This is a genomic window from Streptomyces sp. NPDC096048 (assembly GCF_044763415.1).
Lineage (GTDB): Bacteria > Actinomycetota > Actinomycetes > Streptomycetales > Streptomycetaceae > Streptomyces.
Map to the genome: position 1 here is coordinate 340536 of NZ_JBIWGG010000003.1, position 57671 is coordinate 398206.

Consider the following 57671-nt stretch of genomic DNA (forward strand, 5'->3'; position numbering starts at 1 on the left):
GAGTCGATGACGGAGATCCGTGACTTCGAACGCCGCTTCGCCCCGGGCGGCGGCTCCATCGAGCTGGACGCGGCCACGCGCTACAAGGTGCTCGCGGCCTTCGACGGCTACCTGGAGACGCTCCCGGAGTCCTCCCTGGCCCGCCCGGACTCCTACCGCGTGAAGGACGTCGTCGGCCGCCGGGGCATCGGCATCGGGTCGGCGGGCCTGCCCTCGTACAACATCCTCCTGGAGGGCAACAGCGACGCCCTGGAGAACGACGTCGTGATCTACATCAAGCAGGCCCAGACCCCGGCGGTCTCCCGGTACATCGCCGACCAGGCGATCCGGGACTACTTCCAGCACGAGGGCCACCGCACGGTGATCTCCCAGCGCGCCCTCCAGGCGCACGCCGACCCGTGGCTGGGCTGGACCGAGCTGGACGGCTCGGGCCAGCTGGTCGCGGAGGTCTCGCCGTACGCGGTCGACCTGGACTGGGGCGACATCGACGACCCGGAGGAGATCGCCGAGGTCGTCGCCGACCTGGGCCGGGCCACGGCCACCATGCACGGGGCGGCGGACGACCAGTCCGGGGAGTCCCTGGTGCCCTTCTCCACCGAGCGGGCCATCGACGCGGCGATCGCGGCGGACGAGGAGGGTTTCGCGCCCCTGCTGGTGGACTTCGCGCACCGGTACGGCGCACGCGCGCGTGCCGACCACCAGACCTTCGTCGACCTGTTCCGCAACGGCCGGATCCCAGGTCTATAACCGTCCGCTTCCTCACAGGAACCCTTTAGGGGTCCCTTACCGGGCCCCATGACACACTCTTCTATCGCTATGGACATATCCGGAACCCCCCTCAGAGCCGTACGCGCGGCGCTGTTCACGGCACTCGTCGTGACGCTCAGCACCGCGTCGCACGTTCTGCTGTCCGGGGTTCCGCTGCCGCTGCCCACCGTGGCCGCGGTCGCCGCCGCCGTGTTCCTGATCGCGTACGCCCTGGCCGGGCGGCGTGAGCGCGGCTTCGGCCGGATCGCCGCCCTGCTGATCCCGCTGGAGCTGGCCGCCGACACGGTCTTCACCACCGGCCAGCACGTCTGCTACGGGCGGACGGGCGGCCCGGTGGCGGGCCCCTTGCGCTCCGTCGGCTTCGACGTGCTGTGCGGTGACGGGACGGGCGTCCACGCCGGCGTCGCCGCCCCGCTGACCCGGGTGACCGGCGCCGAGACCGACCGGCTGGCGACCGTGCTCGCCGACGCCGACCCCGCGACCGCCTGGCTGCTGCTCGGCGCGCACGTGGGCGTCGGCCTGCTGGCGGCGGCCTGGCTGCGGCGCGGCGAGCGCGCGCTGGCCCAGTTGCTGAGCGCCGTGGCCGCGACCACCTTCCGGCCGCTGCTGCTCGCCGTCGCGGCCGTGAGCGTGCACCGGGCCCCGGCGGTGCGCCGCCCGGCAGTCCCGGCCCGCCGCACCGCCGGCGCCCGTGAGCGGATCCTCACGCACTCCCTGGGGCGTCGCGGACCGCCGTGCTCGGCCGCCTTCGTGTGACCCGTCACCGAGCACCAGCAGTCCCCCCATACGTATCCCGCACACTCCCGTGTGCGCGTCCCCGGAGAGATCATCACCATGAGCAAGCGGAACAGCCAGGCGGCGAAGTCGGCGGCCCGTGAGCGCCTGCGCCAGGAGCGCGAGCGCCAGGCCAAGCGCGACAAGGTCAAGCGGCAGGGCATCGTGGCAGCCTCCATCGTCGGCGTGCTGGCGATAGCCGGCGGCATCGGCTACGCCGTCATGCAGATGAACGAGCCCTCGAAGTGGGAGAAGGCCGCCGACGCCAAGGTCACGGCCCCGGCCAACACCTCCGGCAAGAACGGCACCACGGTCACCCTCGGCGAGTCCAAGAGCGACCACGTCGTCCACCTCTACGAGGACCCGCGCTGCCCGGGCTGCGCCTCCTTCGAGCAGGGCATCGGCGAGGCCGTCAACAAGGGCATGGAGGACGGCACCTACAAGCTCTCCTTCACCATCGGCACCTTCCTCGACGGGAACCTCGGCGGCGAGGGCTCGAAGAACGCGCTCAGCGCGCTCGGTGCCGCGCTGAACGTCAGCCCCGAGGCGTTCATCGACTACAAGACCGCGCTGTACTCCGCCGAGTACCACCCGGAGGAGTCGACCGACGAGTTCGCCAAGGACGACTACCTGATCAAGGTCGCCGACTCGGTCGACGCCCTGAAGGACAACAAGAAGTTCCAGGACGCCGTCGAGAAGGGCACCTACGACGCCTGGGCGATGAAGATGAGCGATTCCTTCCAGAAGGCCGAGGGCGTCGAGTCGACCCCGACCGTCAAGATCAACGACAAGGTGATCCAGACCCCGAGCACCGACGCCGAGTGGCAGAAGGCGCTCAAGGACGCGGGCGTCACCAAGTAACGAAGAACGGCGAACGAGCGGGCGAACTTTGGCGAGTTCGCCCGCTCGCGCGCTTACCGATCAGTAATCTGATCGCCCGTGACCAGTCGACACAGATCATCGAAGAGCACCTTCCCGTCGTCCGCCGACGGCGCGAACCCCCGCACCCCGAGCCGCCGCACGGTCGTCAAGGCCGCGGCGGCCGGCGCCGTTCTGGCCGCCCCGCTCGCGGCGGCGCCGCCCGCCGGTGCCGCCGACGCCGCCCCCGTCTTCCTGCACGGCGTCGCCTCCGGCGATCCGCTGCCCGACGGCATCCTGCTGTGGACCCGGGTGACCCCGACGCCCGAGGCGATACCGGGCTCGGGCCTCGGCCCGGACACCGAGGTGAGCTGGGCCGTCGCCCTGGACAAGGCGTTCACGAACATCGTGGCCAAGGGGTCCACCACGGCGACGGCCGCCTCCGACCACACCGTCAAGGCGGACATCCGAGGGCTCGCGCCCGCCACGGACTACTGGTTCCGCTTCTCCGCCGGTCCCACCGACTCCCCCGCCGCCCGCACCCGCACCGCCCCCGCGGCCGACGCCGCCGTCCCGGGCCTGCGCTTCGGCGTGGTCTCCTGCGCCAACTGGGAGGCCGGCCACTTCTCGTCGTACCGGCATCTCGCCGCCCGCGGCGACCTGGACGCCTGGCTGCACCTGGGCGACTACATCTACGAGTACGGCACCGGCGAGTACGGCACCCGGGACACCGTCGTACGGCCGCACGCGCCCGCCCACGAGATCCTCACGCTCGCCGACTACCGCGTCCGGCACGGCCGTTACAAGACCGACCCCGACCTCCAGGCCCTGCACGCCGCGGCGCCGGTCGTGGCGATCTGGGACGACCACGAGATCGCCAACGACACCTGGTCGGGCGGCGCCGAGAACCACACCGAGGGCGCCGAGGGCACCTGGGCGGCGCGTCAGGCCGCCGCCAAGCGGGCCTACTTCGAGTGGATGCCGGTCCGGCCCGCGATCGCCGGCACCACCTACCGCAGGCTGCGCTTCGGCAAGCTGGCCGACCTGTCGCTGCTGGACCTGCGCTCCTTCCGCTCGCAGCAGGTGGCGCTCGGCGACGGCGAGGTCGACGACCCGGAGCGGACCCTCACCGGCCGCGCCCAGCTCGACTGGCTCAAGTCCGGGCTCACGGCCTCCGACACCACCTGGCGGCTGGTCGGCAACTCGGTGATGATCTCGCCGTTCGCCGTCGGCTCGATCCCCGCCGAACTGCTGAAGCCGCTCGCCGAGCTGCTGGGGCTGCCCAAGGAGGGCCTCGCCCTCAACACCGACCAGTGGGACGGGTACACCGACGACCGCCGCGAACTGCTGGCGCACCTGCGCGCGAACGCCATCCGCAACACCGTGTTCCTGACCGGCGACATCCACATGGCGTGGGCCAACGACGTGCCGCACAACGCCGCCACGTACCCGCTGTCCGCCTCGGCCGCCACGGAGTTCGTCGTCACCTCGGTGACCTCCGACAACCTCGACGACCTCGTGAAGGTCCCCGAGGGCACGGTCTCGGCGATCGCCGCGCCGGTCATCCGGGCCGCGAACCGGCACGTCCACTGGGTCGACACCGACCGGCACGGCTACGGCGTGCTGGACATCACCGCGGGCCGGACGCAGATGGACTACTACGTCGTCTCCGACCGCACCGACCCGGACGCCACGTCGAAGTGGGCCCGTTCGTACCGCACGCGCAGCGGCACGCAGCGGGTCGAGCGCGTCTACGCGCCCGTCTGAGAGGCGTCCGCCTCCTGAAGCGAGTCGAGGAAGCCGAGCGCCACCCGCCAGGTGGCCTCGGCCGCCTCCTCGTCGTGGTCCGGCAGGCCGGGGTCGGTGTAGAGGTGGCCGGCCCCCGCATACCTGTACACCTCGACGTCGGCGCCGATCCGGCCCATCTGGAGATACCAGGCGCTGAGCCAGTCGTCCGTCTCGAAGGCGTCCGGCTCGGCGACGTGCAGCTGGACCGGCAGGTCGTCCACCGAGGCGTTGGCCGCGATGTCCGAGGTGCCGTGCAGGAGCAGCAGTCCGCGCGCCCGGTGGTCGCCGAGGGCGAGGGTCTGGGCGATGGAGGCGCCGAGCGAGAACCCGGCGTACACCAGCCCACGCTCGGAATAGGGCGCGGCGGCCAGCACCGCCCGCTTCAGCAGCTCCTCCCTGCCGATCCCGTCCTGATGGGCCATGCCCTCCTCGACCGTGTCGAACGTCCGGCCCTCGAAGAGGTCCGGTGTCCACACCTGGTGCCCGGCTTCGCGCAGCCGGTCGGCGGCCTGCCGCACCGCGGGCCTCGGGCCAAGGGTCGAGTGGAAGAGCACGATGTTCATGAGGCCATGGTGCCAGCCCGGTGTGACAGCGCGGTGCGCGGCGCTACCCGGGACGGGACGGAAGTCACAGGTTCACAGCGTGGCGGGGACGGTTACGTTCGAGGGATGGAGACGATACTCCGCCCCCTGATCGTGGTCGGCGGCTCCGTCCTGCTGACCCTGGTCATCGGATGGGCCACCGACCTGCTGCTGCGCAAGGCCGACGAACGGCACCCCGAGACGCCCCTGTGGGGGCTGCTGCGCCGTGCCCGCATCCCCTACCAGCTCCTCCTCTGCTCGGCGCTGCTGAGAGGGTCGTACGTCGAGGCACAGGTGTTCCCCGACCACCGGGAGGGGGTCGGCCGGACGCTGACGCTGGTGCTGATCGGCTCGGCGGCCTGGATGGTGATCCGGATCGCCGCGGCGGTCGTCGAGACCTCGTACTCCCGCTACGCCCACGCGCACGCCCAGCGGAACCCGGCCCGGGTACGCCGGGTGCGTACCCAGGTGTCGCTGATCATGCGGGTCGTCTCGGCGGTCGTCGGCGTGGTCGCCGTGGCGTCGATGCTGCTGACGTTCCCCGCGATGCAGGCGGCGGGCGCCTCGCTGCTGGCCTCGGCCGGCATCCTCGGCATCGTCGCCGGTGTGGCCGCCCAGTCGACGCTGAGCAACATGTTCGCCGGTTTCCAGATCGCCTTCGGCGACATGGTGCGCATGGGCGACACGGTCGTGGTGGACGGGGAGTGGGGCACCGTCGAGGAGATCACGCTCACCTTCCTGACCGTGCGCACCTGGGACGAACGCCGGATCACCATGCCGGTGTCCTACTTCACGTCCAAGCCGTTCGAGAACTGGTCGCGCGGCAGCCCGCAGATGACCGGCACCGTCTTCTGGCACCTCGACCACTCGGCACCGCTGGAGGCGATGCGGGAGCGGCTGCGCGACATCCTGCGCGAGTGCCCGACCTGGGACGGCCGCGACTACAACCTGACCGTCACGGACACCACCCCGAACACCATGCAGGTGCGGGCGCTGGTGACGGCGAAGGACGCGGACGACATCTGGACGGTCCGGGTCACGGTCCGCGAGGGAATGATCCGCTGGCTCGCCGACGAGCACCCGTACGCCCTGCCCCGGGTCAACACGGCGGACGCGGCCCTGCGCGCGTCCCCCGACGGCTTGCACCGCCCCCGCCGGTCCCCCGACGGAGCCCCCCGCCGCTTCCCCGACCAGCCGGCGAAGAGCCTGTGACCGCGAGGGCGCGACCGTGACCGCGAAGACGCGACCGTGACCGTGAGCAAGAGATCGTGACCGCGAGGACGTGCGCGGCCCCGCTCAGCGCAGGCTGCGCACGTCCAGCTGGCGCAGTACCCGGTCCACGATCTCCGGGGTGGCTCCGGGTTCGCTGCGCGCGGCCAGCACCTCGTGGCGCGCGGCGCTCATCATCTCGCCCTGGATGCGGCGGATCCGCCTCAGCCGCCGGGCCCGCTGCTCCTGCGCCTCGCGCCGCTCCTCGTCGCCGACGTCGGGACTGATCCGCATCCCGATGTCGAAGGCCCGTCGCAGCAACTGCTCGGACAGCTCCTCCGGGAGTTCCTCGACCGACTCGATCTCCCTGAGCCGCCGCTTCGCCGCCTTCGCCGCCCGTACGGCCAGTTCCTTCTCGTACTCCTTCTCCCGCTCGGTGTCCGCCCGCACCCCGAGCCGCCCCACCAGCCACGGCAGCGTCAGGCCCTGCAGCAGCAGCGTGACCATGATCACGCCGAACGCGACGAAAATGATCTCCTCGCGGTGGGGGAAGGCGGAACCGTCGTCCGTCCTCAGCGGGATCGCGAGCGCCAGCGCGACCGAGGCGACGCCCCGCATCCCCGACCACCACATGACGACGGTCTCCCGCAAGGACATGGGGATGTCCTCGTCGTGGTCGCGTCTGGCGTGCAGCCGTTTGGTCAGCCAGGTGGCCGGCAGCAGCCAGACCAGCCGCACCAGGATCACCACACCGGCGATGGCCGCGGCCCAGCCGAGCAGTTCGGTCCAGCGCCCGGAGGCCGTACGGATCGCGTTGTGCAGTTCCAGGCCGACGAGCCCGAAGGCGACGCCGGTGACGAGCGTGTCGACGACGTCCCACACGGTGTGCCCGGCGAGCCGGGTCATCACGTCGTCGGCGTCGAAGGCGTACTCGGCGAGGAACATCGCGGTGGTGAGCACCGCGAGCACCCCGGAGCCGTGCAGTTCCTCGGCCAGGACGTACGACCCGTAGGGCACCAGCAGCGTCAGGCCGATCTGCAGGGTGGCGTCGCCCAGCAGGCTCAGCAGTTTGTTGGTGGCCCAGCCCAGCGCGAGACCGACCGCGACGGCGACGACGGCGGACAGCACCAGGTCGAGGCCGGCCCGCCACGGCGAGAAGGTACCGCCGACGGCCGCGGCGATGGCCACGTGGTACAGGACGATGGCCGTGACGTCGTTGAACAGCCCCTCGCCCTCCAGGATGGAGACCAGACGGCGCGGCAGCCCCAGTTGCCCGGCGACGGCGGTCGCCGCGACCGGGTCGGGCGGCGCGACCAGCGCGCCCAGGGCGAAGGCGGCGGCGATCGGCAGCCCCGGCACGATGGCGCTCGCCACCGCGGCCACGCAGGTCATGGTGACGAAGACCAGCGCGACCGCCAGCAGGAAGATCGGGCGCTTGTTGGCCGCGAACTGCCGCCAGGACGTCCGCCGCACGGCCGCGTACAGCAGCGGCGGCAGCAGCGCGGGCAGGATCAGATCGGGCGGGATGTCGACGTTGGGCACGAATTCGAGCAACGCCAGGGCGATGCCGAGGACCGTCATCAGCACCGGCGCCGGCAGCCCGAGCCGGGCGCCGATCGGAACGCTCAGCAGGGCCCCGAGCAGCAGGATGAACAACAGGGCCAGCTGATCCACGGTCACCGCTCCGGTGGGGTCTCGGCGTTCACACGGCGGACCTCAAGCCTGCCACGTCACCGGCCCCACCAGCCGTTCGGCGCCTTCGCCTACAGGGCGCGCCGCATCGCGCGGTGGGGGATCCCGGCGTCGGGGAACTCGGGTCCGTACGCCTCGTACCCCAGCCGCTCGTAGAAACCCAGGGCGTGGGTCTGCGCGTGCAGGTCCACCGCGGTGAGCCCACGCGCGCGTGCCGTCTCCTCGACGGCCCGCACCAGCGCGGCCCCGACACCCAGCCCGCGGGCCCGCGCGGTCACCGCGAGCCGGCCCAGAGAACCGACGGCCGGGTCGCCGTCGCCGTTCCTCGCCGCGGCGGCCTCCCCGTGCAGCAGCCGGCCGGTGCCCAGCGGTACGCCGTCCGCCCGGACCGCCAGGACGTGCACGGCGTCGGCGTCGTAGGCGTCGTACTCGATGTCCTCGGGGACCCTCTGCTCGACGACGAAGACGTCCTTGCGCACCGCGAAGCACGCTTCCCGGTCACCGGGATCCTCGGCCACCCGCACCACGTACGACGGCGCCCGGTCCGGGACGCTCATCCGTAGGTCTCCTCGCGGACCAGGTCCAGGGCCTGCTGGAGGTCGTCGGGGTACTCACTGGCGTACTCGACCCACTGCCCGTCGCCGGGGTGCTCGAAGCCGAGCCGTACGGCGTGCAGCCACTGGCGGGTGAGGCGCAGCCGCTTGCCGAGGGTGGGATCGGCGCCGTAGGTCAGGTCCCCGACGCAGGGGTGGCGGTGGGCGGCCATGTGGACGCGGATCTGGTGGGTGCGGCCGGTCTCCAGCTTCACGTCGAGCAGGGAGGCGGCGCGGAAGGCCTCGATGAGGTCGTAGTGCGTCACCGAGGGCTTGCCCTCGGCGGTGACGGCCCACTTGTAGTCGTGCTGGGGGTGGCGGCCGATGGGGGCGTCGATGGTGCCGCTGGTCGGGTCGGGGTGGCCCTGCACGAGCGTGTGGTAGCGCTTGTCGACCGTGCGCTCCTTGAACTGGCGCTTGAGCGAGGTGTACGCCCGCTCCGACTTCGCCACCGCCATCAGGCCGGACGTGCCCACGTCGAGACGGTGCACGATGCCCTGCCGCTCGGCGGCACCGGACGTGGAGATGCGGTACCCGGCGGCGGCCAGTCCGCCGATGACCGTCGGTCCGCTCCAGCCGGGCGAGGGGTGGGCGGCGACGCCGACCGGCTTGACGATCACGACCACGTCGTCGTCGTCGTGCACGATCTCCATGCCCTCGACGGGCTCGGGGACGATCTGCACGGGCGCGGGCGCCTGCGGCATCTCGACCTCGAGCCAGGCGCCGCCGTGGACGCGCTCGGACTTGCCGACCACCGATCCGTCGACCTGCACCTTGCCCGCCGCGGCGAGCTCCGCGGCCTTGGTACGGGAGAAGCCGAACATGCGGGAGATGGCGGCGTCGACGCGCTCGCCCTCCAGGCCGTCGGGCACGGGCAGGGTACGGATCTCGGGAATCGTGCTCACCCCGTCGAGTATGCCGGACGGGTCGGACACTCCCGACCGCGCGCTCAGTCCTTGTGGACGGTCCCGTCCGGGTCGAGGCCCCGGAAGGAGAGGATCACGATCAGGATGCCGCCGCAGACGATCGCCGAGTCGGCGAGGTTGAAGACGGCGAAGTGCTTGGGCGCGATGAAGTCCACGACCGCGCCCTCGAAGACGCCGGGCGCACGGAAGATCCGGTCGGTGAGGTTGCCGAGGGCGCCGCCGAGCAGCATGCCGAGCGCGATCGCCCACGGCAGGCTGTAGAGCTTGCGCGCGAGGCGGGCGATCACCACGATGACGGCCGCCGCGATCACCGTGAAGATCACGGTGAAGGCCTCGCCGAAGCCGAAGGCCGCGCCCGCGTTGCGGATCGCCACGAACCGCAGCCAGTCCCCGACGATCTCGATGGGCTCCTGGTGCTCCAGCTTGGCGACCACGATCATCTTGCTGACCAGGTCGAGGAGGTACGCGACGGCGGCCACCGCGAACAGCACGGCGATGCGCCGCTTGCCCCGAGAGCGCTCCGGGGGCTGCTCCTGCTCGGCGTCGGGCCGCTCCTGCCCGTCCCCCGCCGCGTCCGGGGTGTCCGGCGTACCGATGATGCGCTCCGCCTCTGCCACGTGAGTCCCTCGACCTAGGTACCTGACTGAGGACGAGGGTACGGCACGCCTTACGTCCCGGTGACTGATCAGTACCGTCGCTCCTGCTTCTGCTTGCACTCGACGCACAGGGTGGCCCTCGGGAAGGCCTGCATGCGCGCCTTGCCGATGGGGTTGCCGCAGTTCTCGCACAGGCCGTAGGTGCCCGCGTCCAGGCGTTCCAGGGCGCGCTCGGTCTGGCTGAGCACCTCCCGCGCGGTGGCGGCCAGCGCCAGTTCGTGCTCGCGCGTGATGTTCTTGCTGCCGGTGTCCGCCTCGTCGTCGCCCGCGCCGTCCCCGGAGTCGCGCATCATGCCCTGCAGCGACCGCTCGGAGGAGTCGATCTCGGTGCGCAGCCGGTCGACCTCGGACTGCAGCTCCCCGCGGGCCTCCTCGACCTCTTCCGGGGTCCAGGGTTCCTCGCCCGGGCGTACCGCGAGGTCACCGGGGTCCGCGGCACCGCGGGCCTTGGGAACGGCGGTCTTGGCCGCCGTGGCCGTGCCAGGAGTCTTCTTCGCAACCACCGTCGTGGCTCCCGTCTGCTCCGCGGCCTCGGCCGCGCCCGCCTTCTTGGCCGTGCTCTTCTTCGCCGTGCTCTTCTCGGCCGTGCTCTTCTCGGCCGCGGTCTTCTCGGCCGCGGTCTTCTTCGCGGTGGTGCTCTTCGCCGCGGTCTTCTTCGCGGTGGTGCTCTTCTCTTCGGTGCTCTTCTCTTCGGTGCTCTTCTTCGCCGCACTCTTCTTCGCGGCGGTCTTCTTCGCGGCCGTCGTCTTCTTGGCAGCGGACTTCTTCGCAGCCGCCTCCGACTGCTGTACGGCGGTCTTCTTCGCCACCATGGCCGCGGCCCCTTCACATATTGTGATCTTGCGCGCGAATCGTGCTGGGACGATAAATCGACTTGGGCCCCGCGGCAACGGGGCACGCCGCCCGATTCGCCCGCCCACCGCGAGCCGCGCGGCGAGCATGCATGCGTTGTGCCCAGCTCCCCGCCCGGTAATCCGCCGGGCCGGAGCCCCGCCGGACGCGCCGGGGACCCGACGCCCGGCCGTGGCATTCGGGTCACGCCGGACCGTAAGGAGGCCTTACGACGCCCCCGCCCCACCCAACGCCGAAAACCGGTCGGCCGCTGTCCGCGCGGCGCCGTACACTGGGCGCAGCGAAAAGCGTGGATGGGGACGAGTAGCGACGTACGCAGCCCAGAGCGACCCGGGGACGGTGTGAGCCCGGGGGCGAGCGCGACGTGAAGATCACCCCGGAGCCGCCGGAAGAAAGCCGTGACCGGACGGTCACGGCGAGTAGAACCGGCTCGCGACCCCAATGAGGGGGCTCACCGGCGCACACGACGCACCGGGAAGCCAAGGAGGGTGGTACCGCGGGAGCACGGCTCTCGTCCCTCCGACGGAAGGCAGCACGTCCGCCGGAGGAAGCTCGTTGAATACGCAGCCGCAGTACCGCCAGGTGCCCGCCCAGGTCGACCTGCCCGCGCTCGAACACGCGGTGCTCGACTTCTGGCGTGAGCAGAAGATCTTCGCCAAGAGCCTGGAGCAGTCCGAGGGCCGCCCCGAATGGGTGTTCTACGAGGGCCCGCCCACCGCCAACGGCATGCCGGGCGCCCACCACATCGAGGCCCGCGTCTTCAAGGACGTCTTCCCCCGCTTCCGCACCATGCGTGGGTACCACGTGGGCCGCAAGGCCGGCTGGGACTGCCACGGCCTGCCGGTCGAGCTGGCGGTGGAGAAAGAGCTGGGCTTCTCCGGCAAGCAGGACATCGAGGCGTACGGCATCGCCGAGTTCAACGCCAAGTGCCGCGAGTCGGTGACCCGCCACACCGACGCCTTCGAAGAGCTCACGACCCGGATGGGCTACTGGGCCGACCTCCAGGACCCGTACCGCACGATGGACCCCGAGTACATCGAGTCCGTCTGGTGGTCGCTGAAGGAGATCTTCGACAAGGGCCTGCTGGTCCAGGACCACCGCGTCGCCCCCTGGTGCCCCCGCTGCGGCACCGGCCTGTCCGACCACGAGCTGGCGCAGGGCTACGAGACGGTCGTCGACCCGTCCGTCTTCGTGCGCTTCCCGCTGACCTCCGGCCCGCTGGCCGGCGAGGCCGCGCTGCTGATCTGGACGACCACGCCCTGGACCCTGGTCTCCAACACCGCGGTCGCCGCGCACCCCGAGGTCACGTACGTCGTCGCCACGAACGGCGAGGAGAAGCTCGTCGTCGCCGAGCCGCTGGTCGGCAAGGCCCTCGGCGAGGGCTGGGAGACCACCGGCCAGACCTTCACCGGCGCCGAGATGGAGCGCTGGACGTACCAGCGGCCGTTCGAGCTGGTGGAGTTCCCGAGCGTCAGCGAGGGAAGCGATGGACACAGCCCGGAACCGGCGCACTTCGTGGTCAACGCCGACTACGTCACCACCGAGGACGGCACCGGCCTCGTCCACCAGTCCCCCGCCTTCGGTGAGGACGACCTCAAGACCTGCCGCGCCTACGGCCTGCCGGTGGTCAACCCGGTCCGCCCCGACGGCACCTTCGAGGAGGACGTCCCGCTGGTCGGCGGCGTCTTCTTCAAGAAGGCCGACGAGAAGCTGACGGAGGACCTGGACACCCGGGGCCTGCTCTTCCGGCACACCCCGTACGAGCACAGCTACCCGCACTGCTGGCGCTGCCACACCGCGCTGCTGTACTACGCGCAGCCTTCCTGGTACATCCGCACCACGGCCGTCAAGGACCGTCTCCTCCAGGAGAACGAGAAGACCAACTGGTTCCCGGACTCGGTCAAGCACGGCCGGTACGGCGACTGGCTGCACAACAACATCGACTGGGCGCTCTCCCGCAACCGCTACTGGGGCACCCCGCTGCCGATCTGGCGCTGCGAGGACGACCACCTCACGGTCGCCGGCTCCCGCGCCGAGCTGACCGAGCTGACCGGCACCGACCAGTCCGCCCTGGACCCGCACCGCCCGTACATCGACGAGGTCACCTTCGCCTGCCCGCAGGACGGCTGCGGCAGGACGGCCACGCGTGTGCCGGAGGTCATCGACGCCTGGTACGACTCGGGTTCGATGCCGTTCGCGCAGTGGGGCTACCCGCACAAGAACAAGGAACTGTTCGAGAGCCGGTACCCGGCGCAGTTCATCAGCGAGGCCATCGACCAGACCCGCGGCTGGTTCTACACGCTGATGGCGGTCGGCACCCTGGTCTTCGACAAGTCGTCGTACGAGAACGTCGTCTGCCTCGGCCACATCCTCGCCGAGGACGGCCGCAAGATGTCCAAGCACCTGGGCAACACGCTGGACCCGGTCCCGCTGATGGACCGGCACGGCGCGGACGCCGTCCGGTGGTTCATGGCGGCCGGCGGCTCCCCGTGGGCGGCCCGGCGGGTCGGTCACGGCACCATCCAGGAGGTCGTGCGCAAGACGCTCCTCACGTACTGGAACACGGTCGCCTTCCAGGCCCTGTACGCCCGCACCACGGGCTGGGCCCCGAGCGAGGCCGACCCGGCGCCCGCCGACCGCCCGGTCCTGGACCGCTGGCTGCTCTCCGAGCTGCACGCGCTCACCGACCAGGTCACGCAGGCGCTGGACGCCTACGACACCCAGCGCGCCGGCAAGCTGCTCTCCGCGTTCGTCGACGACCTGTCCAACTGGTACGTACGCCGCTCCCGCCGCCGCTTCTGGCAGGGCGACAAGGCGGCGCTGCGCACACTGCACGAGGTCGTCGAGACGGTCACCAAGCTCATGGCCCCGCTGACCCCGTTCATCACCGAGCGGGTCTGGCAGGACCTGATCGTGCCGGTCACCCCGGGCGCCCCCGAGTCGGTGCACCTGTCCTCGTGGCCGGAGGCGGACCTGTCGGCGATCGACCCCGAGCTGTCGAAGCAGATGGTGCTGGTCCGCCGCCTGGTCGAACTGGGCCGTGCCACGCGCGCGGAGTCGGGCGTCAAGACCCGCCAGCCGCTGAAGCGCGCGCTGGTCGCGGTGGCGGGCTTCGACGCGGTCTCCCCCGACCTGCACTCGCAGATCACGGAGGAGCTGAACGTCGAGTCGCTCGCGTCGCTGAGCGAGGTCGGCGGCAGCCTGGTCGACACGACCGCGAAGGCCAACTTCCGTGCGCTCGGCAAGCGGTTCGGCAAGCGCGTCCAGGACGTCGCCAAGGCCGTCGCGAACGCGGACGCCGCGGCGCTCTCCCTCGCCCTGCGCGAGGGCACGGCGTCGGTGGAGGTCGACGGTGAGACGATCACCCTCGCTCCCGACGAGGTGATCATCACGGAGACGCCGCGCGAGGGCTGGTCCGTCGCCTCCGACTCGGGCGCGACGGTGGCGCTGGACCTGGAGATCACGGAGGAGCTGCGCCGCGCGGGCCTCGCCCGGGACGCGATCCGCCTGATCCAGGAGGCCCGCAAGAACAGCGGCCTGGACGTCGCCGACCGGATCGCGCTGCGCTGGACGGCCACGGACCCGGAGACCATCGCCGCCCTGACCGAGCACTCGGGTCTCATCGCCGACGAGGTCCTCGCCACGGACTTCGCCCAGGGCGAGGCGGACGACGCGTACGGGGAGCCGTTCACGGACGAGGGCCTGTCCCTGACGTTCCGGCTGCGCAAGCGGTAACCGACTGACGAAAGGCCCGGCCTCCGCAGGAGGCCGGGCCTTTCGTCACCCCGCAACACCGGGCCGCACAGCCCTCCCCTCGCCCACACCGACACCTCGCACCTGAAACCGCGCACAGCAAAAGGGCGGGCCCCGGGTCAGAAACCCGGGGCCCGCCCTGAACGCTGCCGACTGCTACGCCGTACTACCGGACGTCGGTCCTCCGACTCAGTTGTCGTCCTCGTCGATCAGGAACCCGCGCATCGGCGAGGGCGCCTGCCCCATCGGCGACGGACCCTGCGGCCGCACCGGAGCCATCGGCTGAGTCATAGCCGGCGACATCTGCTGCTGACCGCCGTAAGACGGGCCGTTCTGGCTCGGCCCGCTGCCCATCGACTGGTTGCCTCCGTACGACGGCGCACTCGCGCCGGCCGGAGCCATCGAGGGCGCCGGGGACGGCGGCAGGGAGGCCGTGGCGGGCGTACGCGGCGGGGCGAGCGAGTCGTCCGCCTGGGTCTCCAGCTGACGCAGCTGCGACTCCAGGTACGACTTCAGCCGCGTCCGGTACTCGCGCTCGAAGCCGCGCAGGTCCTCGACCTTGCGCTCCAGCGTGGCGCGTGCGGACTCCAGGGAGCCCATCGCGACGCGGTGCTTCTCCTGCGCGTCCCGCTCCAGGGCGTCGGCCTTGGCACGGGCGTCCCGCTCCAGACCCTCGGCACGCGAACGCGCCTCGCCGACGATCTTGTTGGCCTCGGAGCGAGCCTCGGCGATCGCCTGGTCGGCGGTCTGCTGGGCCAGCGAGAGGACACGGGCGGCGCTGTCGCCACCGGGGCCGCCCTGACCGGGCATGCCGGGGCCACCGGGACCCTGCGGGCCGCCCATGGGGCCACCCATCGGGCCGGGGCCCATCTGCCCCTGCATCGGACCGTGGCCACCCTGGCCCATCGGCCCAGGACCCTGGCCCATCTGGCCGGGACCCTGCGGACCGCCCTGACCGCCGGGGCCGGCGGGCAGCTGCGGGGCACCGCTAGGCAGCTGGGGCGGGCCACCCATGGGGCCACCCATCTGCTGCTGCGGCGGGCCCGATATGCCGGCGGGCACCGGAGCGCCGGGTCCTCGCATGCCCTGCTGCGGCATGCCCTGCTGCTGTGGCGGGTGCTGCTGGTGCTGGGGCGGCTGCTGATGCTGCGGGGGCTGCTGATCCTGCGGCGGTTCCGGAGGCTTGCGCATGTTCTGCTGGTTCTGCGCAGCCGCACGCGTCGCCGCGGCCAGCTTGGCGCGCAGGTCCTCGTTCTCGCGGAGCAGTCGGGTCAGTTCGGCTTCGACCTCATCGAGGAAGGCATCGACCTCGTCCTCGTCATAGCCTTCTCGGAGGCGGACGGTCGTGAACTGCTTGTTCCGCACGTCCTCGGGGGTCAACGGCATCTCTTCACCTCAACGTTGTCGTCGGCATTCGGCAAGCCCGTATTTCTCTCATCGCTCACAGCTGGCTCACGATCGAGATCAGGATGTAGACGATGATCATCAGTACGAAGAAGGACAGGTCGAGCGCCACGCCCCCGAGACGCAGCGGCGGAATGAACCGCCGCAGAAGCTTCAACGGTGGATCGGTGACAGTGTAGGTGGCCTCCAGAACGACCACCATCGCCTTGCCGGGTTGCCACGAGCGGGCGAACTGGAAGACGTAGTCCATGACCAACCGGAAGATGAGCACGATGAGGAAGCACATCAGCGCGATGTAGACGACATCCAGGACCACGCTCATGACCTGTGCTTCCCTCTCCCCTGAACCATCTTTCGGACCCGGTTTCGGATCCGTGTTCTTGCTCTGTACCGGTGGTGCGTCTCAGCTCTGGTTGAAGAACCCGCCCTCTGCGATACGGGCCTTGTCCTCCGCCGTGACATCGACGTTAGCAGGAGACAGCAGGAACACCTTCTGCGTCACCCGCTCGATACTGCCGTGAAGACCAAACACCAAACCGGCCGCAAAGTCGACAAGTCGCTTCGCGTCTGTGTCATCCATCTCAGTGAGATTCATGATCACCGGCGTGCCCTCACGGAAGTGTTCCCCGATGGTACGGGCCTCGTTGTAGGTCCGGGGGTGAAGCGTGGTGATCCGGTAGGGCTCTCGTTCGGACACGACCTTGGGCATGATGACCGGTGCGCTCTTTTCCAGGCTTGCGCGTTCTTGTGTGATGGATGCCACGGGTGCGATACGCGCCGGGCGACCCGATTCCGCCGCGAGCGAAGCGGCCCGGGGCACCGGCTCGCGCGGCGCGGGCGGCTGTACGACTCGTACCTCTTCGTCCCTTAGGGGCTGATGTGAACCGTGCGACTGGTGTGCCGGTTCGTGCCGCCGGTGGTCCCGCTCGGGCTCCGGGTCCAGTTCCGGTTCGAAGTCGTCATCGGGGTCGAACCCCCGGCCGTCGTACCCATCGTCCTCCACGAGGCCGAGGTAGACCGCCATCTTGCGCATCGCGCCGGCCATGCTCTGAGTCCTCCGCTCTGTGGTGGATCGGCTGACGACTGCCAAGTGCCTGCGATCCACGAGGTCGTTGCGTCCGCCTTTCGGCGGTAATGACCATATTTTCTGCTGTGGTCCGACTTCTTGGCGACGTTACCCGAGCCTGGGTCGGACTCCGAGTACCGCAGTACCGACGCGCACATGTGTCGCTCCGGCGGCCACGGCCTGTTCGAGGTCCGCACTCATCCCTGCGGAGACCATGTTCGCAGCCGGATGGGTTCGGCGCACGTAGGTCGACAAATCCATGAGGTGCTCGAACGCCGCCTCTTGGCGCCCCGCGTACTCGCCGGTGAGCGGGGCCACGGTCATCAGTCCGTCGAGCCGCAGCCCCTCGGACCGGGCGACCAGGTCGGCCAACTCTTCGATTCCCGCGGGCGAGACGCCACCGCGGTCACCGCGCGCGTTCTCCCCCGCGTCGAGCGCGACCTGGAGCAGGCAACCCACCTCGCGCCCGGCCCGCACGGCCTCCTTCGACAGAGCCGTGACGAGCCTGGCCCGGTCGACCGACTGCACGACATCCGCGTAACCGACCACGGACCGCACCTTGTTGGTCTGCAACTGGCCGACGAAATGCCATGAAAGCGGCAGATCCGAGCATGCGGCGGCCTTCGGTGCCGCGTCCTGGTCACGGTTCTCGGCGACATCGCGCACGCCGAGTTCGGAGAGAATCCGCACATCGTCGGCCGGGTAGGTCTTGGTGACCACGATGAGGGTCACCTCCTCGCGGCCGCGCCCTGCGGCCTCGCACGCCACGGCGATGCGCTCTTCCACTCTCGCCAGGTTGGCGGCGAGTTCCTGCTTACGGTCCGTCATGCCCCATCAGTCCAGCCAGACGTAGCCCGCGAGCCGCCCGGTGGTGCGGTCGCGTCGGTACGAGAAGTGGTCCTTCGACTCCCGGGTGCACACCGGCGACCGCGCCCGGTCGTGCACCCCGAGGCGTTCGAGCTGCGCGTGCACGCCGGCGCCCACGTCGACCGCCGGTGTGCCCCAGCTCGTCACGGCGTACGCCGCCGGTTCGACGGCGGCCACCTCGGCTCGCATCTCCTCGGGCATCTCGTAGCACCGGCCGCACACGGCGGGTCCGGTGCGGGCCACGATCCGTGCGGGGTCCGCGCCGAGTTCGGTCATGGCCCGTACGGTGGCGGGGACCACCCCGGCGACCAGGCCGGGCCGGCCCGCGTGGGCCGCGGCGGCGACGCCGACGACCGGGTCGGCGAGCAGGACGGGCACGCAGTCGGCGGTGAGGACGGCGAGGGCGAGGCCGCGTTCGGCGGTGACGACCGCGTCGACCCGCGGGGCCGGGCGGTCGCCCCAGGGGGCGTCGACCACGGCGACGTCGGCCCCGTGCACCTGGTTCATCCAGACCACCCGGGCCGGGTCGACGCCCAGCGACTTGGCCGCCAGCTCCCGGTTGGCCGTCACGGCGCCGGAGTCGTCGCCGACCGCGCCGCCGAGGTTGAGCTCCTCGTACGGAACGGCGCTCACTCCGCCCCACCGGTCGGTGAAGCCGAAGTGCGCGCCGTTCACGGTGTCGCGCTGTCCTATCACTTCAGGAAGTCCGGCACGTCCAGTTCCTCGGCCGCGCTGTCCGAGTAGGTCCTCGACGGCGGGACCGGCGGCGGGGAGACCGGCGGCAGGTCGCTCACCGGCTCCGGCGCGGGCGTCGGCTCCGGCTCCTCCTTCGGCTTGACGCTGCCGAGGGAACCGAAGGACGGACGGCTCTCGGTCTGCCGTGCCGGGGCGGGCTCCTCCCGCTTGCCCGAGGAAGAGGCACCGAGGACGTTGTCCCGCTGCTTGGACGGCGGCTGGCCCCCGTCGAAGCCGGCCGCGATCACGGTGACCCGGACCTCGTCGCCCAGGGCGTCGTCGATGACCGCGCCGAAGATGATGTTGGCCTCGGGGTGGGCGGCCTCGCTGACCAGCTGGGCGGCCTCGTTGATCTCGAACAGGCCGAGGTCGGAGCCGCCGGAGATGGAGAGCAGCACGCCCCGGGCGCCGTCGATGGACGCCTCCAGCAACGGCGAGGAGATCGCCATCTCGGCGGCGGCCACCGCGCGGTCGTCGCCGCGGGCCGAACCGATGCCCATGAGGGCCGAACCGGCCTCGGACATGACCGACTTCACGTCGGCGAAGTCGAGGTTGATCAGGCCGGGCGTGGTGATGAGGTCGGTGATGCCCTGCACACCGGACAGCAGCACCTGGTCCGCGGACTTGAACGCGTCGAGCACGCTGACCTGGCGGTCCGAGATGGACAGCAGTCGGTCGTTGGGGATGACGATGAGGGTGTCGACCTCTTCGCGGAGCTCCGCGATACCGTCCTCGGCCTGGTTGGCCCGGCGCCGTCCCTCGAAGGTGAACGGGCGGGTGACCACGCCGATGGTGAGGGCGCCGAGCGAGCGGGCGATGTTGGCCACGACGGGCGCGCCGCCGGTGCCGGTGCCGCCGCCTTCTCCGGCTGTCACGAAGACCATGTCGGCCCCCTTGAGGACCTCCTCGATCTCCTCGCGGTGGTCCTCGGCGGCCTTGCGGCCGACGGCCGGGTTGGCTCCGGCGCCGAGTCCGCGGGTGAGTTCGCGGCCGACGTCGAGCTTGACGTCGGCGTCGCTCATCAACAGAGCTTGCGCGTCGGTGTTGATGGCGATGAACTCGACGCCCTTGAGACCGACCTCGATCATCCGGTTGATGGCATTGACACCACCGCCGCCGACACCGATGACTTTGATGACTGCGAGGTAGTTCTGCGGTGCTGCCACGTCGAAGGCCTCTCGCCTCGAGTTACGTGTCGTCGGATCGCCGAAGCACTGCTGCCCCGCGACCCGGCGACTGATGCCGAATGGGACGGTCCGTAGCGCCGACCCGAACCCTAACGCTGAAGTTTAGGGTTACCAGTGTGTCTGTTCCTTGAAGTCTTCTGAACAGGACACTAAGTCGACAAGTGGCGCACGTTCAACGAACACGCCGAACCTCCCGTTTTTCTTTTCACCCTATGTGATCAGCCGTAGCGCTGCCCAACCAGGGTGCTGGCCTGCACATATACCCGTCAACTCCTCGATGACGCGGGGGCGGTGGGGACACTCACGTCGAAGTGCCGCGCATCGGGCGCCGCTTTCATCAGCGCGGTGAGCGCACGGGCTTTCCGCACCCCCTGCTCACCGCTCCCCCACGCCACGGTGCGCTCGCCGCTCAACCGCAGCGAGATGTCGTCGTAGGAACGGACCTTGACGGACCGTGTGTCCCGGGCGACCGCGTCCGGCAGGCGACCGGCCACCCGCACCGCCTCCCGCACCAGGCGGTCCTCGTCGAAGCGGCGCAGACTCGCCGCGGCGGAGCCGGATCGGGCGGGCGCCAATTCCAGCTCGGGAACGCCTTTCGGCGCCCGGGAAACCGTAGCGAAACGGACGCCTTCATCGTCCACTTCCACGAACTTTCGGCCCTTTTGCACAATCAGAACCGGAGTGCGCTCAGTCACTTTCAGCTCGATTCCGCGCGGCCAGGAACGCTCCACACCGACCTCGTCGATACGGGGCAATTCCCGGCGCAGCCGCGCCTCGACCGCCTCGGTGTCCACGGAGACCAACGGGTCCCCGACGGGCACGTCAGCGGCTTCGCGCACCTGAGCGGGCGTCAGCACACGGGTACCGGAGACCGACACGCGTTCCACCCGCGTCCAGCTCGAACCGTAGAGGAGCCAGACGGTCCCGCCCGTGAGAAGCACGAGAGCGACGACCAGAATGATGATCGTACGAAGGCGGGGCGGGCCGAACCGGCGCGCGCGGGGCGGGCCGGACGACTCCTGCTGGCGTTCCCCGCGCTCGGCGGTGGTCGGTCCGGCCACGCTCCCTGCCTTCCGTCGGTGTCTAGCGGTGCGCGCGGGCGGCGATCGCCTCGTACACCATGCCGACGAGGAGGTCGTCGGCGTCCCGGCGGCCGAACTCGGCGGCGGCGCGGGACATCTCGTACAGCCGGTGCGGGTCGGCGAGCACGGGAAGGACGTTGTGCTGCAGCCACTCGGGCGTCAGTTCCGCGTCGTCGACCAGCAGTCCGCCGCCGGCCTTGACCACCGGCTGCGCGTTGAGCCGCTGTTCGCCGTTGCCGATGGGCAGCGGGACGTAGGCGGCCGGGAGCCCGACGGCGGAGAGTTCGGCGACGGTCATCGCGCCCGCGCGGCAGAGCATCATGTCGGCCGCCGCGTACGCGAGGTCCATCCGGTCCAGATAACTTACCGGGATGTACGGGGGCATCCCCGGCATCTGGTGGACCTGCGGCAGTTCGTTCTTGGGTCCGACCGCGTGCAGGATCTGGATGCCGGCCTGCTGGAGCCAGGGCGCGACCTGCTGGACCACCTCGTTGAGGCGGCGGGCGCCCTGCGAGCCGCCGGTGACCAGCAGCGTGGGCAGGTTGGGGTCGAGCCCGAACATCGCGCGGGCCTCGGGGCGGGCGGCGGCCCGGTCCAGGGTGGCGATGGAGCGGCGCAGCGGGATGCCGATGTAGCGGGAGTTGCGCAACTTGCTGTCGGGGGTGGAGACGGCGACCTGCGCGGCGTACCGCGAGCCGATCTTGTTGGCCAGGCCGGGGCGGGCGTTGGCCTCGTGGACGACGATCGGCACGCCGAGCCGCTTGGCCGCGAGGTAGGCGGGCAGGGCGACGTAGCCGCCGAAGCCGGCCACGGCGTCCGCCTTGGTGCGCTCCAGGATCTGCTCGGCCGCCTTGATGGTGCCGCGCAGCCGCCCCGGCACGGTGATCAGCTCGGGGGTGGGCTTGCGCGGCAGCGGTACGGCCGGGATCAGCGCCAGTTCGTACCCGCGCTCGGGTACGAGGCGGGTCTCGAGGCCGCGTTCCGTGCCCAGGGCCGTGATCCCCACAGTCGGATCCTGCCTGCGCAGGGCGTCCGCGAGGGCGAGCGCGGGCTCGATGTGGCCCGCGGTTCCTCCGCCGGCGAGTACGACATGCACCGAAATTCACCGCTCTCCGGACGAACGCGCCGCCGAGGCGCGCCGTCGCATCGTGTTCCAACTCCGTGGGCTCCGCTTGGACCCGGTGCCCCCGGTTCCCCGCTTTCTACCAAAGCGAGGTTGCCGCAGCGCGAGTGCCGCCCGCGCACCGGGCTCGTCGCGGGCGAAGGCGATGAGCAGACCGATGGCGAACATGGTCGGCAACAGGGCGGAACCCCCGTAGGAGAACAGCGGGAGGGGGACACCGGCGATCGGCAGCAGCCCGAGGACCGCACCGATGTTGATCACGGCCTGGGCCGTGATCCAGGTGGTCACGCCTCCCGCGGCATACCTCACGAAGGGGTCCTCCGTGCGTCCGGCCACGCGGATACCCGCATAGCCTAGAGCCGCGAAGAGGGCGAGCACTGACAGCGTCCCCGCCAAGCCCAGTTCCTCACCGGTGACGGCGAAGATGAAGTCGGTGTGCGCTTCCGGGAGTTGGCCCCATTTCTCCACACTGGCACCGAGCCCGGAACCGAACAGTCCGCCCGAGGCCAGGGCGTAGATGCCGTGCACCGCCTGCCAGCAGGAGTCGCCGGGGCCCGGGTCGGTGGCGCCGATGCAGTTCAGCCGGGCCATGCGGTTGGGGCTGGTCTTGATGAGGATGAAGCCGAGCAGCACGGCGATCGACAGCACGCCCGCGAACAGCCGCGTGGGCGCGCCCGCCAGCCACAACAGGCCGAACAGGATCGCCGTCAGGATGATCGCCGTACCCATGTCGCCGCCGAGCATGATGAGCCCGAGCAGCATGAAGGCGGCCGGCGCCAGGGGCACCAGCATGTGCTTCCACTGGGTCAGCAGCCTCTTGTCCTGCTTGCGGGCCAGCAGGTCCGCGCCCCACAGCACCAGGGCCAGCTTGCCGAACTCGCTGGGCTGGATCTGGAACGAGCCGCCCAGCGCGATCCAGTTCTGGTTGCCGTTGACCGCCATCCCTATCCCCGGCACCTGCACCAGGATCATCAGGAACACGGCACCGGCGAGGATCGGGTAGGCCAGTGCCCGGTGCAGCTTCACCGGCATCTTCATGGCGGCCACCAGCAGCCCGGCGCCGATCAGCGCCGCGAGGGCCTGCTTGCGGAAGAAGTACGAGCCGGGCAGCGACAGCTGGAGCGCGGTGATCTGGGAGGCCGAGTAGACCATCACCAGGCCGAGCACGGTGATCAGCGCGCTGCCGCCGAAGATCAGGTAGTAGGCGGTCAGCGGCCGGTCCCAGGCGCGGCGCAGACGCAGATACAGGCGGAGCACGGGGTTCTCGTGCGGCGGCCGGGGTGCGGAGGGTCGCTTGGCGGCCCGCTGCACGGGCGGGCGCCCGGTACGGCTCTGGGGACTACCGGGCATCGCTGCCTCCGCTGTACGTCGGCATGGACCGTCCCACGCGTCCTCCCGAGGTCGCCCGGCGCAGGAGGCGGCCGGGTCAGGCGCCGAGTTCGCGAACGGCCTCCGCGAACGCGTCACCGCGCTTGTTGTAGTTGGTGAACATGTCCATGGAGGCACAGGCCGGGGCCAGCAGCACCGTGTCGCCGGGCCGGGCGAGCCGCTGGGCCTCCTGGACGGCCTGGAGCATCGCACCAGTGTCGGTCCGGTCCAGGTCGACCACGGGTACTTCGGGGGCGTGTCGCGCCAGGGCTTCGCGGATCAGGGCGCGGTCGGCGCCGATCAGGACGGCACCGCGCAGGCGCTTCGCCGCTCCGGCGACCAGTTCGTCGAAGGTCGCCCCCTTGGCCAGCCCGCCGGCGATCCAGACGATCGACTCGTACGCCGCCAAGGACGCCTCGGCGGCGTGGGTGTTGGTGGCCTTGGAGTCGTCCACGTACGCCACGCCGTCGACGTCGGCCACGTGCGCGATGCGGTGGGCGTCCGGCGTGAAGGCCCGCAGCCCGTCCCGTACGGCCGCGGCGGGGACGCCGAAGGCACGGGCGAGGGCGGCGGCGGCAAGGGCGTTGGCGACGTTGTGCGGGGCCGACGGGTTGACGTCGGAGACCTCGGCGAGTTCCTGGGCGTTCTTCTGCCGGTCCTCGACGAAGGCGCGGTCGACCAGGATGCCCTCCACGACGCCGAGTTGACCCGGTGCCGGAGTGCCCAGGGTGAAGCCGATCGCCCGGCAGCCCTCCTCGACGTCCGCCTCGCGGACCAGGTCCTCGGTGGCCTTGTCGGCGACGTTGTAGACGCAGGCGACGCGATCGCCCTCGTAGATACGGCCCTTGTCGGCGGCGTAGGCCTCCATGGAACCGTGCCAGTCGAGGTGGTCGGGGGCGAGGTTGAGCACGGCGGCCGAGTGGGCGCGCAGGGACGGCGCCCAGTGGAGCTGGTAGCTGGACAGCTCCACGGCCAGGACGTCGTACCGCTCTTCGCCGGTGACCGCGTCCAGCAGGGAGACGCCGATGTTGCCGACGGCGGCGGTGCGCAGGCCGGCGGCCTTCAGGATCGACGCCAGCATCTGGACGGTGGTGGTCTTGCCGTTGGTGCCGGTGACCGCGAGCCAGGGCGCGGAGTCGGGGCGGCGCAGGCGCCAGGCCAGTTCGACGTCGCCCCAGATCGGGACGCCGGCCTGGCGGGCCGCGGTGAACAGCGGCTTGTCCGGCTTCCAGCCCGGCGCGGTGACGATCAGCTCGGTGCCCTCGGGCAGGGTCGCCCCGTCGCCGAGGCGCACGGTGACACCGAGCGCCTCCAGCTCGGCCGCCTGCGCCCGCGCGCGCTCGTCGTCGCCGTCGTTGACGACGGTGACGCGCGCGCCGAGGCCGTGCAGGACCTTGGCCGCCGGGACGCCGGAGACGCCGAGTCCGGCGACGGTGACGTGCTTGCCCTGGAATGCGAAAGGCACCGAGGAGGAGGTCACTTGTCCGCTGCCCATCCCGCGTAGAAGAGGCCCAGTCCGACGATCACACAGATGCCCTGGATGATCCAGAAACGGACCACGACAAGGACCTCGGACCAGCCTTTGAGTTCGAAGTGGTGCTGGAGTGGCGCCATCCGGAAGACCCGCTTGCCGGTGAGGCGGAAGGAGCCGACCTGGATGACCACCGACATGGTGATCAGGACGAACAGGCCGCCGAGGATCGCCATCAGCAGTTCGGTGCGCGAGCAGATCGCCAGACCCGCGAGCACGCCGCCGAGCGCGAGCGAACCGGTGTCGCCCATGAAGATCTTGGCCGGCGAGGTGTTCCACCACAGGAAGCCGAGGCAGGCGCCCATCAGTGCGGACGCGACCACCGCGAGGTCGAGGGGGTCTCGCACCTCGTAGCAGGCGCCCGGGTTGGTCAGGGTGAGCGCGTTGGCGCAGGACTCCTGGAACTGCCAGACGCCGATGAAGGTGTAGGCGCCGAAGACCAGGACGGAGGCGCCGGTGGCCAGACCGTCCAGACCGTCGGTCAGGTTCACGCCGTTCGACATCGCGAGGATCATGAACAGCGCCCAGATGACGAACAGCACCGGGCCGATCGACCAGCCGAAGTCGGTGATGAACGACAGTTTCGTGGACGCCGGGGTGTTGCCCCGGTTGTCCGCGAACTGGAGTGAGAGCACGGCGAAGCCGATGCCGACGATCAGCTGGCCGGCCATCTTCGCCTTGGCTCTGAGGCCCAGCGAACGCCGCTTGACGATCTTGATGTAGTCGTCGAGGAAGCCGACCAGGCCCATGCCCACCATCAGGCCGAGCACCAGCAGGCCCGAGAAGGTCGGCCCCGCGTCCGTCTTCGGGTCCAGGTAACTGGTGATCACCTTGGCCAGGAAGTAGGCGGCGACCGTGGCGAAGATGAAGGCGATACCGCCCATGGTCGGCGTACCGCGCTTGCTGGCGTGCTCGCGCGGGCCGTCGTCGCGGATGTACTGGCCGTAGCCCTTGCGGGCCAGGAGCTTGATCAGCAGCGGGGTGCCGACCAGCGTCAGGAAGAGGCCAATGACTCCCGCGAACAGGATCTGCTTCATCATCGGGCGGCAACCTCACCCTCGGCGCCGGTCTCGAGCAGCGCCGTCGCGACGCTCTCCAGCCCCACCGAACGGGACGCCTTCACGAGCACGACGTCCCCCGGGCGCAACTCGCTGCGCAACAGGTCGACCGCCGCCTGTGCGTCGGACACGTGCACCGACTCCTCACCCCACGAACCCTCGTTATATGCGCCCAGTTGCAGCCATCGGGCTTCCCTGCCCCCGACCGCGACGAGCTTGCTGACGTTGAGCCGGACGGCGAGCCGCCCGACCGCGTCGTGCTCGGCGAGCGCCTCGTCCCCGAGCTCGGCCATCTTGCCGAGCACCGCCCACGTACGGCCCCCCTTCGCCCGTGAGGCCTCGCCGATGGCAACGAGCGCACGCAGCGCGGCCTTCATGGACTCGGGGTTCGCGTTGTAGGCGTCGTTGACGACCGTCACGCCGTCCGGGCGCTCGGTGACCTCCATCCGCCAGCGGGAGAGGGAGCCCGCCTCGGAGAGCGCGGTGGCGATCTCGTCTGCGGACATGCCCAACTCGTGGGCGACGGCGGCCGCGGCGAGCGCGTTCGACACGTGGTGCTCACCGTACAGGCGCATGGTCACATCGCTTGCACCGGAGGGTGTGTGAAGCCTGAAGGAAGGCTGTCCGGTGTCCGTGAGTCGCACGTTCTCGGCGGACACGTCCGCTTCGTCGGACTCTCCGAAAAGGATCACCTTCGCCTTCGTTCGGGACGCCATGGCCCGTACGAGCGGGTCGTCCGCGTTGAGGATCGCGGTGCCGCCCTCCTCGGCCGGCGGCAGCGCCTCGACGAGTTCGCCCTTGGCCTGGGCGATCTGCTCCCGGCCGCCGAACTCGCCGATGTGCGCGGAGCCGACGTTGAGGACGAGGCCGATCTTCGGCGGGGTCAGCTCGCAGAGGTAGCGGATGTGGCCGATGCCGCGGGCGCCCATCTCCAGCACGAGGAACCTGGTCTCCCCGGTGGCGGTGAGCGCGGTGAGCGGCAGTCCGACCTCGTTGTTCATGGAACCGGGCGTGAACACCGTGGGCGCCTTGCGGCGCAGCACCTGGGCGATGAGGTCCTTGGTGCTGGTCTTGCCGGCGGACCCGGTGAGGGCCACGAGGGTGGTGCCGAGGCGCCGTACGACATGGCGGGCGAGGGCGCCGAGGGCCGCCTGGACGTCGTCCACGACGATCGCGGGCACGCCGACGGGGCGGGAGCCGAGCACGGCCGCCGCACCCGCCTCGACGACCGCCTGCGCGAAGTCGTGGCCGTCCACCCGCTCGCCCACGAAGGCGACGAAGAGGCTGCCGGGCCCCGCTTCCCGCGAGTCCCGGACGACCGGTCCGGTGACCTGCGCGGACGCGTCCGGTATGTCGTGCATCCGCCCGCCGACGACTTCTGCGATCTCGGCGAGAGAGAGGGTGATCACAAGTTCGTCCCCTGGATCAGCTGGATCATCGGGATGTCATCCCTGGGTCTTCTGGATGGCTTCGCGCAGCACCTGGCGGTCGTCGAAGGGACGGACCACCCCGGCGATGTCCTGGCCCTGCTCGTGCCCCTTGCCCGCCACCAGCACGGTGTCGCCGGGCTCGGCCCGGGCGACGGCGGCGGCGATCGCGGCGGCCCGGTCCTCGAAGACCTGGACCTCGCCGCGCTCGTGCGCGGGCACGGACGCCGCGCCCTGGAGCATGGTGGCGAGGATCGCGAGGGGGTCCTCGGAGCGGGGGTTGTCGGAGGTCAGTACGGCGGTGTCGGCGAACCGGGCCACGGCCGCGCCCATCGGCTCCCGCTTGGTGGTGTCCCGGTCGCCACCGCAGCCGAGCACGGCGTGCAGCTTGCCCTCGGTGACCTTGCGGAGCGCCCTGAGGACGGACTCGACCGCGTCGGTCTTGTGGGCGTAGTCGACCACCGCGAAGTAGGGCTGGCCCTCGTCCACGCGCTCCAGGCGGCCCGGCACCCCCGGCACCGCGGCGACGCCGTCGGCGGCGGACTGCGGGTCGAGGCCGGCGGCGGCGAGGGCGACGATCGCGGCGAGGGTGTTCGCCACGTTGAACGGGCCGGCCAGCGGCGACTTGGCGGCGATCCGCTCGCCCTTGGGTCCGAGCACGGTGAACGTCGAGTCCAGCGGGCCGACCTCGACCCCGTCGGCGCGCCAGTCCGCGTCGGGGTGGCCCTCGGCGGAGTAGGTGACGACCGGGACGGTGGCCTCGTTCGCGAGGCGGCGCCCGTACTCGTCGTCGACGTTGACGACGCCGAGTCTGCTGCGCTCCGGGGTGAACAGCTGCGCCTTCGCCTGGAAGTAGTCCTCCATGCCGGAGTGGAACTCCATGTGCTCCGGGCTGAGGTTGGTGAAGACCGCGATGTCGAAGACGCAGGCGTCGACCCGGCCGAGCACCAGGGCGTGGCTGGAGACCTCCATGGCGACCGCGTCGGTGCCGCGCTCGCGCATCACCGCGAACAGCGCCTGGAGGTCGGTGGCCTCGGGCGTGGTGCGCTCGGACTTGATGCGCTCGTCACCGATCCGCATCTCGACCGTGCCGATGAGCCCGGTGGACTTCGCCGTGCGCAGGCCGCCCTCGACGAGGTAGGCCGTGGTGGTCTTGCCGGAGGTGCCGGTGATGCCGATCTGGAGGAGATCGCGGCCGGGGTGGCCGTAGATCGTGGCCGCCAGTTCGCCCATCCGCGCGCGCGGGTCGTCGACGACGAGCGCCGGCAGCCCGGTGGCGGCGGCGCGCTCCGCACCGGCCGGGTCGGTCAGTACGGCGGCGGCGCCCAGGCCGGCGGCCTGGGTGGCGAAATCGGCGCCGTGCAGACGGGCTCCGGGCAGGGCGGCGTACAGGTCACCGGGGCGGACGGCGCGCGAGTCATGGGTGATGCCCGTGACTCCGGCGGAGCTGTCCGGCGCGGTGATACCCAGCTGGTCGGCGAGTTCCGCGAGGGGTGTGGCGGAGAGCTGGGCCGGCCGGGGCGGTCCCGGGTAGGTCACGGGGTGGCCCTTCTGGGTGGTTTGGGACTGATCAGCGTGTGGCACGGCGGTGAGCGTACCGGCAGTACCGGCCTCCGGGCCAAAGAGGGCTCCGCGCGCAGCGCGGTCCGGCACGGGTGGTGGTGGGAGACGGGTGGGCGAGGTGCGGGGGCTGCCCTGGTTCCCGGGATCGGGGGTGATCGTTGTCACGGGTGGTTCCTGGTGGCTCGGTACTGAATCGGCGCTGGCTCGGTACTGGCTCGGTAGTGACCGGACCGGTCAGGGTTTGAAGGTGACCGGGAGGTTGGCGGGGTCGGCTCCGGTCGGCGGGACCTGAAGGGTCTTCAGGGCGAACTCCATGACCTGCTTGTAGATGGGGCCGCAGATCTGGCCGCCGAAGTAGCTGCCCTCGGTGGCGTTCTGGATGGCGCAGTAGACGGTGACGCGGGGCTTGTCCGCGGGGGCGAACCCGGCGAACGACGAGGTGTACCCCTTGTACATGCCGGTGGCCGGATCCACCCGGTTGGCCGTGCCCGTCTTGCCCGCGACGCGGTAGCCCGGGATGCGGGCCTTGGTGCCGGTGCCCTCCTCGTCGTCGACGACGGACTCCAGCATCTGCGAGAGGGTCTTCGCCGTCTTCTCGCTGATCACGCGGGTCTTCTTGGGCTCGGGAGCCGGGGTGAAGCTCCCGTCGTCCTCCTTGGTGCCGCGCACGAGCGTGGGGGCGACGCGGACGCCGCCGTTGGCGATGGTCGAGTACACGGAGGCCGCCTGGAGCGCGTTCACGGAGACGCCCTGGCCGAAAGGAATCGTGTACTGCTGCGAGGTCGACCACTGGTCGGGCGGCGCGAGGATGCCCTTGGTCTCGCCGGGGAAACCGAGCCCGCTGTAACCGCCGAGGCCGAACTTGCGCAGGTAGGAGTGGAGCACCTTGTTGGCCTCCTCCTGCGTCTTGCCGAGCTCGCCGGTGGCCATGATGGTGCCGATGTTGCTGGACTTGGCGAGCACGCCGTTGAGCGTGAGGTACCAGGTGGGGTGGTCGATGTCGTCCTTGAAGAGCCGGTCACCGCGCTTGAGCCGGTTCGGGATGGTGAGGTGGGTCATCGGAGTGGCGGCGTTCTCCTCCAGTACGGCCGCCATCGACATCACCTTGGCGGTGGATCCGGGCTCGAAGGCGTCCTGGAGGGCGGCGTTGCCCAGCGCGTCCGGGTCGGCGTGGGCGAGGTCGCCCGGGTCGAAGCCGGGCGAGTTGGCCATGGCGAGAATCTCGCCGGTGGCCGTGTCCTGGACGATGACGTAGCCGCCGTCCGCCTTGGACTTCTCCACCTGCTCGCTGATGGCGTGCTGGGCGGCCCACTGGATGTCGCGGTCGATGGTGAGTTCGACGTCGCTGCCGGGGACGGCGGGTGTCTCGGTGGAACCGGCGGTGGGTACCTGGCGGCCGCCGGACTGCGCGTAGCGGATCTTGCCGTCCTTGCCGGCCAGGGTCTCGTTCAGCTTCCGTTCCAGGCCGCCGCCGCCCTTGCCGTCCGCGCCGACCCAGCCGAGGATGCCCGCGGCGAGGTCGCCGCCCGGGTACACGCGCTTGCTGCTGGGGTCGGCGAAGACGCCCGCGAGGGCGTTGACCACGGACTTGTCCGTCTCCGCCTTCTTGGTCAGCGCGGTCTTCAGGTCCTTGATCTGGTTCCACACCTGCGGGGTCTGCCGGCGGGCGAGGCGGACGTAGCGCAGCTCCTTGTTCTTCGGGCGGAGCACGTCGACCAGGTCCTCCTGGTCCTCGCCGAGGATCGGCGCGAGCAGCGCCGCCGCCTGTTCGGGACCGTCGCCGACCTTCAGCTGCTCCCGGGTGAACATCGTGGGGTCGGCGGTGATGTCGTAGGCGTCCACGGTGCTCGCGAGGGCCACGCCGTTGCGGTCGGTGATCCCGCCGCGCTCGGCGGGCAGCGTGTGGACCACGTAGCGGTTCTGCTCGGCCTTGGCGGCGTACGTGCCGGCGTCGACGGCCTGCACCTGGAGGAGCCGTACGACGAAGGCGGACATCACCAGGGTCAGGGCGAGGCCGATCAGGCGCAGGCGCGGGCGGGGGCTGCCCAGCCGGATGACACGGGGCGCGGCCGGCCGGGGCGGGCCCGGTCGGCGGGCGGGCCGGGCGCCGGGGCCGGGCTGCCGTCGGCCGCCGGGGCGGACGGGCCTCGCGGGTCCGGGCACACGGCGGCGCGGCGGTTCCCTGTCGGACACTTCCGTCACCTGCCGGGAGTCGGGGTCGGGGTGGTGGTCGCCGTCGTCGTGGGGGGCGCGGCTGTGGCGGACGTGGCCGCGGTGCCGGGAGTGGGGGCCGGGTCGGACGGCTCGGTGCCGGCGGCGGAGTCGCCACCGGGGGGTGCGGTCAGTGCCTCGGGGGCGAGGACCAGCGGGGCGGAGGCCGCGGTGGGCGCGGGGCTGGGCGAGCCCTTGACGGTGCCGTCGGGGGCGAGGAAGGCGGGATCGCCGCCGGGCACCATGCCCAGCTCGCGGGCGCGGCGCTGGAGGGCCCGGGGGGCGGAGTAGGCGTCGATGTCCCGCTGGAGTGCCTGCTCCTCGTCGGTGAGTTCCTTCGTCCGCTGTTTCAGGTCGTCCAGCTGGAAGGAGCCCTCGCTCAGGGCGGAGTTCAGTACCAGGAGCCCGATGAGGCCGCCGCCCAGGAGGAGGACCACGAGGAGGACGAAGGGCGCCCGGGCCGCCTGGCCGCGTGCGCCGCCCGGCGGGAGCAGCTGGGCGAGCCGGGCCGCCCTCCCCTTCAGTTCGGGTTTCCTACTCACTCGCCCTCCCCTCGGCCCGGGTGGACCGTTCGCACCCGTGCCTGGCCTGCCTCGCTCGGTTCACCCGATGGACTCCCTGATGCGCTGGGCGCCGCGCAGCCGTGCCGGTGCCGCTCGCCGGTTCTCGGCGATCTCCTCCTCGGTGGGAAGTTCGGCACCGCGCGTGAGCAGCTTGAGCCGTGGCGCGTAGCGTTCGGGGACCACCGGCAGTCCGGGCGGCGCGGTGTTGGCCGCACCGGCCGCGAACACCTGCTTGACCAGCCGGTCCTCCAGCGAGTGGTACGACAGCACGGCGATCCGGCCGCCCACGTCGAGGGCCTCGACGGCGGCCGGGATCGCCCGTTCCAGGACGGACAGCTCGCCATTGACCTCGATGCGCAGGGCCTGGAAGGTGCGCTTGGCCGGGTTGCCGCCGGTGCGCTTGGCGGCCTGCGGCAGCGCGGCGCGGATCAGCTCCACGAGCCGGGCGCTGTTGCCGAACGGCTCCTTCTCGCGCTCACGCACGACCGCGGACACGATCCGCTTGGCCTGCTTCTCCTCGCCGTAGGCCCGCAGAATGCGGACGAGTTCGCCCGGCGGGTACGTGTTGAGGACCTCGGCGGCGCTCATGCCGGTCGTCTGGTCCATGCGCATGTCGAGCGGGGCGTCCTGGGCGTAGGCGAAGCCGCGGTCCGCCTCGTCGAGCTGCATGGAGGAGACGCCGAGGTCGAACAGCACGCCCTGGACGCGCGGGACGCCGAGCCGGTCGAGTACGTCGGGCAGCTCGTCGTAGACGGCGTGCACCAGGGTGGCGCGCTCACCGTACGGCGCGAGCCGCTCGCCGGACAGGCGCAGGGCCTCCTTGTCCCGGTCGAGGGCGACGAGCCGGGCCTCGGGGAAGCGTTCGAGGAGCGCCTCGCTGTGCCCGCCGAGTCCCAGCGTGCAGTCGACGACCACGGCGCCCGGCTCCTCGAGGGCGGGCGCCAGCAGGTCCAGGCACCGCTGGAGCATCACCGGGACGTGTCGACTCTGGCTCAAGTGGGGCGGCCTCTCAGGTCCGGCACGGCGCCACGCACCGCCGGGTCCCCTCCCGCTCGCTCGTGAAGGGGCGGCCTGCCGGCGCCGGAAGCGTCGGCCGGCCGGGAGCGGGAGGAGGCCGAGCCGTACGTACGCGCCGCGCACGTGGGGAGATCTGGCGGGACGTCGCCCAGGTCTCCGGGGATTTCAGTCCAGCAGGGAGAGCCTCGCCTCCCGCTTCGCGTCACTTTAGTCCACCCTGTCGCCCGGTCAATCAACCGGCCTGCGCGTCGCGGAGGCCGGCGGGTGCGAATCGGCGCGGGGCGCTGCTTCACTCGTGCGGAGGCGTCCGTAAGGGTCTGTGGAGTGGCTCACAACAGAACTCGATGGCCATCTTTGTCCCGCTTCACAGCGAGCCCGGCACAAAGGTGGCCAGTAACGTCATGGTTATGACGACTTCTGCATCGGTTCCCACAGGCTCCGAATCCGCCACGCCCGGCGACGGCTCCGTCACCGACCGGCTCGTCGAGGCGAACGGGCGCTACGCCGCCGAGTTCACCGATCCCGGGATGGACGCCCGGCCCGTCCAGCGGGTCGCCGTCGTGGCCTGCATGGACGCACGTCTCGACCTGCACGCCGCGCTCGGTCTGGAACTTGGCGACTGCCACACCATCCGCAACGCGGGCGGTGTAATCACCGACGACGTGATCCGCTCCCTCACCATCAGCCAGCGGGCGCTCGGTACCCGCAGCGTGGTCCTCATCCACCACACCGGGTGCGGTATGGAGTCCCTGACCGAGGAGTTCCGGCACGACCTGGAACTCGAGGTCGGCCAGCGTCCCGCGTGGGCGGTCGAGTCGTTCCGCGACGTCGAGCAGGACGTGCGCCAGTCGATCGAGCGGGTGCGCACCTCGCCGTTCCTGCTGCACACCGAGGACGTACGCGGCTTTGTCTTCGACGTGAAGACGGGCCGACTCCGCGAGGTCTCCCCCGCCTGATCCGGCCGCCGCCCCGATGATCCCGCCCTGGTGATCCCGTCACGCAAGCACCGCATAGGCCGTAAGGCCAGACATATCGCGGCCAGTTGTCCACAGGCGAGTGACACGAATCGGTAACGGCAGCAAGAATGCGGGAAGTGGTGCCGTGCGGAACTTTTTCCGCGCGGTGTCCGTGATTCGGGGTGGGCCGGTCCGCGGTGTGTGGCCGTCCCGGCAAGTTGGGGTACCCCCGCTCCCCAGGGAGCGCGGGAAAGGCCGAGGAGGGCCGGTGACGACCTATGACGATCAGGCGAGCCATGGGGGCGCCCCCGCGCGAGCGTATGCGAGCGTGGGGGACGATCTGACCGCTGTGGTCGAGCGCGTACGCGGTTCGGTGGAGAGCGTGATCGAGGGGAAACCCGAGGTCGTACGGCTCTCGCTGACCGTGCTGCTTGCCGAGGGCCACCTGCTGATCGAAGACGTCCCGGGTGTCGGCAAGACCATGCTGGCCAAGGCGCTGGCGCGGTCCATCGACTGTTCCGTGCGCCGGATCCAGTTCACGCCGGACCTGCTGCCCTCGGACATCACCGGCGTGTCCATCTGGGACCAGCAGCGCAGGGACTTCGAGTTCAAGCCCGGCGCGATCTTCGCGCAGGTGGTGATCGGCGACGAGATCAACCGCGCCTCCCCGAAGACGCAGTCCGCGCTGCTCGAGTCGATGGAGGAGCGCCAGGTCACCATCGACGGCCAGACCTACGAACTGCCCAGCCCCTTCATGGTCGTGGCGACGCAGAACCCGGTCGAGATGGAGGGCACCTACCCGCTGCCGGAGGCCCAGCGCGACCGCTTCATGGCACGGGTCTCCATCGGCTATCCCAGCCCGGACGCCGAGCTGCAGATGCTCGACGTGCACGGCGGGGTGAACCCCCTGGACGACCTTCAGCCGGTGGCGCACGCGCACGAGATCCTGAAACTGGTCGAAGCGGTCCGGGGCGTCCACGTCGCCGACCCGGTCCGGCGGTACGCCGTGGACCTGGTCGCCGCCACCCGCACCCACCCGGACCTCAGACTCGGCGCCTCACCGCGCGCCACGCTGCATCTGCTGCGCGCGGCGAAGGCGTCCGCCGCCCTGAGCGGCCGGGAGTACGCGCTGCCGGACGACGTGCAGGCCCTCGCGGTCGCCGTCCTGGCCCACCGCCTGCTGCCCACCGCCCAGGCCCAGCTCAACCGCCGCACCGCCGAGCAGGTCGTCCAGGAGATCCTGCAGCGCACCCCGGTGCCCGCGGCACCCCAGCAGCAGGCGGGCTTCGGCGTGGGCCGCGGCGCGCCGGCGTATCCCCAGCAACCGCCGCGGAGGCTGTGATGGACGCCGGGGGGACGGACCGGTCGGACGACGACCGGGGCGAGGGCGGCGGCGTCCGCACCGCCCTGACCGGTCTGACCACCCGCGGGCGGTCCTTCCTGGCCGCCGGCATCGCCGCCGCGGTCTGCGCCTACGTCCTCGGGCAGAGCGACCTGCTCCGCGTCGGACTGCTGCTGAGCGTGCTGCCGCTGGTCTGCGCGACCCTGCTCTACCGCACCCGCTACCGAGTGGCGGGCAGCCGCCGGCTCTCCCCCGGGCGGGTACCCGCGGGCAGCGAGGCCCGGGTGCACCTGCGCATCGACAACGTCTCGCGGCTCCCCACCGGTCTGCTGATGCTCCAGGACCGAGTGCCCTACGTGCTCGGACCGCGCCCCCGCTTCGTACTCGACCGGGTGGAGCCGGGCGGCCGCCGCGAGGTGTCCTACCGCGTCCGCTCGGACCTGCGCGGCCGCTATCCGCTGGGCCCGCTCCAACTGCGCCTGACCGACCCGTTCGGGCTCTGCGAGCTGACCCGCTCCTTCTCGACGTACGACACCCTGACCGTGATCCCGCCCGTGGAGGCGCTGCCGCCGGTGCGGCTGAGCGGCGAGGCGACGGGGTACGGCGAGGGGCGGCAGCGCTCGCTCGCGCTGGCGGGCGACGACGACGTGATCCCGCGCGGGTACCGCTACGGCGATGACCTGCGGCGCGTGCACTGGCGCTCCACCGCGCGCTACGGCGAGCTGATGGTGCGCCGCGAGGAGCAGCCGCAGCGCGCCCGCTGCACGGTGCTTCTGGACACCCGGGTCGTGGCCTACGAGGGCGCCGGGCCCGACTCGGCCTTCGAGTGGGCGGTGTCGGGCACCGCGTCCGTGCTGGTGCACATGCTGGAGCGGGGCTTCTCCGTCCGGCTGCTCACCGACAGCGGCGACTCCGTGCCCGGCGAGGGCTCCGACGGCTTCGCGGGCGCGAGTCAGGGCACGGCCGACGCGGCCGGGCTGATGATGGACACCCTCGCGGTGATCGACCACTCCGACGGCACGGGCCTGTCCCGGGCGTACGACGTGCTGCGCGGCGGGAGCGAAGGGCTGCTGGTGGCGTTCTTCGGCGACCTGGACGAGGAGCAGGCGGCGGTGGCCGCCAAGATGCGGCAGCGCAGCGGCGGTGCCGTCGCCTTCGTCCTGGACAGCGAGACCTGGGCACGGGAACCGGCCGTCGTGCCCGGTCCGTCGGACCGGAGCGGGGAACGGCTGCGGATGCTGCGCGAGGCGGGCTGGACCGCCGTGAACGTGCCGCGGGGCACCACCCTGGAGGAGCTGTGGCGCCAGGCCGACCACGAACGCAGCGGCCTCGCGACGGCGAGCGGCGGGGAGGGCACGCGATGAGCGGGAAGGCGCGGCCGACGCGGTACACCAGGGAGGCGGCCATGCCCCGACGACACGCGCGGCGGGCGGAGCACCGGCACATCCGCCCCGCGACGGCGAGCGGCCGGGAGGGCACGCGATGAGCGGGGGGGCGCGGCTGGCGCTGTGTGCGTGGGCGGCGACGCTGATGGCGGCGTGCGCGCTGCTGCCCCTGGTCGACCCGGCCACCTGGATCCTGCAGGCCGCGTTGCTGCTGGCGGTCCAGTCCGCGGTCGGCGCGGCGGCGCGCCGGGTGCCGCTGGCCCGGCCGCTGACCATCGCCGCGCAGGCCCTGGTCACGCTGGTGCTCCTGACCCTGGTCTTCGCCCGGCAGCACGCCCTCGCCGGGTTGATTCCCGGCCCGCAGGCCTTCCAGCACTTCGCCGACCTGCTGCGGCAGGGCGGCGACGACATCGCGCGGTACGCGATCCCGGCACCGCTGGAGTCCGACGGCATCCGGCTGATGCTGGTCGGCGGCGTCCTGGTGATCGGCCTGCTGGTGGACACCCTCGCGGTGACCTTCCGCAGCGCCGCCCCGGCCGGGCTGCCGCTGCTCGCGCTGTACTCGGTGGCCGCCGGCCTGTCCGAGGGCGGCACCGACTGGCTGTGGTTCCTGATCGCGGCGGCCGGCTACCTGATGCTGCTCCTGGCCGAAGGGCGTGACCGGCTCTCGCAGTGGGGCCGGGTCTTCGGCGGCGCGCCACGCACCCCGGGCGGGGAGCAGGCGGGCGTGGTCGCCCCCGTCCGCACCGGGCGGCGCATCGGCGCGTTCGCGCTGGGCATCGCCCTGGTGGTGCCGCTCGCCCTGCCCGCGATGGACGGCGGGCTGCTGGACAGCGCCGGGACGGGCGTCGGCTCCGGGACCGGGGGCGGCGGCACGATCTCCGCGGTGAACCCGCTGGTCTCCCTGCGCGACAGCCTCAACGTCGACGAGAACCGGCAGGTCCTCTCCGTCGAGACCGATACCGACGACATCTCCGACCTGTACCTGCGCATCGTGTCCCTGGACGACTTCGACGGCACCACCTGGAAGCCGTCCAAGCGGAACATCACCGCCGTGCCGGACGGCACGTTCCCCACGCCGATCGGCCTCGGCCCCGAGACCAGGCGCACGCAGACCCGCACCACCATCTCGGCCGCGGACTGGTACGCCCAGGACTGGCTGCCGATGCCGTACCCACCGAGCGGCGTGCGGATCGCGGGCAACTGGCGCTACGAACCCGTCGGCATGACACTCGTCGGCGACCACGGGCAGAACACGCGCGGGCTCACGTACGAGGTGCGGAGCCTGAACGTGCAGCCGACGGCGGACCAGCTCGCCGCCGCGCCGCAGCCGCCCACGGCGCTGAAGCGGGAGTACACCGAGCTGCCGGACTCGCTGCCCGATGTGGTCTCCCGGGTCGCCCGCCAGGTGACCGCCGGTGCGGCGAACCCCTACGAACAGGCGGTCAAGCTCCAGGAGTACTTCGCGATCAACGGCGGTTTCGAGTACGACACCCAGGTCAAGGTCGGCAGCGGCTCGCAGGCCATCGCCCGCTTCCTCGAGGACAAGCAGGGCTTCTGCGTCCACTTCTCCTTCGCCATGGCGGCGATGGCCCGCTCGCTGGGTATACCGGCCAGGGTGGCGGTCGGCTTCGCACCGGGCTCCCCGCAGGCCGACGGCTCGGTCTCGGTGGGGCTGCGGGACGCGCACGCCTGGCCCGAGGTGTACTTCGAGGGCGTGGGCTGGACCCGCTTCGAGCCGACGCCGACGCGTGGCTCGACCCCGTCGTACACCGTGACGGAGGTGCCGGGCAGTTCGGTGCCGGACCCCGCGCTGCCGTCCCGGAACTCGCAGGCGGAGCCGTCGGCGGCGCCCTCGGAGAGCGAGAGCTGCTCGGCCCAGGACAAGAGGCTGGACGCCTGCGCCAGCGAGTCCGCGGCGGCCGCGCCGGTCACCGGCGGGAACGGGCCGAAGTGGTACGCGGTGCTGGCCTGGGCCGCGGGTGGGCTCGCGGTGCTGCTGGTCCTGTTGGCGCCGATGCTGTGGCGGCTGCGTACCCGGACGGTACGCCTGGGGGCGCACGGCCGCACGGAGGCGGACGCGGGCCCGCACACTCTGGCGGTCTGGCAGGAGCTGACCGATACGGCATGGGACTTCGGGATCACGCCGGAGGAGTCGCAGACCCCGCGCAAGGCGGCGGCCCGCATCATCCGACTCGGGCATCTCGATCCGACGGCCGCTGCGGCGGTGCACCGGGTGGCGGACGCGGTGGAGCAGGTTCTCTACGCTCCGCGGCCCCGCCTGACGGCGGGTCTCACGGAGGACGTCCACAGGGCGAGCGCCGGTCTGCGGGCCACCGTCAGCCGCGGCACACGGCTGCGCGCACTGGTCGCCCCGCGTTCGACCGTACGGGTGGCCTGGGCGGTGTCGGCCCGGTGGGCAGGCCTGAGAGAGCGGGCAGCGGCGGCCCGGCCGACGCTGCGAAAGGCGTCGGGGCAGCAGGGCTGAACCGGCCGACGGCGCGGAGACACGGCCTGGGCGGGAGCGCCCGGGCCGGTCCCGGGCTCTCCGAGGTCAAGTCTGCCCAGGTCAGGCCCCCAGGTGTCCCGGCTGTGCCTGAGCGACCGACCGGCCTTGCCCCGGGTGCCTGGGCTCCGGGCTGTCGGGCTGTCGGGCTGCCAGGCTGTCGGGCTGCCAGGCGTCGGGGTCCGGGCGCCTGGAGCCCGACGCCGGGTGGGCCGGGCCACGCCCCGGGCGCGCGGCGCACACAGGTAAGCGTGAGGGGGTGACCACCCGGTCGGTGGTCACCCCCTCACGCAGATGTCCTGGTGAGCGGCGGATCGGGCGCTACTGGCCGCCCTGCTGCTCATCCCTGCGCCGTTGCCAGCGCTCGTCGATGCGGTCCATCATGGAGCGTTTCTGCCGTTGCTGACGGCGCGCCTGTGGTCCGGCAGCGGCGGCCGGCTGCTCGCCCGGTTTGGGCGCCTTCCGCCAGCCGGTCACGGCGAGGACCGCGCAGCCCAGCATGACGAGGAAGCCCACCACACTGAGCCAGACCTGCTGGGCGACCATACCGGCCATGAGGAGCGCAATACCTACGAGGAAGCCCGCGACCGCCTGGTAGACCCGTCGCCGGGTGTACGTACGCAGCCCGCTTCCCTCGAGCGCTGTCGCGAACTTGGGATCTTCGGCGTACAGCGCTCGCTCCATCTGCTCGAGCATGCGCTGCTCGTGCTCCGAGAGCGGCACGGAGTCCTCCTCATCGTGCAGTCGCCGGGGCGACCCGGGGGGGTCTCTTCAGGATAGGCAGGGAATCGCCCCCGTGAAACCCGCCCCTCTACGCCAATTGGCCAACCGGTCTCCGTCATGGCCGTACCGGCTCGCTGAAGTTCCCATTCCCCAGCGGCCGACCCGTCATGCCGGGCGGTCTCCCTCGATCATACGGCGACTGGCCCCCGTTCGGGGGGCCTGTGGCGTACTCCATGTGCAGTCGCGTCCCTGATCAGCGCCTTACCCCAGCAGCTGGCTCAGGCCTCTTGGGCCCCTCGTGTCTCACCGAGCACGTGAAGCTGTGTGGCCACGGAGTGGAACGCGGCGAGTTCCGCCGCCGCGGCCTCCAGCTTCAGCAGCGCGTCCATGGCACCGGGCTCCGTGTCCACCAGCACCCCGGGGACGAGGTCGGCGAAGACCCGCACGCCGTGCACGGCGCCGATCCGGAGCCCCGCGGCCTCGACCAGTCCGGTGAGCTGTTCGGCGGTGAACCGGCGCGGTACGGGGTCACCCGTGCCCCAGCGGCCGTCCGGGTCGTCCAGGGCCTGCCTGGCCTCCGTGAAGTGGCCGGCGAGGGCGCGGGCGAGCACGGCACCGCCGAGCCCGGCGGCGAGCAGGCTGAGGACGCCCTCGGTGCGCAGGGCCGCCACCACGTTGCGGATGCCCTCCGCGGGGTCGTCCACGTACTCCAGGACGCCGTGGCACAGCACCACGTCGTAGCCGCCGCGCTCGACCACGTCGAAGAGGCCGTGGGCGTCTCCCTGGACGCCTCGCACGCGGTCCGCGACGTCGGCCTCGGCGGCACGGCGCTCCAGGGCGAACAGGGCGTTGGGGCTCGGGTCGACGACGGTGACGCGGTGGCCGAGGCGGGCCACGGGCACCGCGAAGTTGCCGCTGCCGCCCCCGGTGTCCAGGACGTCCAGCGCCTGGCGGCCCGTGGCCTTGACCCGGCGGTCGAGGGCATCCTGGAGGACGTCCCAGACCACGGCGGTACGAAGGGCGGCTCGGGAACGCGAGGGCTCGGAGCGCGGCGACGCCGTTTGCGGGCGGGGTTGGGAGACGGGCGGGCGCATCGGGTCCGACACGGCAGTTGACTCCTCGGCGCGGCACCGCCTCGGGCACGGGCGGAGCGAACGGGCTGCCGCCCCGGCCCAGGTGCGGGAAGGGGCAGGCTTCAGGCGCCTCCCACCCTATTGCCTCCGGTACGCAGGCCGGTCACCCCGTGCCACCGGCCCCGGAGGCGCCCCGTGCGGTCCACGCCACCAGACGCCATGGCGAACTCCGTCCGGCCGCCGCGACCGGAGATCGCTCGCGCACACCCGCCCCGAGGCGCACCACGTCACCCCGGCTCGGCAGTGCGTGGTGCGCCCTCGGCCGGAGGCGCCCGGCGGGCGGGCCCGTCGGCGCGCTCATCCAGTGTCCGGCAGCTCGCGACCCGCGCGGTCTCCGCCCGACCGCTCCCTGCCCGGACGGTCGAAGTCCGGACGGTCGACGCCAAGGCGCCCGGAATCGGGACGCCCGGAGTCGGAGCGCACGGGATCGGGGCGACCCGGGTCGGTACGGCCGGAGTCGGAGCGGCCGGGTGCCTGGTGGTCGGGGGCGATGGGGTCCGGGGCCGGGTGGTCCGCGTCGGGGCGGGGTTGGGGCAGGACCGGCTGGAGGACCAGCATCCGCTCCACGAGGCGCAGGAACATCGCCACGTCGCGTATCAGGTCGTCGGCGTCCCGGCGGTTGGCCGCGCCCTCGATGCCCGCCTCGGCCCGTGCCCGGCGCCGGGCACCCGAGGCGAACAGGGCGCTCCAGTCGGAGAGCTCGGGCGCGATCTCGGGAAGCACTTCCCAGGCGCTGCGGATACGGGCCCGGGCCCGCGGGGTCGTCTCGGGGCGGCCTCGCGCGGCGAGCACCGCGGCGGCGGTGCGCAGGGCGGCCAGATGGGCCGTCGCGTAGCGCTCGTTCGGTGTCTCGAGGACGGTGGCCTCCTCCAGTCCGGCCCGGGCCTGGGCGAGCAGGTCGAGGGCGGCGGGCGGGGCTGTTGTCCGGCGGAGCACGGGGTGCACGTCGCTCGCCGGGCCGGTCAGTGAGGGTGCAGGGCCGGCTGCGCGGCGCCGCCGGGCGGCGGCTGCGGACGAGTGGGCCATGACGATCCTCCTGTCGTCTCCGTGACGGCACGCTCTGTTACGAGGCGCCGTATGTGCCCATAGTGAGGTATGCCACTGACAATCCGTTGTGACCTGCGCTTTTCCTTCGATCGTAGGTTCGGGTCGGGGCGAGAACGGGGCCGCGTACCCTGCGGTGACGCCCCCGGGCGGAGTGCTGTGACAATCGGGACATGGAAAGCAGCAACGCCACCTCGCGGGGCAGCAGCCGCCGCGAGGCCACCCGGCAGAAGCTCTACGAGGCGGCCGTCACCCTCATCGCCGAGCAGGGCTTCTCCGCCACCACCGTGGACGAGATCGCCGAACGCGCCGGGGTGGCGAAGGGCACGGTCTACTACAACTTCGCCAGCAAGTCCGTCCTCTTCGAGGAGCTGCTGCGTCATGGTGTCGGCCTCCTCACCGCGTCGCTGCGGGAGGCGTCGGAGCGGACGGCGCGGGAGGGCCGCGGCCGGGTCGACGCCCTGGACGCGATGATCCGCGCGGGGCTCGTCTTCATCGACCGCTACCCGGCCTTCACCCAGCTGTACGTGGCCGAGCTGTGGCGTACCAACCGGGCCTGGCAGTCCACGCTGCTGGTGGTCCGGCAGGAGGCCGTCGCGGTCGTGGAGGGCGTGCTGCGCGAGGGCGTGGCGAGCGGTGAGTTCAGCGAGGAGATCGACGTGCCGCTGACCGCCGCCGCCCTGGTGGGCATGGTCCTGGTCGCCGCGCTGGACTGGAAGTCGTTCCAGCCGGAACGCTCCCTCGACGACGTGCACGCGGCCCTGTCGCGGCTGCTTCAGGGACGTGTGAGCGGCTGTTTCAGGGACGCGTGAGCGGCCGCCCCTGAGACGCCGGGCGCTCACGATCCGCCGAGCGGTCGCGATCCAGCGAGCGGGCGCGATCCAGCGAGCGGTCGCGATCCAGCGAGCGGTCGCGATCCACCGGTGGAACGCGAAGAGCGCCGGTCCGTGGTGGCCGCGTCCCCCGCGGGCCGCCGTCGGACCGGCGCCTTCTCCTGCTCCCCCGTACGTCCCCCCGTTGGAACCCCCGTTCTCGGTCGTTCCCCCGGGTTCCCCCGTGCCTCGCTCCCGCCGACCGCGGCCGGCGGAAGGAGCGGATCGCGGGCCCGGCTCCGTTCCGGCGCCCCGTGTCGCCGGTTCCGGAGCCGTGCCCCTCTCCGTGCCTCCACTCTCTCGTTCACGCGGGCAGGGGCCCATCCGCGCCCGTACTCATCTGGGCCGCTAGGTACGAGTACTCAGTCGTGCGCACCCCGGCTCACGGCGGCGCGTTCCCGGCCGGTCACCCGCGCGCCCGTCGCGGTACCCAGGCCGGACCGGTCGCCGGCCGTCCCCGCAGGCGTACGGCCCGGCGGCCCGGCGGCCCCTGGGACCGGATTGTCGGCGGCGACGGATAAAGTCCCTGGCATGGCACGGATTGCGGTGATCGGCGCCGGGATGGGCGCGATGGCGGCCGCCGCCCGGCTGGCCGTCGCGGGCCACCGGGTGGCGGTGTACGAGCGGGCCCGGACGTACGGCGGAGCCCTGGGCCGCGTCGAGCGGGACGGCTTCTCCTTCGACACCGGACCCGGTCTGCTGCCGCTGCCCGCGGTCTGGCGCGATCTGTTCGTCAAGACCGGCAAGGAGCCGCTGGAATCCTGTGTCGAGCTGGTCCAGGTCGACCCGTCGTCACGGCACGTGTTCGCGGACGGGACGGAGGTGTCCTTGCCGAACGCCTCACGGGCGGGCGTCGTCGCCGCCCTGGACGGGGCACTCGGCTCGACCGCCGCGCGGCGCTGGGGCGACTTCCTGGTGCGGGCCCGGGAGACCTGGGACCGGACGCGCCGCCCCCTCCTGGAGGAGCCGCTGTGGCCGAACTGGAAGGTGCTCGCGGAGCTCGAGCCCTATCCCGCGGTCCCGCACAAGCGGCTCCTGCGCACCCGCCGGGCCGGCACGCTCGCCGAGGTCGGCGCCTGGGAGCTGCGGGACGCCCGGCTCGCCGCCCTCCTGGAGAGCCACGCGCTCGCGTACGGCCTGGATCCCCGGACCGCCCCGGCGAACACCGCCGTCCTGCCGTACATGGAGTACGCCTTCGGTGTCTGGTACGTGCGCGCTGGCGGGCTGCGGGAGCTGGCCCGGGCGGTGTACGAACGGTGCCTGGCCCGCCGGGTCGAGTTCCACTTCGGCGCCGAGGTCACGGGGATCGTCGAGAAGGACGGCCGGGCTGCGGGCGTACAGCTGGCCGAAGGCACGGTGGCCGAGGCGGAGTTCGTGGTCGCCGGGGTGGCGCCCGGTGTGCTGGACCGGCTCCGCGCCGGGTCCACGGCGCGGGGCGAGGACGAGGTGCCGCCACAGCGCGGTGGAGCGAGCCGGCTGACGGTGCTGCTGGCGCTTCGGGGCGGACGTCCGAAGGGCACCGCGCACCGTACGGTGGTGCACGCGCCGGACCGCGAGGCCGAGCTGGACGCGCTGTTCGGTCCGGCCCCCGGCCTGCCCGCCCGTCCGACCGTCACGATCCTGCGTCCCGAGGACCCGGCGCTGGTCCCCGACGCGGACCACGAGGCGGTCACCCTGACCTCGGTGGTGCCCGCGGGCGGCGAAGCGCACGCCGAGGGCCACGCCGAGCGCCTGGTCGAGGCCGCCGAGCGTGCGATACCGGGTCTGCGCGACCGTCTCCTGTGGCACGAGGTGCGCACCCCGGCCGATGTCGCGGCGGCGACCGGTGTGGAGGGCGGCGCGATTCCGGTGCCGTCGCTGGCTGGGGCCGACGGACGGCTGCTGCACCCGGCGAACGGCACGCGCCTGGGCGGGCTGTTCACGGTCGGCGGCTGGTCGCACCCCGGCGGAGGGCTGCCGCACGCGGGAATGTCGGGCGCGCTGGTCGCCGGACTCGTCGTGGAGGGACCGGGGTTCCGGGGCTCCCAGTGAGCGGTCAGGGGCCGGGCCCCGGCCACCGACCCCTGAGATCGCGTCAGAAGCGGTACTGCTCGTCGTAGTCCTGCCCCTGGCCCTGCGTCCGGCCGTTGCCCTGGTAGGGGTACGTCTGCTCCGGAGGGAGTTCGCCGCCGTAGGGGTCGTCTGTGCTGCGCTGCTGCGGCACCCACACCCCGCCGGCCGGGGTGTCGCCGCCGTAGCCGCCGGGCGTGCCGGTGGCGTACTGGTCCTGCCCGTAGCCCTGCTGGCCGTACTGCTGTCCGCCGGTCGTGTCGTAGGAGCCGGTGTCGTACGACGTCCCGCTGTAGTTGTGGGTGCCGATGTACGGGTCGGAGTAGGCGGCGTACTGCTGCTGGCCGCCGTTGTCGTAGCCGTACCCCTGCTGCCCGTAGCCCGAGTAGTCGTAGGCGTAGGACTGGTCGGCGTCCTGCGCGGCCGCGGCCGGCGCCTGCTGGTCGTGGCCGTAGCCGGCGTCGGCGTACACGCCGTACGAGCCGGTGTCGTCCGGCATGGGCTGCGGTTCGTAGACGGCGGTGGTCTCCGCGGCCGCGGGGTCGGCGGGGCGGGCGGGGGTGAAGACGTCGTCGCGGTCGTAGTCGTCGCGGTCGTAGTCGTCGCTGCCGTAGGACAGGCCGTCCTGACCCGGTGCGTGGCCCTGCGCGCGGTCGCCGTAGGCGTCGTGGTCGCCCCGGCCGCCCTCGGCCGCCTCGAGTCCGGACACCTGCAACGTCGGTTCCTGGCGGTCCCGTTCGGCACGGCCGCGCCTGCCGACGAGGCTCGCCGGGGCGTTGACCGCCCACCCGGCCTCGAAGCCGCGGCGGAACGACAGCGTGACGTAGGTCTGGCCGACGGCGAACGCGGCCGCGCCCAGCCCGATGACGATCACGTTCGACATGAGCACACCGGCCACGACGCCGACGAAGCCGCCGAAGGCGAGCAGCCGCCAGCGCAGCCGCGCCTTGTACTGCAGCAGCACCTCACCGAGCAGCCACAGCGCGACGCCGCCGAACGCGATGTAGAGGACCGTCCAGCCCATGTACGCCCCTCTCCCAGTGGCCGTTACGCAGTGTGTCGTAAATACGTGCGACCGGTCTAGGCCCGCGGTGGGTGGTGCAGGCCCAGGTTCTCGTAGATTTCCAGCGTCGCAGTGGAGTTGTTCAGCGTGATGAAGTGCAGTCCGGGGACACCCTCGGCCAGCAGCCGCGCGCAGAACTCCGTGGCGAACTCGATGCCAATGGAGCGTACAGCGGTCGGATCGTCCTTTGCTGTGAGGATCCGTTCTTTCAGCTCGGCCGGGAACGAGGCGTTGCTGAGCTTTGGCAACCTCTCCAGCATCTTCACACTCGTCACCGGCATGACCTCGGGGATGACCGGGGTCTCGCAGCCGGCCGCGGCGACCCTGTCGCGCAGGCGCAGGTAGGACTCGGGCTGGAAGAACATCTGCGTGATCGCGTAGTCGGCGCCGGCCCGGCACTTGTCGACGAAGTGCGTCACGTCGGTGTCCCAGTCGGCGGAGCGCGGGTGCATCTCGGGGAAGGCCGCGACGCCGACGCAGAAGTCGCCCGACTCCTTGATGAGGCGGACCAGTTCGGCGGCGTAGGTCAGACCCTCGGGGTGCGCGACCCAGTCGGCCGTCGGGTCGCCGGGCGGGTCGCCGCGCACGGCCAGCATGTTGCGGATCCCGGCGTCGGCGTACTGGCCGATGATGTTGCGCAGCTCGGCGACCGAGTGGTCGACGGCTGTGAGGTGGGCCACGGGGGTCAGTGTCGTGTCGGCGACGATCTGCTGGGTCTCCTTGACCGTCCCCGCGCGCGTGGAACCGCCGGCGCCGTAGGTCACGGAGACGAAGTCGGGAGCGACCGCCTCCACTCGCCGCAGCGCGCTCCACAGGTTCTTCTCGCCCTTGGCCGTCTTCGGCGCGGAGAACTCGAACGAGTACGTCGTCTTGCCGGACGCGAGCATGTCGCGCACGGTGCGTGCGCGATCAGTCCTGGTGGATGCGGTTCCGAGGGCCATACGGGCAGGTTAGCCAGGGGGCGGCGGTCACCCAACCGGATGCGGGATATTTGTCCGCATTGTCGAGTTGTTGTCCACCCCTTGGACACATGCCTCCGGCACTCGCCTACGCCTGCCGCAGTCGCTTCGCGAACTCGGCCGCGGCGGCACCCGGGTCGTCCGCCGCGGTGATCGCCCGGACGACCACGACGCGCCGGGCACCGGCCTCCAGCACCTCGTCGAGGTTGCCGAGGTCGATGCCGCCGATGGCGAACCAGGGGCGGTCGGTGCCGAGTGCGGCGGTGTGCCGGACCAGGTCGAGGCCGGGAGCGTGGCGGCCGGGCTTGGTGGGGGTCGGCCAGCACGGGCCGGTGCAGAAGTAGTCGACGCCGTCCTGGACGGCGGCAGCGGCGGCCTCGGACTCGGCGTGCGTGGAGCGGCCGACGAGGACGTCGTCGCCGAGGATCGCGCGGGCGGCGGGCACCGGCAGGTCGCCCTGTCCGAGGTGCAGGACGTCGGCGTGGGCGGCGTGGGCGACGTCCGCCCGGTCGTTGACCGCGAGGAGCTTGCCGTGGCGGGCGCAGGCGTCGGCGAAGACCTGGAGGTGCTCCAGCTCCTCCCCCGCCTCCATGCCCTTGTCGCGCAGCTGCACGATGTCGACGCCGCCCGCCAGCACCGCGTCCAGGAACTCGGGCAGGTCACCCTGGCTGCGGCGGGCGTCCGTGCACAGGTAGAGCCGGGCGTCGGCGAGCCGGGCGCGGGCTGTCGCGGCGGTGTCGGGCATGCGGATGTCCCCCAGATCGGTGGCGTGGGCCCGCGGTGGACCGCGCGGCCTTGGCTTGTGTCCCGAGGATACGGAGCGTGCCTCGCCACGGTCGCCTCGCGGCCCGCCGGAGCGGGGGAGGCCGCCGCTCCCGGCCCGCCGGAGCGGGGACCCCGCCGCTCCCGCCCCCCGGACCGGGGGGCCGCCCCTGCCGGAGGCCGCGGGCTCCCCCTCGGTCCCGAGGAACACGGCGGCAGCGGGTCGCCGCCGTGGCGTACGGGACCGCGGGCCGTCATGGCCGCCGGGGACCGTGGGTCGCGGCCCGTACGTCGGGCGGGGCCTGTCAGGTCAGACGGCGAGCGCCTGGGCGCGGCGCTTCACCTCCGTGCCGCGATTCTCGCTCAGCGCCTGGGCGGGGGTGCCGGGCAGGGTCTCGTCGGGCGTGAAGAGCCACTCCAGCATCTCCTCGGCCGTGAAGCCGTCGTCCCGCAGCAGCGTCAGGGTCCCGACCAGGCCCTTGACGACCTTGTCCTCGTCGATGAAGGCCGCGGGGATGTGCAGCGCGCGGTTCTCACCGCGCCGTACGGCGATGAGCTGGCCTTCCTTGATCAGCTGGCGTACGCGGGTCACCTCGACGCCGAGCATCTCGGCGATGTCGGGGACGGTGAGCCAGGCAGGCACGAGAGCATCGATCTTTGCGTCAATCTCGGTCACGTCTCAAGCCTGCCATCTGGCACTGACAGTCGGAAACCGGACCCGTCCGACCCGGGCCGTCGCGCTCCGGCGAAGGGGCTACGCCGTCGCCGCCTTGAGCGGCCTCGCCGGGTCGGCCAGCAGTCGCGGGTCCATCGCCGCGCCCGCCTGGATCAGGCGCTTGCCCTGGGCCAGGTCCCGGGGGCGGCCCACCGCCAGCAGGGCGACCAGGCGGTCCTCGCGCAGCCAGCACACCGTCCAGGCCGGCCCCGAGGCGTCGCCGCGCCACAGCATGGTGTCGGTGGCCAGGTGGTGACCGGCGTACTGGACGAAGCGGCCGAACTGCTCGGACCAGAAGTACGGCACCGGATCGTAGGCCGCCGGGGTCTCGCCGGTGGCGGCGCCGATGACGTTGGCGGCGACCGTGCGCGGGCCCTGGAGGGCGTTGTCCCAGTGGTGCACCAGCAGCCGTTGGCCGTAGCGGCCGGAGGGGAAGGACGCGCAGTCGCCGACCGCGTAGACGTCCGGCGCCGAGGTGCGCAGGAGGGCGTCGGCCAGGACGTCGCCGTGCGCGCCGAGGTCGATCCCGGAGCCGGCGAGCCAGGCGGTGGCGGGCCGGGCGCCGATGCCGACGACGACCGCGCCGGCGGGCAGCCGTGAGCCGTCGTCCAGGACGACGACGTGACCGGGCTCCCCGGGGCCGCCGGGCTCCACGCGCTCCACGCGCGCGTGTGTGCGCAGTACGGCGCCCGAGTCGGCGTACCAGCCGGTCATCGGCGCGGCGACCTCGGCGGGCAGCGCGCCGGCGAGGGGCCGGTCGGCGGCCTCCACGACGGTCACGGCGCAGCCCGCCTCGCGCGCGGCGGTGGCGAACTCGGCGCCGATCCAGCCCGCGCCGACGACCACGATGTCGTGCTGCCGGGCGAGCACCGGGCGCAGCCGTTCGGCGTCGTCGAGGGTACGCAGCAGGTGAACGCCGGGGACGCCCTCCGCTCCGGGCAGCCGGATCGGTTCGGCGCCGGTCGCGAGGACGAGGACGTCGTACGGCACGGGTCCGTCGGAGGTGTCCAGGACGTGCGCGTCGGGGCGGACGCCCAGGGCCTCGCGGCCGAGCCGCAGGGTGATGCCGAGTGCTTCGAAGTCGACGTCGAAGGCCGAGCCCTCGGCCGTGCCGAGCAGGACGGCCTTGGACAGCGGGGGACGGTCGTACGGCTGGTGCGGCTCCGCGCCGATCAGGGTCACGGTGCCGGTGAAGCCCTGCTCCCGCAGCGCGACGGCGGTCTGCACCCCCGCCATGCCCGCGCCCACCACGACCACGCGGCGCTCCGCGTCCGCTCCCCGTTCCCCGGTCTGCTCCTGCGTCTGCTCGCTCACCTGATCACCTTAGACACCGACGATCCGTCAGTCAGTGCTCGCGTTCGGTGACCTGCTCCACAACGCTCGTCCCGCTGCCCCGCCGCGACTCCCACTCCCAGGTCTCGTCCAGGCGCACCCGCCCGTCCGGCAGCTCGACGACAGTCGACACGCAGTGCCCCGACGACGTACCTCCGTCGGTCTTGAGCTGCACGTACCGGAAGTCGAGGCGGTCGCCCTCCCTGGTGCCCACCAGACGGCCGCGGACGACGTCACCGCCCGCGTACTCGGCCCATACGGCGCCGTCCTGCTCGTGGTAGGTGAACCGGGTCCGCGTACCCACCTGGCCGGGCGCCTGGTCGGCGACGGGGGCGAGAACGAGACCGTCGAGTGAACGCGCCACGGGCGGAGGCTCCCTTACAAGTGCGGTGCGCTGCGGGCTAGGGTGGCCAACGTAAAGCACTCGCGGGAGCCCGGACGCACCGGGCTGAGAGGGAGGCTGGCGGCCTCCGACCGTACGAACCTGATCCGGGTCATGCCGGCGAAGGGAGGGGCTGGACGCCCATGTCGTCACCACCGACTTCCGCTTCCGTGTCCAGATCTGCCGCGACGCACGCGACGGCCGCGACGCATGCGACGGCCGCCACGCACGCGACGGCCGCGCCGTCGCTTACGCCGGACGTCCTCGTCGTCGGCGGCGGGATCATCGGCCTGGTCACCGCCTGGCGGTCCGCGCAGCGCGGGCTCGCCACGGCCCTCGTCGACCCCGAGCCGGGTGGCGGGGCCGCCCAGGTGGCCGCCGGGATGCTGGCCGCCGTGACGGAGCTGCACTACGGCGAGCAGACACTGCTCGCGCTGAACCTCGCCTCGGCCCGCCGCTACCCGGAGTTCGCGGCCGAGCTGGCCGACCTCACGGGCCACGACCTCGGTTACCGCCGGTGCGGCACCCTCGCCGTCGCGCTGGACGCCGACGACCGGGCCCACCTGCGGGAACTGCACGCGCTGCAGCAGCGGTCGGGCCTGGAGTCCGAGTGGCTGACGGGGCGCGAGTGCCGGCGACTGGAGCCGATGCTCGCGCCGGGTGTGCGCGGGGGGCTCCGGGTGGAGGGCGACCATCAGATCGACCCGCGGCGCCTCGCCGGCGCCCTCGTGGCCGCCTGCGAACGCGCGGGCGTCGTCTTCCACCGGGCGTGGGCCGACCGGCTCACCGTCGTGCGCGGCGGCGAGCGGGCCACGGGTGTCGTCACGGCCGACGGCACCGCGCTGGGGGCCGGGCAGGTGGTGCTGGCCGGCGGCAGCCTGAGCGGACGGCTCACGGGCGTCCCGGACGACGTCCTGCCGCCGGTGCGGCCCGTGAAGGGGCAGGTGCTGCGGCTGACGATGCCGCGGACGCACGGGCCGCTGCTGAACCGGACGGTGCGCGCCGTGGTGCGCGGCAACCCCCTCTACCTGGTGCCCCGGGAGAACGGCGAGCTGGTCGTCGGTGCCACCAGCGAGGAGCTGGGCTGGGACACCACGGTCACCGCGGGCGGCGTCTACGAGCTGCTGCGCGACGCCCACGAGCTGGTCCCCGGCATCACCGAGCTGCCCCTGGCGGAGACCCGGGCGGGTCTGCGCCCCGGCTCCCCGGACAACGCCCCGCTGCTCGGCCCGACCGGGCTGGAGGGCCTGCTGCTGGCCACCGGGCACTACCGCAACGGCGTCCTGCTCACCCCGGTCACCGGCGACGCCATGGCACACGCCCTGACCACCGGGGAGCTGCCGGCCGAGGCCCGCCCCTTCACCCCCCGGCGCTTCGGCGCCGTCCCCGCACTCCCGGAAGTCTCGGAGCAGCCCGCATGAACATCTCCGTCAACGGCGAGCCGCGCCAGGTGGCGCCCGGCACGGCCCTGGACGCCCTGGTGGGCACGCTCACCGCGGCGCCGTCCGGAGTGGCCGCCGCCCTGAACGAAACCGTCGTCCCGCGCGCGCAGTGGCCCGCCACCACGCTGGCCGACGGCGACCGCGTCGAAGTCCTCACCGCCGTCCAGGGAGGCTGACCATGGCCGACGATCCCTTTGTCCTCGGCGGTACGTCCTACGGGTCCCGCCTGATCATGGGCACCGGCGGGGCGCCCAGCCTCGACGTGCTGGAGCGCGCGCTCGTGGCCTCCGGGACCGAGCTGACGACCGTCGCGATGCGGCGCGTGAACGCCTCGGTGCACGGGTCCGTGCTGTCGGTGCTGGAGAAGCTCGGCATCCGGGTGCTGCCGAACACGGCGGGCTGCTTCACCGCCGGGGAGGCGGTCCTCACCGCCCGGCTCGCGCGCGAGGCCCTCGGCACCGATCTGGTCAAGCTGGAGGTCATCGCCGACGAGCGCACCCTGCTGCCGGACCCGATCGAGACGCTGGACGCGGCCGAGACGCTGGTCGACGACGGGTTCACGGTGCTGCCGTACACCAACGACGACCCGGTCCTCGCGCGGAAGCTGGAGGATGTCGGGTGCGCGGCGATCATGCCGCTCGGCTCGCCGATCGGGTCGGGGCTGGGCATCCGCAACCCGCACAACTTCGAGCTGATCGTGGAGCACGCGCGCGTGCCGGTGATTCTGGACGCGGGGGCGGGTACGGCATCGGACGTGGCGCTGGCGATGGAGCTGGGGTGTGCGGGTGTGATGCTCGCCTCGGCGGTGACGCGGGCGCAGGAGCCGGTGCTGATGGCCGCCGCGATGCGCTCCGCGGTGGAGGCGGGGCGGTCGGCCCGGCGGGCGGGGCGAATTCCGCGGCGGCATTTCGCCGAGGCGTCGTCTCCCGCGGAGGGCTTGGCGGTGCTGGATCCGGAGCGGCCCGCTTTTCAGTAGCCCTGGGCTGTCCTGCCGTTTCCTCTCCCACTCACGTACCACCCGTTTCCGGTCGGACCAGAGGCGGGCCTCGCCCGTGGGGGTACATCGCCGTCGGCGGCCGGCCGTGCGTGCGTGGGCGTAAGAAGCGTCACAGGTGCGCTGCAGTACCGCCCCCGTTCGTCGGCGGCGACGCCGGGTGTCCGTGGTGGCTCGTAGACTCACCTGCGTGGACACGACCCTTCAGGACCCTCTCGTCGGGCAGGTGCTCGACGGCCGGTACCGCGTCGAGGCGCGGATCGCGGTCGGCGGGATGGCCACGGTCTATCGGGCCGTGGACACCCGCCTCGACCGCGTGCTCGCGCTGAAGGTGATGCACCCGACGCTCGCGACCGACGCCAGCTTCGTGGAGCGGTTCATCCGCGAGGCGAAGTCGGTGGCCCGGCTCGACCACCCCAATGTCGTACAGGTGTTCGACCAGGGGGCCGAGGGGGCGTACGTCTACCTGGCCATGGAGTACATCGCCGGCTGCACCCTGCGCGACGTGCTGCGCGAGCGCGGGGCACTGAGGCCGCGGGCCGCGCTGGACATCCTGGAGCCGGTGCTGGCCGCGCTCGGTGCCGCGCACCGGGCCGGGTTCGTGCACCGTGACATGAAGCCGGAGAACGTCCTGATAGGCGACGACGGCCGGGTCAAGGTCGCCGACTTCGGCCTGGTCCGGGCCGTGGACACGGTCACCAGCACCACCGGGTCCGTCCTCGGCACCGTCTCCTACCTGGCGCCCGAGCAGATCGAGCACGGCACCGCCGACCCGAGGGTCGACGTGTACGCCTGCGGCGTCGTCCTGTACGAGATGCTGACCGGCGGCAAGCCGCACGACGGGGACTCCCCCGCCCAGGTGCTCTACAAGCACCTGCACGAGGACGTGCCGCCGCCGTCGGCAGCCGTGCCGGGGATGGCGTACGAGCTGGACGAGCTGGTCGCCTCGGCGACCGCGCGCAACCCGGAGATCCGGCCGCACGACGCCGTGGCACTGTTCGCGCAGGCCCGCCAGGCGCGCGGGGCGCTGAGCGCGGACCAGCTGGACGCGGTGCCGCCGCAGGCGCTCGCCGGAGAGCACGACAACGCCGAGGACCGCACGAGCGTGATCCCCCGCGCGCTCACCATGCCCCGGCCGCTGCCCGTCAACGAGGACGAGAACGACGGCTCTTCGGACGGGATCGCCTCGAACGGCTTCCCCGCGGACGGCGTCAACCGCACCAGCCGGCTGGCCGCTCCCCCGCCTGCGCCGCCCCGGCGCCGTCGTCCGGAGCTGCGGCGCGGACCGCTGGCGATCGTCGTGGCCGTCCTGCTGGTACTCGGCGTCGGCACGGGCGTCTGGTACATCAACTCCGGCCAGTTCACCAAGGTGCCGCCGCTGCTGTCCAAGACCGAGGCGCAGGCCCGGGACCGGCTGGAGGACTCCGGGCTGGACGTCGGCAAGGTCCGGCACGCCTACAGCGACACCGTGGAGCGCGGCAAGGTCATCAGCACCGACCCCGGGGTGGGTACCCGCATCCGCAAGAACGACTCCGTGTCGTTCACGATCTCCGACGGCCCCGACACGGTGAAGCTGCCGGACGTCCAGGGCTACAAGCTGGACCGGGCGCGGACCCTGCTGAAGGACGAGGGGCTGGAGCCGGGCATGGTGACCCGGGCGTTCAGCGACGAGGTCCCCAAGGGCTTCGTGGTCTCCACGAAGCCGAAGACGGGCACCACGGTGCGCGCGGGCTCGGCGGTCGCCCTGGTCGTCAGCAAGGGCAGCCCGATCGACCTCCCGGACGTCACCGGCGACGACCTGGCCGACGCGCGGGCCGAGCTGACGGAGGCCGGCCTGAAGGTGAAGGTCGCCGAGGAGCAGGTGAACTCCGAGTACGAAAAGGGCCAGGTCGCCCGGCAGACGCCGGATGCGGGCAGCCGCGCCGCCGAGGGCGACACGGTGACGCTCACGGTGTCCAAGGGCCCCGAGATGATCGAGGTCCCGGACGTGGTCGGCGACAGCGTGGACGACGCCAAGCGGACGCTGAAGGACGCCGGCTTCCAGGTGGACGAGGACCGGGGTCTGCTCGGGCTGTTCGGCGACACCGTGAAGGACCAGTCGGTGGACGGCGGGGACACGGCTCCCAAGGGGTCGACCGTCACCCTCACGATCCGCTGACGAGACGGCCCGCCGAGCGGACGCGGGCGGGGCCGGCCGTCGCGCGCCACGGGCGGTCGAACAAGCCGAACAAGTGGTCAACCAGCCCCGGATCAACGGCTCTTGCCCTCTCCGCTCCCCCGCCGGGGACCGCTCCTACGGCGGCTCCGCAGACGGTCGGGGCGTGCGGAGGCGGACGGGGGGAGGGCGTCTTGGGGGCGGAACCGGTCGTGCGGACGGCCGTCACCGACGACTGGCAGGTGAGCATCCTCGGCCCCGCCGGGAACCCGGTCGGGGTCGTCCCGCCCCGCTACGTTCTGACCTGCGCCCATGTCGTGACGTCGGCCATGGGCGGACGGCTTGAGGACGACCCGCACGCCACGGTCATGGTGACCTTGAGCAGCGGACTGAAACTGACGGGCTCCCCGGGTGGCGGGCACCGCTACACCGGTGGGAGCCACCACGAGGACGTCTCGGTGCTCACCCTGCACGGCGATCTTGGGCAGGCCAACGGCCAGTGCGCCTTCGCCTCTCCCGTCGCCTTGGCCACCATCGCACCCGCTTCCCGCCCAGCTTATCCTCGAACTCCAGTTCCAGCCGTTGCGGGGCGACGTCGAGGGACGTCATGCGCGCGTGCGCCTCGGCGGCCATGCGCCGGATGCCGTCGAGGGCCTCGCCGAGCCCTTCCTGGGCACGCCGGACCACCACCGTGCTCCCGTTGACCGAGATCTCCTGGAGGCCTTACACGTACTCGTCGACGGGTTCGACCAGGACCCGGCCGCCGTTGGGCAGCGCCAAGCTGACGACGTCCCCCACGCACCCTCCCCTGACTCGGCAGCGCCGGTGCGCTGGTGCGGTCGTACCCTGATCCGAGGTCCGCCCACACGTCCTGGCATCCTTGGTCGGGTCATGAGCACCGCGTCTTCTTCCTCCCGTATGCCGCGCAACCCCGTCGGGGGTCACGTCCCCGTGGCCGGCGGCCTGCACTCCGTGGGCCTGTCCTACGCCCGTGAGCTGAAGGCGGAGACCGTGCAGGTCTTCGTCGCCAACCCGCGCGGCTGGGCCACCCCGGTCGGCAACCCGAAGCAGGACGAGGCGTTCCGGGAGGCCTGCGCGGCCGGGTCGCTCCCCGCCTACGTGCACGCGCCGTACCTGATCAACTTCGGCTCGCACACCGAGGCGACGGTGGAGCGGTCGGTGGACTCGCTGCGGCACTCGCTGCGGCGCGGGCGGGCGATCGGGGCGCTCGGCGTGGTCGTGCACACGGGCAGCGCGACGGGCGGCCGGGAGCGGTCGGTGGCGCTGAAGCAGGTGCGGGAGTACCTGCTGCCGCTGCTCGACGAGCTGACGCACGACGACGACCCGTACCTGCTGCTGGAGTCGACCGCCGGCCAGGGCGCGTCCCTGTGCTCGCGGACCTGGGACTTCGGGCCGTACTTCGAGGCGCTGGACGCCCACCCGAAGCTCGGCGTGTGCCTGGACACCTGCCACATCTTCGCGGCGGGGCACGACCTGACGGGCCCGTCCGGCATGCACCGGACCCTGGACCTGCTGGTGGACACGGTCGGCGAGGGCCGGCTGAAGCTCATCCACGCCAATGACTCCAAGGACGTGGCCGGGGCCCACAAGGACCGGCACGAGAACATCGGTGCCGGTCACATCGGCGAGGACCCGTTCCGGGCGCTGATGACCCACCCGGCGACCGAGGGCGTGCCGCTGGTCATCGAGACACCGGGGGGCAAGGAGGGGCACGCGGCGGACGTGGAACGGCTGAAGAGGCTGCGCGACGGCTGACCCGCGGGGGCCGTACGCCAGGTCAGAGTTCGGGGCCGTCCCCGGGCTCCTCCTGGTAGGAGTAGCGCTGCTCCTGCCACGGGTCGCCGATGTTGTGGTAGCCGCGCTCCTCCCAGAAGCCGCGGCGGTCGGCGGTCATGTACTCGATGCCGCGGACCCATTTCGGGCCCTTCCAGGCGTACAGGTGCGGGACGACCAGCCGGAGCGGGAAGCCGTGCTCGGCGGTGAGCAGCTCGCCGTCCTTGTGGGTGGCGAACAGGGTGCGTTCGGCGGCGAAGTCGGACAGCCGGAGGTTCGAGCTGAATCCGTACTCCGCCCACACCATCACATGGGTGACGGCGGGCGCGGGCGGGGCGAGGTCCAGGATCGTGGCGGCCGGAACGCCGCCCCACTCGGAGCCGAGCATGCTGAACTTCGTGACGCAGTGCAGGTCGGCGACGACCGTGGTGTACGGCAGGGCGGTGAACTCGTCGTGGGTCCAGCCGTGCTTCTCGCCGTCGGCGGTGGCGCCGAAGACCCGGAACTCCCAGCGCTCGGGGCGGAACTTGGGGACCGGCCCGTAGTGCGTGACCGGCCAGCCGCGCTGCAGTCGCTGTCCCGGTGGGAGCTCGAACCGCGACGCTCCTTCCGAACCGCCTTCTCCCGATTCGCGTCCCACCGGCTGACCCATGCCTCCATCCTGACAGACCCGGACCGATGCCCCTGACCCGCCCCACTTACATTCGGGCAAACACGTACAAGTACCGACGATCACGACTAAGCCTGTACTTACTTACTAAGTAGAGACTTACTGGACGATCTTCGATGCCGGTGCAATCATGCGGCGCAACAGGCCAGTTCCCGTTCGAAGGAGCGTCAAGCGATGCAGGGCGACCCCGAGGTCATCGAGTTCCTCAATGAGCAGCTGACCGCCGAGCTCACGGCGATCAACCAGTACTTCCTGCACGCGAAGCTGCAGGACCACAAGGGCTGGACCAAGCTCGCGAAGTACACGCGCGCGGAGTCCTTCGACGAGATGCGCCACGCGGAGGTGCTCACCGACCGCATCCTGCTCCTGGACGGCCTGCCGAACTACCAGCGGCTCTTCCACGTGCGGGTGGGCCAGAGCGTGACCGAGATGTTCCAGGCCGACCGGGAGGTCGAGGTCGAGGCGATCGACCGGCTGCGCCGCGGCATCGAGGTGATGCGGGCCAAGAACGACATCACGTCGGCCAACGTCTTCGAGGCGATCCTCGCCGACGAGGAGCACCACATCGACTACCTGGACACCCAGCTGGAGCTGATCGAGAAGCTGGGCGAGTCGCTCTACCTGTCGACGGTCATCGAGCAGGTCCAGCCGGACCCGTCCGGCCCCGGCTCCCTGTAGTCGGACCGCTCACCGCGGCTAGGCCGCTTCCGGGAGCTCCGCGAGGACCGGTTCACCCTGGTC

The 57671-nt window shown here is 71.9% G+C and carries 49 protein-coding genes, 2 pseudogenes and 1 riboswitch (2 of these 52 cut by a window edge); of the genes and pseudogenes, 18 read left to right on the forward strand and 33 right to left on the reverse strand.

Annotated features, from left to right (window positions below; translation table 11 throughout):
• From ACIQ6R_RS09510 to ACIQ6R_RS09525, 4 genes are all read left to right on the forward strand, one after another.
• On the forward strand, positions 1 to 747 hold the 3' portion of the coding sequence (locus ACIQ6R_RS09510) for a DUF2252 domain-containing protein (RefSeq protein WP_404174238.1). Its footprint begins 591 nt before the window's first position; 747 of the gene's 1338 nt are visible here — the last part of the coding sequence; the start codon falls outside the window, past its left edge; the stop codon is at positions 745 to 747.
• A gap of 69 nt (positions 748 to 816) precedes the next feature.
• A complete protein-coding gene (locus ACIQ6R_RS09515; RefSeq protein WP_404219972.1) occupies positions 817 to 1524 on the forward strand; it encodes a hypothetical protein in 708 nt (235 codons plus the stop codon).
• A gap of 78 nt (positions 1525 to 1602) precedes the next feature.
• Positions 1603 to 2403, forward strand: coding sequence for a DsbA family protein (locus ACIQ6R_RS09520; protein ID WP_404174244.1), 801 nt, complete (start codon positions 1603 to 1605; stop codon positions 2401 to 2403).
• A 78-nt stretch (positions 2404 to 2481) separates the two neighbouring features.
• Positions 2482 to 4167, forward strand: coding sequence for an alkaline phosphatase D family protein (locus ACIQ6R_RS09525; protein WP_404219974.1), 1686 nt, complete (start codon positions 2482 to 2484; stop codon positions 4165 to 4167).
• On the opposite strand, the pseudogene ACIQ6R_RS09530 reads toward ACIQ6R_RS09525, so the two are convergent.
• Positions 4152 to 4763, reverse strand: a pseudogene (locus ACIQ6R_RS09530) (dienelactone hydrolase family protein); the annotation flags it as partial. The gene ACIQ6R_RS09525 and the pseudogene ACIQ6R_RS09530 sit on opposite strands and share 16 nt — an antisense overlap.
• A 93-nt stretch (positions 4764 to 4856) precedes the next feature.
• Here ACIQ6R_RS09530 and ACIQ6R_RS09535 point away from each other — a divergent pair.
• A complete protein-coding gene (locus ACIQ6R_RS09535; RefSeq protein WP_404219976.1) occupies positions 4857 to 5981 on the forward strand; it encodes a mechanosensitive ion channel family protein in 1125 nt (374 codons plus the stop codon).
• A gap of 84 nt (positions 5982 to 6065) precedes the next feature.
• Here the strand turns inward: ACIQ6R_RS09535 and ACIQ6R_RS09540 are convergent, their stop codons facing one another.
• The 5 genes from ACIQ6R_RS09540 to ACIQ6R_RS09560 form a co-directional block, all read right to left on the reverse strand.
• Positions 6066 to 7652 carry a Na+/H+ antiporter gene (locus ACIQ6R_RS09540; RefSeq protein WP_404219978.1) on the reverse strand — a complete coding sequence of 529 codons (1587 nt, stop codon included), beginning with the start codon at positions 7650 to 7652 and terminating at the stop codon, positions 6066 to 6068.
• A gap of 89 nt (positions 7653 to 7741) precedes the next feature.
• Entirely contained in the window at positions 7742 to 8227 is a 486-nt protein-coding gene (locus tag ACIQ6R_RS09545) for a GNAT family N-acetyltransferase (protein WP_404174256.1), read from the reverse strand.
• Entirely contained in the window at positions 8224 to 9168 is a 945-nt protein-coding gene (locus tag ACIQ6R_RS09550; RefSeq protein ID WP_404219980.1) for an RluA family pseudouridine synthase, read from the reverse strand. The genes ACIQ6R_RS09545 and ACIQ6R_RS09550 overlap by 4 nt, the downstream gene beginning before the upstream one ends.
• A 44-nt stretch (positions 9169 to 9212) precedes the next feature.
• Entirely contained in the window at positions 9213 to 9806 is a 594-nt protein-coding gene (gene lspA / locus ACIQ6R_RS09555; protein WP_404174259.1) for a signal peptidase II, read from the reverse strand.
• 68 nt (positions 9807 to 9874) lie between these two features.
• A complete protein-coding gene (locus ACIQ6R_RS09560; RefSeq protein ID WP_404219982.1) occupies positions 9875 to 10657 on the reverse strand; it encodes a TraR/DksA C4-type zinc finger protein in 783 nt (260 codons plus the stop codon).
• A gap of 595 nt (positions 10658 to 11252) precedes the next feature.
• Here ACIQ6R_RS09560 and ileS point away from each other — a divergent pair.
• Positions 11253 to 14432 carry an isoleucine--tRNA ligase gene (gene ileS, locus ACIQ6R_RS09565; RefSeq protein ID WP_404219984.1) on the forward strand — a complete coding sequence of 1060 codons (3180 nt, stop codon included), beginning with the start codon at positions 11253 to 11255 and terminating at the stop codon, positions 14430 to 14432.
• A 207-nt stretch (positions 14433 to 14639) separates the two neighbouring features.
• On the opposite strand, the gene divIVA is transcribed toward ileS, so the two are convergent.
• The 16 genes from divIVA to rsmH all read right to left on the reverse strand — a co-directional run bounded on the left by divIVA (position 14640) and on the right by rsmH (position 32631).
• Positions 14640 to 15836: an apical growth/hyphal branching protein DivIVA gene (gene divIVA / locus ACIQ6R_RS09570; protein ID WP_404219986.1), complete on the reverse strand. Its 1197-nt coding sequence runs from the start codon at positions 15834 to 15836 to the stop codon at positions 14640 to 14642.
• A gap of 55 nt (positions 15837 to 15891) precedes the next feature.
• The gene (locus tag ACIQ6R_RS09575) at positions 15892 to 16176 is read right to left on the reverse strand and encodes a YggT family protein (RefSeq protein WP_003976737.1); all 285 of its coding nucleotides are present in this window, start codon (positions 16174 to 16176) and stop codon (positions 15892 to 15894) included.
• 81 nt (positions 16177 to 16257) lie between these two features.
• The gene (locus ACIQ6R_RS09580) at positions 16258 to 16899 is read right to left on the reverse strand and encodes a cell division protein SepF (RefSeq protein ID WP_310873812.1); all 642 of its coding nucleotides are present in this window, start codon (positions 16897 to 16899) and stop codon (positions 16258 to 16260) included.
• Positions 16900 to 17028: 129 nt separating this feature from the next.
• Entirely contained in the window at positions 17029 to 17748 is a 720-nt protein-coding gene (locus ACIQ6R_RS09585) for a YggS family pyridoxal phosphate-dependent enzyme (protein WP_404219988.1), read from the reverse strand.
• Between the two features lie 6 nt (positions 17749 to 17754).
• The gene (pgeF, locus tag ACIQ6R_RS09590) at positions 17755 to 18483 is read right to left on the reverse strand and encodes a peptidoglycan editing factor PgeF (protein WP_404219990.1); all 729 of its coding nucleotides are present in this window, start codon (positions 18481 to 18483) and stop codon (positions 17755 to 17757) included.
• Positions 18480 to 19688 carry a cell division protein FtsZ gene (gene ftsZ, locus ACIQ6R_RS09595; RefSeq protein WP_404219992.1) on the reverse strand — a complete coding sequence of 403 codons (1209 nt, stop codon included), beginning with the start codon at positions 19686 to 19688 and terminating at the stop codon, positions 18480 to 18482. Before ftsZ ends, pgeF begins: the two co-directional genes overlap by 4 nt.
• A 287-nt stretch (positions 19689 to 19975) precedes the next feature.
• A complete protein-coding gene (gene ftsQ, locus ACIQ6R_RS09600) occupies positions 19976 to 20770 on the reverse strand; it encodes a cell division protein FtsQ (protein WP_404174281.1) in 795 nt (264 codons plus the stop codon).
• 22 nt (positions 20771 to 20792) lie between these two features.
• Positions 20793 to 21887 carry an undecaprenyldiphospho-muramoylpentapeptide beta-N-acetylglucosaminyltransferase gene (gene murG, locus ACIQ6R_RS09605; RefSeq protein WP_210958995.1) on the reverse strand — a complete coding sequence of 365 codons (1095 nt, stop codon included), beginning with the start codon at positions 21885 to 21887 and terminating at the stop codon, positions 20793 to 20795.
• 6 nt (positions 21888 to 21893) lie between these two features.
• The gene (ftsW, locus tag ACIQ6R_RS09610) at positions 21894 to 23264 is read right to left on the reverse strand and encodes a putative lipid II flippase FtsW (RefSeq protein WP_404174284.1); all 1371 of its coding nucleotides are present in this window, start codon (positions 23262 to 23264) and stop codon (positions 21894 to 21896) included.
• Positions 23265 to 23340: 76 nt separating this feature from the next.
• Positions 23341 to 24747 (reverse strand): UDP-N-acetylmuramoyl-L-alanine--D-glutamate ligase, encoded by a 1407-nt coding sequence (gene murD / locus ACIQ6R_RS09615; protein ID WP_404174287.1) that lies wholly within the window; start codon positions 24745 to 24747, stop codon positions 23341 to 23343.
• An 11-nt stretch (positions 24748 to 24758) separates the two neighbouring features.
• The gene (gene mraY / locus ACIQ6R_RS09620; protein ID WP_055417690.1) at positions 24759 to 25850 is read right to left on the reverse strand and encodes a phospho-N-acetylmuramoyl-pentapeptide-transferase; all 1092 of its coding nucleotides are present in this window, start codon (positions 25848 to 25850) and stop codon (positions 24759 to 24761) included.
• Complete coding sequence (gene murF, locus ACIQ6R_RS09625) at positions 25850 to 27280, reverse strand: UDP-N-acetylmuramoyl-tripeptide--D-alanyl-D-alanine ligase (RefSeq protein WP_404174290.1); 1431 nt, start codon at positions 27278 to 27280, stop codon at positions 25850 to 25852. Before murF ends, mraY begins: the two co-directional genes overlap by 1 nt.
• Positions 27281 to 27316: 36 nt before the next feature.
• Positions 27317 to 28837, reverse strand: coding sequence for a UDP-N-acetylmuramoyl-L-alanyl-D-glutamate--2,6-diaminopimelate ligase (locus ACIQ6R_RS09630; protein ID WP_404175186.1), 1521 nt, complete (start codon positions 28835 to 28837; stop codon positions 27317 to 27319).
• Between the two features lie 258 nt (positions 28838 to 29095).
• Positions 29096 to 31063 carry a peptidoglycan D,D-transpeptidase FtsI family protein gene (locus tag ACIQ6R_RS09635; RefSeq protein ID WP_404174293.1) on the reverse strand — a complete coding sequence of 656 codons (1968 nt, stop codon included), beginning with the start codon at positions 31061 to 31063 and terminating at the stop codon, positions 29096 to 29098.
• Complete coding sequence (locus ACIQ6R_RS09640) at positions 31060 to 31614, reverse strand: septum formation initiator family protein (protein ID WP_404174296.1); 555 nt, start codon at positions 31612 to 31614, stop codon at positions 31060 to 31062. The genes ACIQ6R_RS09635 and ACIQ6R_RS09640 overlap by 4 nt, the downstream gene beginning before the upstream one ends.
• A 60-nt stretch (positions 31615 to 31674) precedes the next feature.
• Positions 31675 to 32631, reverse strand: a complete 957-nt coding sequence (gene rsmH, locus ACIQ6R_RS09645; protein ID WP_404174299.1) for a 16S rRNA (cytosine(1402)-N(4))-methyltransferase RsmH — start codon at positions 32629 to 32631, stop codon at positions 31675 to 31677.
• 428 nt (positions 32632 to 33059) lie between these two features.
• On the opposite strand from rsmH, the gene ACIQ6R_RS09650 reads away from it, so the two are divergent.
• The 4 genes from ACIQ6R_RS09650 (at position 33060) to ACIQ6R_RS09665 (ending at position 38823) form a co-directional block, all read left to right on the forward strand.
• The gene (locus tag ACIQ6R_RS09650) at positions 33060 to 33608 is read left to right on the forward strand and encodes a beta-class carbonic anhydrase (protein WP_404219994.1); all 549 of its coding nucleotides are present in this window, start codon (positions 33060 to 33062) and stop codon (positions 33606 to 33608) included.
• A gap of 268 nt (positions 33609 to 33876) precedes the next feature.
• Positions 33877 to 34950, forward strand: a complete 1074-nt coding sequence (locus tag ACIQ6R_RS09655; RefSeq protein ID WP_404174305.1) for an AAA family ATPase — start codon at positions 33877 to 33879, stop codon at positions 34948 to 34950.
• Positions 34950 to 36314, forward strand: coding sequence for a DUF58 domain-containing protein (locus tag ACIQ6R_RS09660; protein WP_404174307.1), 1365 nt, complete (start codon positions 34950 to 34952; stop codon positions 36312 to 36314). The genes ACIQ6R_RS09655 and ACIQ6R_RS09660 overlap by 1 nt, the downstream gene beginning before the upstream one ends.
• Positions 36315 to 36432: 118 nt before the next feature.
• Entirely contained in the window at positions 36433 to 38823 is a 2391-nt protein-coding gene (locus ACIQ6R_RS09665) for a DUF3488 and DUF4129 domain-containing transglutaminase family protein (RefSeq protein WP_404219996.1), read from the forward strand.
• A 339-nt stretch (positions 38824 to 39162) separates the two neighbouring features.
• On the opposite strand, the gene ACIQ6R_RS09670 is transcribed toward ACIQ6R_RS09665, so the two are convergent.
• From ACIQ6R_RS09670 to ACIQ6R_RS09680, 3 genes and pseudogenes are all read right to left on the reverse strand, one after another.
• On the reverse strand, positions 39163 to 39564 hold the full coding sequence (locus ACIQ6R_RS09670) for a spore wall synthesis complex protein (protein ID WP_375916531.1): 402 nt from the start codon (positions 39562 to 39564) through the stop codon (positions 39163 to 39165).
• A gap of 278 nt (positions 39565 to 39842) precedes the next feature.
• Positions 39843 to 40670, reverse strand: coding sequence for a methyltransferase (locus tag ACIQ6R_RS09675; protein ID WP_404219998.1), 828 nt, complete (start codon positions 40668 to 40670; stop codon positions 39843 to 39845).
• A gap of 519 nt (positions 40671 to 41189) precedes the next feature.
• Positions 41190 to 41723: pseudogene (locus tag ACIQ6R_RS09680) on the reverse strand (SAV_6107 family HEPN domain-containing protein); the annotation flags it as partial.
• 191 nt (positions 41724 to 41914) lie between these two features.
• On the opposite strand from ACIQ6R_RS09680, the gene ACIQ6R_RS09685 reads away from it, so the two are divergent.
• On the forward strand, positions 41915 to 42553 hold the full coding sequence (locus tag ACIQ6R_RS09685) for a TetR/AcrR family transcriptional regulator (protein ID WP_404174316.1): 639 nt from the start codon (positions 41915 to 41917) through the stop codon (positions 42551 to 42553).
• Positions 42554 to 43144: 591 nt separating this feature from the next.
• Positions 43145 to 44644 (forward strand): phytoene desaturase family protein, encoded by a 1500-nt coding sequence (locus tag ACIQ6R_RS09690; RefSeq protein ID WP_404220000.1) that lies wholly within the window; start codon positions 43145 to 43147, stop codon positions 44642 to 44644.
• A 43-nt stretch (positions 44645 to 44687) separates the two neighbouring features.
• On the opposite strand, the gene ACIQ6R_RS09695 is transcribed toward ACIQ6R_RS09690, so the two are convergent.
• The 6 genes from ACIQ6R_RS09695 to ACIQ6R_RS09720 form a co-directional block, all read right to left on the reverse strand.
• Positions 44688 to 45686: a hypothetical protein gene (locus ACIQ6R_RS09695; RefSeq protein WP_404220002.1), complete on the reverse strand. Its 999-nt coding sequence runs from the start codon at positions 45684 to 45686 to the stop codon at positions 44688 to 44690.
• Between the two features lie 56 nt (positions 45687 to 45742).
• Complete coding sequence (gene metF / locus ACIQ6R_RS09700; protein ID WP_404174325.1) at positions 45743 to 46666, reverse strand: methylenetetrahydrofolate reductase [NAD(P)H]; 924 nt, start codon at positions 46664 to 46666, stop codon at positions 45743 to 45745.
• Positions 46667 to 46772: 106 nt separating this feature from the next.
• The gene (gene thiE / locus ACIQ6R_RS09705) at positions 46773 to 47429 is read right to left on the reverse strand and encodes a thiamine phosphate synthase (RefSeq protein WP_404174328.1); all 657 of its coding nucleotides are present in this window, start codon (positions 47427 to 47429) and stop codon (positions 46773 to 46775) included.
• Between the two features lie 327 nt (positions 47430 to 47756).
• A complete protein-coding gene (locus ACIQ6R_RS09710) occupies positions 47757 to 48122 on the reverse strand; it encodes an Rv2175c family DNA-binding protein (protein WP_055416498.1) in 366 nt (121 codons plus the stop codon).
• A gap of 78 nt (positions 48123 to 48200) precedes the next feature.
• Positions 48201 to 49475, reverse strand: coding sequence for an NAD(P)/FAD-dependent oxidoreductase (locus tag ACIQ6R_RS09715; protein WP_404220004.1), 1275 nt, complete (start codon positions 49473 to 49475; stop codon positions 48201 to 48203).
• A 31-nt stretch (positions 49476 to 49506) separates the two neighbouring features.
• Entirely contained in the window at positions 49507 to 49857 is a 351-nt protein-coding gene (locus ACIQ6R_RS09720; protein ID WP_404220006.1) for a hypothetical protein, read from the reverse strand.
• A 52-nt stretch (positions 49858 to 49909) separates the two neighbouring features.
• A riboswitch (TPP riboswitch) is annotated at positions 49910 to 50021 on the forward strand.
• Between the two features lie 24 nt (positions 50022 to 50045).
• Between ACIQ6R_RS09720 and thiO the strand changes: the two genes are divergently transcribed.
• The 5 genes from thiO to ACIQ6R_RS09745 all read left to right on the forward strand — a co-directional run bounded on the left by thiO (position 50046) and on the right by ACIQ6R_RS09745 (position 56242).
• Entirely contained in the window at positions 50046 to 51296 is a 1251-nt protein-coding gene (gene thiO, locus ACIQ6R_RS09725) for a glycine oxidase ThiO (protein WP_404220008.1), read from the forward strand.
• Positions 51293 to 51493 (forward strand): sulfur carrier protein ThiS, encoded by a 201-nt coding sequence (gene thiS / locus ACIQ6R_RS09730; RefSeq protein ID WP_404174337.1) that lies wholly within the window; start codon positions 51293 to 51295, stop codon positions 51491 to 51493. The genes thiO and thiS overlap by 4 nt, the downstream gene beginning before the upstream one ends.
• A 2-nt stretch (positions 51494 to 51495) precedes the next feature.
• On the forward strand, positions 51496 to 52293 hold the full coding sequence (locus ACIQ6R_RS09735; protein WP_404174340.1) for a thiazole synthase: 798 nt from the start codon (positions 51496 to 51498) through the stop codon (positions 52291 to 52293).
• 208 nt (positions 52294 to 52501) lie between these two features.
• A complete protein-coding gene (gene pknB / locus ACIQ6R_RS09740) occupies positions 52502 to 54469 on the forward strand; it encodes a Stk1 family PASTA domain-containing Ser/Thr kinase (protein ID WP_404220010.1) in 1968 nt (655 codons plus the stop codon).
• A gap of 888 nt (positions 54470 to 55357) precedes the next feature.
• Complete coding sequence (locus ACIQ6R_RS09745) at positions 55358 to 56242, forward strand: deoxyribonuclease IV (RefSeq protein ID WP_404220012.1); 885 nt, start codon at positions 55358 to 55360, stop codon at positions 56240 to 56242.
• Positions 56243 to 56264: 22 nt separating this feature from the next.
• On the opposite strand, the gene ACIQ6R_RS09750 is transcribed toward ACIQ6R_RS09745, so the two are convergent.
• Entirely contained in the window at positions 56265 to 56912 is a 648-nt protein-coding gene (locus ACIQ6R_RS09750; protein WP_404174352.1) for a sulfite oxidase-like oxidoreductase, read from the reverse strand.
• Between the two features lie 192 nt (positions 56913 to 57104).
• On the opposite strand from ACIQ6R_RS09750, the gene bfr reads away from it, so the two are divergent.
• A complete protein-coding gene (bfr, locus tag ACIQ6R_RS09755; protein ID WP_404174355.1) occupies positions 57105 to 57608 on the forward strand; it encodes a bacterioferritin in 504 nt (167 codons plus the stop codon).
• A gap of 18 nt (positions 57609 to 57626) precedes the next feature.
• Here bfr and ACIQ6R_RS09760 read toward each other — a convergent pair whose 3' ends face one another.
• On the reverse strand, positions 57627 to 57671 hold the 3' portion of the coding sequence (locus ACIQ6R_RS09760; RefSeq protein WP_404220014.1) for a bacterioferritin-associated ferredoxin. Its footprint extends 189 nt past the window's final position; only the last 45 of its 234 coding nucleotides appear in the window; the start codon falls outside the window, past its right edge — the gene reads right to left on this strand; its stop codon occupies positions 57627 to 57629.

Bases quoted from the DNA above. Each gene is read 5' to 3' on its own strand.
- ACIQ6R_RS09515 (WP_404219972.1), top strand. From the start codon at position 817: ATGGACATATCCGGAACCCCCCTCAGAGCCGTACGCGCGGCGCTGTTC.
- ACIQ6R_RS09520 (WP_404174244.1), top strand. From the start codon at position 1,603: ATGAGCAAGCGGAACAGCCAGGCGGCGAAGTCGGCGGCCCGTGAGCGC.
- ACIQ6R_RS09535 (WP_404219976.1), top strand. From the start codon at position 4,857: ATGGAGACGATACTCCGCCCCCTGATCGTGGTCGGCGGCTCCGTCCTG.
- ACIQ6R_RS09545 (WP_404174256.1), bottom strand. From the start codon at position 8,227: ATGAGCGTCCCGGACCGGGCGCCGTCGTACGTGGTGCGGGTGGCCGAG.
- ACIQ6R_RS09560 (WP_404219982.1), bottom strand. From the start codon at position 10,657: ATGGTGGCGAAGAAGACCGCCGTACAGCAGTCGGAGGCGGCTGCGAAG.
- divIVA (WP_404219986.1), bottom strand. From the start codon at position 15,836: ATGCCGTTGACCCCCGAGGACGTGCGGAACAAGCAGTTCACGACCGTC.
- ACIQ6R_RS09575 (WP_003976737.1), bottom strand. From the start codon at position 16,176: ATGAGCGTGGTCCTGGATGTCGTCTACATCGCGCTGATGTGCTTCCTC.
- ACIQ6R_RS09580 (WP_310873812.1), bottom strand. From the start codon at position 16,899: ATGGCCGGCGCGATGCGCAAGATGGCGGTCTACCTCGGCCTCGTGGAG.
- ACIQ6R_RS09585 (WP_404219988.1), bottom strand. From the start codon at position 17,748: ATGACGGACCGTAAGCAGGAACTCGCCGCCAACCTGGCGAGAGTGGAA.
- ftsW (WP_404174284.1), bottom strand. From the start codon at position 23,264: ATGCCCGGTAGTCCCCAGAGCCGTACCGGGCGCCCGCCCGTGCAGCGG.
- mraY (WP_055417690.1), bottom strand. From the start codon at position 25,850: ATGAAGCAGATCCTGTTCGCGGGAGTCATTGGCCTCTTCCTGACGCTG.
- ACIQ6R_RS09650 (WP_404219994.1), top strand. From the start codon at position 33,060: ATGACGACTTCTGCATCGGTTCCCACAGGCTCCGAATCCGCCACGCCC.
- ACIQ6R_RS09660 (WP_404174307.1), top strand. From the start codon at position 34,950: ATGGACGCCGGGGGGACGGACCGGTCGGACGACGACCGGGGCGAGGGC.
- ACIQ6R_RS09665 (WP_404219996.1), top strand. From the start codon at position 36,433: ATGAGCGGGGGGGCGCGGCTGGCGCTGTGTGCGTGGGCGGCGACGCTG.
- ACIQ6R_RS09685 (WP_404174316.1), top strand. From the start codon at position 41,915: ATGGAAAGCAGCAACGCCACCTCGCGGGGCAGCAGCCGCCGCGAGGCC.
- ACIQ6R_RS09690 (WP_404220000.1), top strand. From the start codon at position 43,145: ATGGCACGGATTGCGGTGATCGGCGCCGGGATGGGCGCGATGGCGGCC.
- ACIQ6R_RS09695 (WP_404220002.1), bottom strand. From the start codon at position 45,686: ATGGGCTGGACGGTCCTCTACATCGCGTTCGGCGGCGTCGCGCTGTGG.
- metF (WP_404174325.1), bottom strand. From the start codon at position 46,666: ATGGCCCTCGGAACCGCATCCACCAGGACTGATCGCGCACGCACCGTG.
- thiE (WP_404174328.1), bottom strand. From the start codon at position 47,429: ATGCCCGACACCGCCGCGACAGCCCGCGCCCGGCTCGCCGACGCCCGG.
- thiS (WP_404174337.1), top strand. From the start codon at position 51,293: ATGAACATCTCCGTCAACGGCGAGCCGCGCCAGGTGGCGCCCGGCACG.
- ACIQ6R_RS09735 (WP_404174340.1), top strand. From the start codon at position 51,496: ATGGCCGACGATCCCTTTGTCCTCGGCGGTACGTCCTACGGGTCCCGC.
- ACIQ6R_RS09745 (WP_404220012.1), top strand. From the start codon at position 55,358: ATGAGCACCGCGTCTTCTTCCTCCCGTATGCCGCGCAACCCCGTCGGG.
- ACIQ6R_RS09750 (WP_404174352.1), bottom strand. From the start codon at position 56,912: ATGGGTCAGCCGGTGGGACGCGAATCGGGAGAAGGCGGTTCGGAAGGA.
- bfr (WP_404174355.1), top strand. From the start codon at position 57,105: ATGCAGGGCGACCCCGAGGTCATCGAGTTCCTCAATGAGCAGCTGACC.